The organism is Actinoplanes rectilineatus (assembly GCF_000962825.1).
In the GTDB taxonomy this organism is placed as follows: domain Bacteria; phylum Actinomycetota; class Actinomycetes; order Mycobacteriales; family Micromonosporaceae; genus Actinoplanes; species Actinoplanes rectilineatus.
This window is the reverse complement of sequence record NZ_JZKF01000068.1, coordinates 1-48,429: the sequence shown is the minus strand read 5'-3', so window position 1 is coordinate 48,429 and position 48,429 is coordinate 1. Positions and strand designations below refer to the sequence as shown.

General features: G+C 72.1%; 38 protein-coding genes and 2 pseudogenes. 26 read left to right on the top strand and 14 right to left on the bottom strand.

Annotated elements, in window-relative coordinates; genetic code table 11:
• From WH85_RS49245 to WH85_RS50935, 6 genes and pseudogenes are all read right to left on the bottom strand, one after another.
• Nucleotides 1–411, bottom strand: a pseudogene (locus WH85_RS49245) (hypothetical protein); the annotation flags it as partial.
• Between the two features lie 401 nt (nt 412–812).
• Nucleotides 813–1,562, bottom strand: a complete 750-nt coding sequence (locus tag WH85_RS34725) for an HAD hydrolase-like protein (RefSeq protein WP_045746341.1) — start codon at nt 1,560–1,562, stop codon at nt 813–815.
• A gap of 95 nt (nt 1,563–1,657) precedes the next feature.
• Nucleotides 1,658–1,858 (bottom strand): lyase family protein, encoded by a 201-nt coding sequence (locus WH85_RS34720; RefSeq protein ID WP_245674217.1) that lies wholly within the window; start codon nt 1,856–1,858, stop codon nt 1,658–1,660.
• 145 nt (nt 1,859–2,003) lie between these two features.
• Nucleotides 2,004–2,495, bottom strand: coding sequence for a RidA family protein (locus WH85_RS34715; protein ID WP_045746333.1), 492 nt, complete (start codon nt 2,493–2,495; stop codon nt 2,004–2,006).
• Nucleotides 2,492–3,802: an amidohydrolase gene (locus tag WH85_RS34710; protein ID WP_045746332.1), complete on the bottom strand. Its 1,311-nt coding sequence runs from the start codon at nt 3,800–3,802 to the stop codon at nt 2,492–2,494. The genes WH85_RS34715 and WH85_RS34710 overlap by 4 nt, the downstream gene beginning before the upstream one ends.
• A 60-nt stretch (nt 3,803–3,862) precedes the next feature.
• Nucleotides 3,863–4,435, bottom strand: coding sequence for a TetR/AcrR family transcriptional regulator (locus tag WH85_RS50935; protein WP_063775575.1), 573 nt, complete (start codon nt 4,433–4,435; stop codon nt 3,863–3,865).
• Nucleotides 4,436–4,572: 137 nt separating this feature from the next.
• Between WH85_RS50935 and WH85_RS34700 the strand changes: the two genes are divergently transcribed.
• From WH85_RS34700 to WH85_RS34670, 7 genes are read left to right on the top strand one after another with little or no spacing between them, the layout of a single operon-like run.
• Nucleotides 4,573–6,141 carry an ABC transporter substrate-binding protein gene (locus WH85_RS34700; RefSeq protein ID WP_169792524.1) on the top strand — a complete coding sequence of 523 codons (1,569 nt, stop codon included), beginning with the start codon at nt 4,573–4,575 and terminating at the stop codon, nt 6,139–6,141.
• Entirely contained in the window at nt 6,138–7,790 is a 1,653-nt protein-coding gene (locus WH85_RS34695) for an ATP-binding cassette domain-containing protein (protein ID WP_045746330.1), read from the top strand. The genes WH85_RS34700 and WH85_RS34695 overlap by 4 nt, the downstream gene beginning before the upstream one ends.
• Nucleotides 7,774–8,586: an ABC transporter permease gene (locus WH85_RS34690; protein ID WP_045746329.1), complete on the top strand. Its 813-nt coding sequence runs from the start codon at nt 7,774–7,776 to the stop codon at nt 8,584–8,586. Before WH85_RS34695 ends, WH85_RS34690 begins: the two co-directional genes overlap by 17 nt.
• Nucleotide 8,587: 1 nt before the next feature.
• Complete coding sequence (locus WH85_RS34685) at nt 8,588–9,580, top strand: ABC transporter permease (RefSeq protein ID WP_045746328.1); 993 nt, start codon at nt 8,588–8,590, stop codon at nt 9,578–9,580.
• Nucleotides 9,581–9,599: 19 nt separating this feature from the next.
• Complete coding sequence (locus WH85_RS34680) at nt 9,600–10,229, top strand: cysteine hydrolase family protein (protein ID WP_211275540.1); 630 nt, start codon at nt 9,600–9,602, stop codon at nt 10,227–10,229.
• 10 nt (nt 10,230–10,239) lie between these two features.
• The gene (locus WH85_RS53350) at nt 10,240–10,809 is read left to right on the top strand and encodes a cysteine hydrolase family protein (protein WP_052721013.1); all 570 of its coding nucleotides are present in this window, start codon (nt 10,240–10,242) and stop codon (nt 10,807–10,809) included.
• Nucleotides 10,791–11,924, top strand: a complete 1,134-nt coding sequence (locus WH85_RS34670) for an amidase family protein (protein ID WP_083449475.1) — start codon at nt 10,791–10,793, stop codon at nt 11,922–11,924. The genes WH85_RS53350 and WH85_RS34670 overlap by 19 nt, the downstream gene beginning before the upstream one ends.
• Before the next feature lie 904 nt (nt 11,925–12,828).
• On the opposite strand, the gene WH85_RS34665 is transcribed toward WH85_RS34670, so the two are convergent.
• The 4 genes from WH85_RS34665 to WH85_RS34650 all read right to left on the bottom strand — a co-directional run bounded on the left by WH85_RS34665 (nt 12,829) and on the right by WH85_RS34650 (nt 18,306).
• A complete protein-coding gene (locus WH85_RS34665) occupies nt 12,829–13,419 on the bottom strand; it encodes a DUF4232 domain-containing protein (RefSeq protein WP_052721012.1) in 591 nt (196 codons plus the stop codon).
• A gap of 69 nt (nt 13,420–13,488) precedes the next feature.
• Entirely contained in the window at nt 13,489–14,256 is a 768-nt protein-coding gene (locus WH85_RS34660; protein ID WP_045746325.1) for a class I SAM-dependent methyltransferase, read from the bottom strand.
• Nucleotides 14,257–14,296: 40 nt separating this feature from the next.
• A complete protein-coding gene (locus WH85_RS34655; RefSeq protein WP_045746324.1) occupies nt 14,297–17,146 on the bottom strand; it encodes an FAD-binding and (Fe-S)-binding domain-containing protein in 2,850 nt (949 codons plus the stop codon).
• Nucleotides 17,143–18,306 carry a pyridoxal-phosphate-dependent aminotransferase family protein gene (locus WH85_RS34650; RefSeq protein WP_045746323.1) on the bottom strand — a complete coding sequence of 388 codons (1,164 nt, stop codon included), beginning with the start codon at nt 18,304–18,306 and terminating at the stop codon, nt 17,143–17,145. The genes WH85_RS34655 and WH85_RS34650 overlap by 4 nt, the downstream gene beginning before the upstream one ends.
• 107 nt (nt 18,307–18,413) lie before the next feature.
• Here WH85_RS34650 and WH85_RS34645 point away from each other — a divergent pair, with 107 nt between their 5' ends.
• Entirely contained in the window at nt 18,414–19,727 is a 1,314-nt protein-coding gene (locus WH85_RS34645; protein WP_045746322.1) for an SLC13 family permease, read from the top strand.
• Here WH85_RS34645 and WH85_RS34640 read toward each other — a convergent pair.
• Entirely contained in the window at nt 19,690–20,262 is a 573-nt protein-coding gene (locus tag WH85_RS34640; protein WP_045746321.1) for a TetR/AcrR family transcriptional regulator, read from the bottom strand. The genes WH85_RS34645 and WH85_RS34640 overlap by 38 nt on opposite strands.
• 88 nt (nt 20,263–20,350) lie before the next feature.
• Between WH85_RS34640 and WH85_RS34635 the strand changes: the two genes are divergently transcribed.
• Nucleotides 20,351–21,286 (top strand): LLM class F420-dependent oxidoreductase, encoded by a 936-nt coding sequence (locus WH85_RS34635; protein WP_045746320.1) that lies wholly within the window; start codon nt 20,351–20,353, stop codon nt 21,284–21,286.
• A gap of 76 nt (nt 21,287–21,362) precedes the next feature.
• Here the strand turns inward: WH85_RS34635 and WH85_RS34630 are convergent, their stop codons facing one another.
• Genes WH85_RS34630 through WH85_RS34620 form a run of 3 tightly spaced genes read right to left on the bottom strand, consistent with a single transcriptional unit; the run spans nt 21,363 to nt 26,792 of the window.
• Nucleotides 21,363–22,007, bottom strand: a complete 645-nt coding sequence (locus WH85_RS34630; protein ID WP_045746319.1) for a hypothetical protein — start codon at nt 22,005–22,007, stop codon at nt 21,363–21,365.
• 11 nt (nt 22,008–22,018) lie between these two features.
• The gene (locus WH85_RS49235) at nt 22,019–24,163 is read right to left on the bottom strand and encodes a glycoside hydrolase domain-containing protein (RefSeq protein WP_083449474.1); all 2,145 of its coding nucleotides are present in this window, start codon (nt 24,161–24,163) and stop codon (nt 22,019–22,021) included.
• A gap of 58 nt (nt 24,164–24,221) precedes the next feature.
• A complete protein-coding gene (locus tag WH85_RS34620; RefSeq protein WP_045746318.1) occupies nt 24,222–26,792 on the bottom strand; it encodes a tetratricopeptide repeat protein in 2,571 nt (856 codons plus the stop codon).
• 167 nt (nt 26,793–26,959) lie between these two features.
• Between WH85_RS34620 and WH85_RS53865 the strand changes: the two genes are divergently transcribed.
• From WH85_RS53865 to WH85_RS34535, 17 genes and pseudogenes are all read left to right on the top strand, one after another.
• Nucleotides 26,960–29,776: a LuxR C-terminal-related transcriptional regulator gene (locus tag WH85_RS53865; RefSeq protein ID WP_083449473.1), complete on the top strand. Its 2,817-nt coding sequence runs from the start codon at nt 26,960–26,962 to the stop codon at nt 29,774–29,776.
• Nucleotides 29,777–29,851: 75 nt separating this feature from the next.
• A complete protein-coding gene (locus WH85_RS34610) occupies nt 29,852–30,442 on the top strand; it encodes a Pvc16 family protein (protein WP_045746316.1) in 591 nt (196 codons plus the stop codon).
• A complete protein-coding gene (locus WH85_RS34605; protein ID WP_211275538.1) occupies nt 30,439–31,185 on the top strand; it encodes a hypothetical protein in 747 nt (248 codons plus the stop codon). Before WH85_RS34610 ends, WH85_RS34605 begins: the two co-directional genes overlap by 4 nt.
• Nucleotides 31,186–31,194: 9 nt before the next feature.
• The gene (locus WH85_RS34600) at nt 31,195–33,444 is read left to right on the top strand and encodes a phage tail sheath family protein (RefSeq protein ID WP_045746315.1); all 2,250 of its coding nucleotides are present in this window, start codon (nt 31,195–31,197) and stop codon (nt 33,442–33,444) included.
• 11 nt (nt 33,445–33,455) lie between these two features.
• Nucleotides 33,456–33,908, top strand: a complete 453-nt coding sequence (locus tag WH85_RS34595; RefSeq protein WP_045746314.1) for a phage tail protein — start codon at nt 33,456–33,458, stop codon at nt 33,906–33,908.
• A gap of 4 nt (nt 33,909–33,912) precedes the next feature.
• Nucleotides 33,913–35,409 carry a phage tail sheath subtilisin-like domain-containing protein gene (locus WH85_RS34590; protein ID WP_045746313.1) on the top strand — a complete coding sequence of 499 codons (1,497 nt, stop codon included), beginning with the start codon at nt 33,913–33,915 and terminating at the stop codon, nt 35,407–35,409.
• Nucleotides 35,406–35,894 carry a phage tail protein gene (locus WH85_RS34585; RefSeq protein WP_045746312.1) on the top strand — a complete coding sequence of 163 codons (489 nt, stop codon included), beginning with the start codon at nt 35,406–35,408 and terminating at the stop codon, nt 35,892–35,894. The genes WH85_RS34590 and WH85_RS34585 overlap by 4 nt, the downstream gene beginning before the upstream one ends.
• The gene (locus WH85_RS34580; RefSeq protein WP_045746311.1) at nt 35,894–36,076 is read left to right on the top strand and encodes a putative phage tail protein; all 183 of its coding nucleotides are present in this window, start codon (nt 35,894–35,896) and stop codon (nt 36,074–36,076) included. The genes WH85_RS34585 and WH85_RS34580 overlap by 1 nt, the downstream gene beginning before the upstream one ends.
• A complete protein-coding gene (locus WH85_RS34575; RefSeq protein WP_045746310.1) occupies nt 36,073–36,741 on the top strand; it encodes a CIS tube protein in 669 nt (222 codons plus the stop codon). Before WH85_RS34580 ends, WH85_RS34575 begins: the two co-directional genes overlap by 4 nt.
• Complete coding sequence (locus WH85_RS34570; protein ID WP_045746309.1) at nt 36,738–37,916, top strand: phage late control D family protein; 1,179 nt, start codon at nt 36,738–36,740, stop codon at nt 37,914–37,916. The genes WH85_RS34575 and WH85_RS34570 overlap by 4 nt, the downstream gene beginning before the upstream one ends.
• Nucleotides 37,913–38,608: a phage baseplate assembly protein V gene (locus WH85_RS34565; protein ID WP_045746308.1), complete on the top strand. Its 696-nt coding sequence runs from the start codon at nt 37,913–37,915 to the stop codon at nt 38,606–38,608. Before WH85_RS34570 ends, WH85_RS34565 begins: the two co-directional genes overlap by 4 nt.
• Nucleotides 38,605–39,000 (top strand): GPW/gp25 family protein, encoded by a 396-nt coding sequence (locus tag WH85_RS34560; RefSeq protein WP_045746307.1) that lies wholly within the window; start codon nt 38,605–38,607, stop codon nt 38,998–39,000. Before WH85_RS34565 ends, WH85_RS34560 begins: the two co-directional genes overlap by 4 nt.
• Nucleotide 39,001: 1 nt before the next feature.
• A complete protein-coding gene (locus WH85_RS34555) occupies nt 39,002–41,110 on the top strand; it encodes a baseplate J/gp47 family protein (protein WP_045746306.1) in 2,109 nt (702 codons plus the stop codon).
• Nucleotides 41,103–43,160 carry a putative baseplate assembly protein gene (locus WH85_RS34550; RefSeq protein ID WP_045746305.1) on the top strand — a complete coding sequence of 686 codons (2,058 nt, stop codon included), beginning with the start codon at nt 41,103–41,105 and terminating at the stop codon, nt 43,158–43,160. Before WH85_RS34555 ends, WH85_RS34550 begins: the two co-directional genes overlap by 8 nt.
• On the top strand, nt 43,157–45,250 hold the full coding sequence (locus WH85_RS34545; protein WP_052721011.1) for a phage tail protein: 2,094 nt from the start codon (nt 43,157–43,159) through the stop codon (nt 45,248–45,250). Before WH85_RS34550 ends, WH85_RS34545 begins: the two co-directional genes overlap by 4 nt.
• Nucleotides 45,251–45,280: 30 nt before the next feature.
• A complete protein-coding gene (locus WH85_RS34540; RefSeq protein WP_045746304.1) occupies nt 45,281–46,522 on the top strand; it encodes a hypothetical protein in 1,242 nt (413 codons plus the stop codon).
• Nucleotides 46,519–48,429: pseudogene (locus WH85_RS34535) on the top strand (hypothetical protein); the annotation flags it as partial. The gene WH85_RS34540 and the pseudogene WH85_RS34535, both read left to right, overlap by 4 nt.

The window sequence follows — 48,429 nt, the reverse complement described above, 5'->3', positions numbered from 1 at the left end:
GATGTCATCGCGGTTCGCGTCCGCTCGCAGTGCGGTCAGCGATTTCAGGCGGCCCAGCAGAGTCGTGGAGGATGCGGGGCATTTCAGGTCTTGAATCGCGGACAAGGTCTTCTCGAAACGCTGGATGCGGCTTTCAAGGTCCGTGCCGCTCGGCAGGATCGTATTCTTGAGCGCTACCTGCGCGTTCACCTGTGCTTGAGTGGGTGGGCAACGGCCGGGAACATTCACCCCGGTGGGGCCCACGCGGTCGGCCGTCGCATTCGGATCTCCCGGGCTGAAACCCAACGCCGGCACCAACGCGTTAATGGTACCGGCGTTGTCCTGTTCGGCGGCCTGGCTCATCCCCGTGCCGACCGCCAGAGCCGAACCGAGCAGTGCTGCGGCGGCACCTCCAATCAACAGCTTGCGCATCCGGCTGCTGCCTCCGCGTCGATACATGCACGGCTCCTCTTCGTCTCGGTACTGCTTGTGCCGAGAAATACGAGCAATGATGTGGCAGCAGTTCATGACGCAGAGCAAGCGTTCCTTAAAGCTTCTTTAAAGAAACTCCCGGGGGGTGCGAATGGCAGGCTCGCGAACCGCTGGTCACGTTGTCGGTCGAGCGCGGCGACTTCGAGGCACTGCGCGCCCGCGCTGACGCCGGCGACTCTCACACCGCCGGTCGACTCGCCGAGCGCGGTGACTGGCAACGGCTCGACTTGGACGCGGGGCTGAGCCTCGCGTCGGTCGAGTCAGCCGGTCCAGGTCGCGGGTAGCGGCTGTGGCCACGGGTGGTCGCCTGTTCGGCCGGCTTCAGGGCAGGGGTATGGCCGTTACTGAGCGGGGGCTCGGAGGAGGGCCGGCAGGTCGGCCACCGAGTCGATGGTGTGGTCGGCGACGGTGGGGAGGGCCTCGGCCTGCTGGTCGGCGTATTTGCCGGTGCGGACCTGGACCGTGCGCAGGCCCGCCGCGCGGCCGCCGGCAATGTCCGTGGTGGCGTCGTCGCCCACCACCAGGCAGTCGGCCGGTGCGAGGCCCAGGGAGCCGGCGGCCATCGTGAAGAAGTCGGTGGACGGCTTGCCCAGGACCTCAGCCTGGACGCCGGCCGCGTACTCCAGGGCTGCCACGATGGCGCCGGTGTCCAGGTGGTCGCCGTCGGCTGCCCGGTAGTAACGGCCCCGCTGCAGGGCCACCAGGGTTGCGCCCGCGCGCAGGGCTCGGAAGGCCTCGTCCAGGACGGTGTAGTTCAGGGTCGCGCTGCAATCGCCGACGATCACGTGCGTGTACGGGCCCGGGGCGGGCGCGGCGGGGAGCATGCCGGCTATCGCGGGGGCCACCAGGGTGTACGCGCGGACGCCCGGGCGGGTGCAGAGGTGCTGCGCGGCCACGGCCGGGGTGAACAACTCGTCGGCGGCGACCTTCAGGCCGTACCCGAGAAGGGTCTGTCTGATGGTCTCGGGCGTCTTGGCGTCGGTGTTCGTGAGGAAACGCAGCCGGAATCCGCCGGCGCGCAGCTCGCTGACCGCTTCGACGGCTCCGGGGATGACCGTGCCGCGGGCCTGGAGGGTGCCGTCGATGTCCATCAGGATGCCGGTGCTCACCAGCTGATCATGTGACAGGGGTGGAAGGGGCGCGGCACCGGGGAGGGGTGCCGCGACGAAGGGGTGGCGGACGGTGGTCAGAAGTGGTCGAGGTGGAGGTTCGGGCGGTGGATCTGGAGCCACGCCTCGAAGGTCTCCCTCTCCCAGATCTTGCCCATTTCGAGGGTTTGGTAGGGCGGTGGGAAGTCCCGCCGGTTCATGATCTGATACGCCCGTTGCCGGGACACGCCGAGGCACTTGCGAATCTCCCCGGCACCCATGAAGACCTGCCTTTTCATGTCCGAGACTCTAGTCTCACGTGCACCAGTCATGGGAACACCCTCGCGGGGCATGACACGTGTCTCGTCCGCGCGGTTCGGGTGGTTTGTCTACTGGCCCGGCGCCCTGACGACTATAAATACCTATATATCGATCTCATCACCCTTATGGGTGATCCACCACCTCCAGCTCGGTCCACAGCTCGAAACAGTTCTTGCGGGAGAGCGCGGACACCCCGATCGATGCCCGGCCGGCCACCCCGACGGTGGGTCCGAAGACGTCCACGAAGAGCTGCGAGGCGCCGTCCGAGACCAGGTGCAGATCCTCGAAATCCTCAGTGGTAAGCAGGAAGCACAGGTTCCGTCCCATGGCGGTCACCCGGTCCAGGCTGCCGACGGCCAGGCGGATCAGGCCGAGGGCGTTGACGGCGGTCATCCGGGCGGCCTCGCGGCCCTGCTCGACGGTGACGTCGTCGCCCAGCCGGCCGGGGTGCAGCCGGTTGCCGGCCCGGTCCTCGGGAGTGATGCCGGACAGGAGCAGCAGGTTGCCGACGCGGTGGAAGGGTTTCACCGTGCCGTAGCGGCCGCCGTAGGGCGGGTCCGCGTAGTCGGGAACGGTCAGGCCGAGTTCGCGGACACGGGCTTCGGGGCTGGTCACAGATCATCTCCGGAATAGACGGTCCGGCCGCCGACGACGGTGCGCCGGACGGTGGCGGTACGGATGGCTTCGGGATCGCAGGTGGTCGGGTCGACGGACAGGGCCACCCAGTCGGCCAGCATCCCGGCGCGCAGCATGCCGCGGTCCCGTTCGGCGAACGCGGCGTACGCGGCCCCGGTCGTGTATCCGGCCAGCGCCTCGAAACCGGTGATGGCCTGCGCGGGGGCGACGGGGTGGGGCAGGCCGCGGGCCATCCGGGTGCGCGACTTCCACATCAGGTGCCGCGGGTCGAACGGGAAGAACGGGCCGTCCGAGCCGAGCGCCACGGTCGCCCCGGCGTCCAGCCAGGACCGGATCGGATCAGCCGCGACGGCCCGCTCGCCGAGGTGTGCGATGAGTCCGTCGGCGTTGCGCCAGTGGATCGACGGCTGCAGGGAGGCGACCACGCCGAGCCGGGCGGCCAGGGCCATGCTCTCCGCGGACGGCTCCAGGTAGGCGTGGATGAGTTGCCAGCGCAGGTCGCGGATCGGGGTCTCCCGGTCGATCTCGGCGAACATCCGCAGCACCGCGGCGACCGCGCCGCCGCCGACCGCGTGCACGCCGAGCGACCAGCCGTGCCGGGCGCAGTACGACGCCAGGGCGAGGAACTCGTCGTCGGTGAGGCGTTGCAGGCCGAGGTCGCCGGAGCCGGGCGTCCACTCGGTCTCCAGCAGGGCCTGCCGTTTCATTCCTTCACCATCGAAATAGACTTTGACACCACCGATTCGTAAAAAATCGTCACCAAAGCCGGTGTGAATGCCGATGCCGGATAAATCAGACAGCGTGGCGTGCGGCATCGCGGTCACCCGCATGGTCAGCTCGTCGGCGGACCAAGCCCGCTGATAGGCGCGCATCTCGTCCGCCGTGACAGCCGGATCCACCACGCTGGTGATCCCGAGAGCGTGCAGCAGCGGCTGGATCAATCGCAGCCCGGTGGCCCGGTCGTCCGGTGTGGGTGCGGAGTCCGCCGGCCACTCGTCCAGGTCGAAGGTGCGGTCCATCTCGGCGACGAGCGCCGGGGCGTCCCAGGACGAGCCGCCGAGCGACACCACTTTGAGCCCGCCGCGCTGCATGTGCAGGTGAGCGTCGATCAGCCCGGGAACGATCACACCGTCGATCTCTTCGGCCGGGGTGTCCGGCGGGCACGCGGCCCGCACCTCGTCGACGCTGCCGACGGCGAGGATGCGGTCACCGTCGACGGCGAGGGCCGAGGCCCGGGGCGCGGCCGGGTCCATGGTGACCACCGGGGCGATCAGGAGTGAGGTCACGGAACGTCTCCCTAGGTTGGATCCACGTCAACATATAGTGGATCCCGTACCCGGGGAAGATCAGGCGCCGAGAATGCGCAGGATCGCCGTCGTCGTGTCGCGGACCGCGTCGTCGACCGTGAGCGACGGGTCCTCGTACCGGCGGAGGTTGATGCTCTCCACCACGGCGAAGACGATCCCGCTGATCCGGCGCAGGTATTCCTCGCCCGGCGGGTGGCCCAGTGCGGTGAGTACGTCGCGGATCAGGGCGGTGTACCCGGTGCGGAGGCGCTCCCGCAGTTCGTGAGCCTCGGCGAACTCCGGGCCGCGCACCTCGGGGAGCAGCCCGAGGACGGCGACCGGCCGCCGGCCGGCGAAGAGCGCGCGGATGTCGAAGTCGAGCAGGGCGACCAGCCGATCGCGGGCCGGCAGCGGTGACAGCATCAGGACGTCCGCTTGTGAGACCGCGGGCCGCAGCGTCTCGACCAGCAGTTCTAGCAATATGTCCGATTTAACCTTGAAATGCGCATAGAGTGACGGCTGCCGCACTCCAGCCCGCTCCGCGATCTCCCGCGTCGACGTCGCCGCGAAACCCTGAGCGGCGAACAACTCCGCCGCGGCCTGCAGGATCCGTTCGCGCCCCGTGGCCGCCATGGCCGATCGCCTCCTGGTCAAAGTTTCCTGCTGGAAACACCGAGTCAACATCGCCGCCTCATCCAGCGGCTTTTCTTTCGTCCACCACAGCCTATCGCTTGATAGGCAGGCGATCGGAAATCAGAAAGGTGGGTCCCGTGCTTCGCAAGACCGCCTCCGCCGCCCTGCTGACCATCTCCCTGACACTTCTCGCCGCCTGCTCCGGCGGTGGCACGCCCGGCACCTCCGCCGCTGCCGGCGACGATCTTCTCAAGCTCGCGTTTCTGGGCGGTGTCAAGACTCCCGACCCGGACACCGCCTACGACGGCCCCGAGCTGAACCTGGTGAACAGCGCCTACGAGGGCCTGGTCACCTACAAGTCCGGCCAGGACAAGGCCGAGCTGACCGCGGCCCTCGCCACGACGTGGAGCGCCGACCCGACCAACACGGTCTTCACCTTCGACCTGCGCGAAGGCGTCACCTTCCACGACGGCACGCCGTTCACCGCGGCCGCCGTGGAGAAGAGCTTCCAGCGGCGCACCGACGTCGGCGAGGGCCCGGCGTACATGGTCGGCGACGTCAAGAGCGTGGCGACGCCCAGCGACAAGCAGGTCGTCATCACCCTCGACGCGCCGAACAGCGCCTTCCTCGACCTGCTCGCCTCCCCGTTCGGCCCGAAGATCGTCAGCCCGGCGGCGATCGAGGCACACCCGTACAGCGCGGACGGCGAGAACTGGTTCGCCAGCAACGACGCGGGCACCGGGCCTTACCGGTACGGCACCTTCACGCCGGACACGTCGTACCAGCTCACGGCGTACGACGGGTACTGGGGCGCCAAGCCGGGATATCCGACCGTGGAGTTCTCGGTGGTCTCCAGCCTCTCCACGATCCAGCTCCAGCTGGAGAACGGCGAACTGGACGGGCTCGCCGGATACAGCGACAGCACGACCTTCACGGCCCTGCAGGCCAAGGAGAAGCTCAAGACGTACCAGTTCTCCAGCATGCAGACGCCGACCATGTTCCTGAACCCGAAGAGTGCCACCCTCGCCGACCAGGCCACCCGGCTCGACCTGCTGGCCGGCGTCGACTTCACCGACCTGGCGACCAAAGCCCTCGGCGCGGTCGGCAAGCCCGCGACCGGCGTCTTCCCGGCCAACCTCCTCACCGGCGCCGACGACCAGCAGAAGATCACCCACGACGGGACCAAGCTCGCGTCGCTCGCCGCCGGCTCCCTCAAGAGCAAGACCATCAAGATTGCGTACGGTGCGACGAGCGCTGATGCCAAGAACCTGAGCGACAACCTCGCCGCCGTGCTGAACGCCGCCGGAATCACGGCGCAGAGCACCGGCTACGCCCTGGGCACCTACTTCCCCGAACTGGAGAAGGGCGCGGCCGGCCCGGACATCACGTTCTTCGCCGGATTCCCGGACACCGCACACCCGGACGCCTGGGCCACCGTGTTCTACACCCCGAAGGGCGGCCTGGACCTGTTCGGCGCCGAGGTGCCCGGCCTGTCCGACACCCTGGGCAAGGCCCGCGAAACCGGCGACCAGCAGTTGTACGCCCAGGTCGCGTCCCAGGTCAGCGAGTCCGGCTGGTGGTACACCGTCGCCACCAGTCTCGGCACCGCGGTCTTCGCCGACGACGTCGCCGGTGTCGAACAGTCCTACCACCCGGTGATCACCGGTGTGCTGAACCTGGCCGTCCTGCACCCGGCCGGAGCATGAGCAAGCCCCACGCCGGGGTTCTCGAGGTGGCCGGACTCAGCATCCGGTACACCTCGCGGACCCCGGCGGTGCTCGCCGTCGACGACGTGTCGCTGACCGTCGCACCCGGACAGTGCGTGGGCCTGGTCGGCGAATCGGGGTCGGGCAAGAGCACGATCGGCGCCGCCGTCCAGGGTCTGCTCACCCGGGAGACGCACGTGGAGGCGGACGGCACGGTACGCGTGGACGGCGTCGACCTGGACGTCACCGCGGAAGCCGGCTGGGACGGCGTCCGGGGCCACCGGGTGACCACGGTCTTCCAGGACCCGATGTCGTCGCTGGACCCGACGATGACCGTCGGCCGGATGCTGACCCGCGTCACCGGCAGCAAGCAGGAGAGTCTGCGCTGGCTGGAGGCGGTGGAGATCCGCGATCCGGGGACCGTGCTCCGCGCGTACCCTCATCAGCTCTCCGGCGGCATGCGGCAGCGCGTGATGATCGCGCTGGCCCTGGCCCGCGGGCCGGCACTGCTCGTCGCGGACGAGCCCACCACCGCGCTCGACGTCAGCGTCCAGGCGCAGATCCTGCGCCTGCTGACCCGCGAACGCGAGCGCCTGGGCTGCGGTGTCCTGTTCATCACCCACGACCTCGGCGTGGCCCGGGCGATGTGCGACGAGGTGGCCGTGATGCGGCACGGCCGACTGGTGGAACGCGGACCGGCCGCGACCGTCTTCGGCGCACCGGCCGAGCCCTACACGCAGCGGCTGGTCGCCTCCCGGCTGACGCTGTCCACCGACCGGCAGCGACCGATCGGGCTGCCCGACCCGACCGTGCTCACCGCGATGCGCGAGACCGGAGCCGCGCCGGACGACCTGGAACACCGCTGGGAACGGGGCGACCTGCACTGGTCGTCCTTCACCCGGGAACGCACCGAGGTCCGGGGCGGCCACACCCTGGAGCTGGCCGGGGTCACCAAGAGCTTCCGCACCGGCGGCCTGTTCGGCGCGGCCCACAAGACCGTGCTCACCGGCGTCGACCTGCGGGTCGCCCGGCACCAGAGCGTGGCGCTGGTCGGGGAGTCCGGCTCCGGCAAGTCCACCATCCTGCGCATCGTCGCCGGGCTGGAGACGGCCGACGCCGGTGACGTCTACGTGGACCGCACCCAGGGAGCCGGCGTGCAGGTCGTCTTCCAGGACGCGGGCGCGTCGCTGACCCCGTGGCGCACCGTCGGGCAGCTGCTCGCCGAACGCCTCGAAGATCTTCCCAAGAAGGAGAGAGATCAGCGGGTACGCCTCGCGCTGGAACGGGTCGCCCTCGACCCCGCGCTGGCCGGCTCCCGGCCCGGCCAGCTCTCCGGCGGACAGCGGCAACGCGTCGCCATCGCACGGGCCATCGTGGTGCCACCGGCACTGCTGCTCTGCGACGAACCGACCAGCGCGCTCGACGTGTCGGTGGCCTGCTCGGTGCTGAACCTGCTCAACCTGCTGCGCCACGAACTCGGCCTGTCGATCCTGTTCGTCACCCACGACCTGGCCGCCGCCCGGATCATCGCCGACCGGGTCGACGTGATCAGCGACGGGACGATCGTCGAACAGGTGCCGGCCGCCTCGATGAGCACCGACATGACCAGCGAATACGGGCGGAGGTTGCTCGATGCCGTCCTGGCTTAGACGCGGCGAGACCCTGGCGGTGGTGATGCTGTCCGTGGTGCTGGTCGCCGCGCTGATCGGGCCGCTGCTCTCGCCGTACTCCTCGATCATCCCGTCCGGGGCGCCGCACCTGCCGCCGCTGTCGGCCGGGCACCTGTTCGGCACCGACGAACTCGGCCTGGACATCGCCACCCGCATCCTCGAGGGCACCCGCACCAGCCTGCTCACCGCCCTGGTCGTCACGGTGATCGCGGCCGTGGCCGGCATGCTGATCGGCACCCTCGCCGGATTCGTCGGCGGCGTCCTGGACACCGTGCTCATGCGGGTCACCGACCTGTTCCTGGCACTGCCCGCCACCATCGTCGCGATGGCCGTCGCCGCCGGCCTGGGCACCGGCCTGACCAGCTCGATGATCGCCATCACGGTGGTGTGGTGGCCGCTCTACGCCCGGCTGGTCCGCGGCGAGGTCCGCCGCACCGCCCGGGCCCTGCACGTCGAGGCGGCCCGGATGAGCGGCACCCGCGGCACCCGCCTGGTGCTGCGGCACGTCCTGCCGAGCGTGCTGCCGACCGTCGCGGTCACCGCCAGCCTGGACATCGGCGGGGTGATCGTCACCGTCGCGGCCCTGTCGTTCGTCGGCCTCGGCGCGCCCGCCCCGGCCCCGGAACTGGGCCTGATGGCGTCGGCCGGCCTGCAGTACGTGGTCAACTCCTGGTGGATCCCGGTGCTCCCCGGACTGGCCGTCGGACTGCTCTCGCTGCTGTTCAACTATGCCGGCGACGGTCTGCGGGCCGTCCTGCGCGGTAAGGGAGCCTGACATGCTGCGCTTCACCGTCCGCCGGATCGCCTCCCTGATCGTCGTCCTGTTCGCGCTGCTCGTGCTGGTCTTCCTGATCAGCCGGTACGGCGGTGACCCGGTCCGCGGCTACCTGGGCGCGAACGCCTCCGCCGACGCGGTCGCCGCGATGCGCACCCGGCTCGGCCTGGACCAGCCGATCTGGGTGCAGTTCGCCGACTACCTGTCCCGGCTGGCCCGGCTCGACCTCGGCACCAGCCTGGCCACCCGCCGCCCGGTCGCCGCCGAACTGGCCCAGCGCATCCCGGCCACCGCCGAACTCGCGCTGTGGACCGTGTTCTTCTCGGTGCTGATCGGCATCCTGCTGGCCCGGGTCTACACGCTGAAGAGCCGGTTCTCCGGGGTGCTGCGACTGATCCTGTTCAGCGCGGCCAGCGCCCCGGCATTCCTGATCGCCACCGGCGGCGTGCTGATCTTCTTCGTCCAGCTGCACTGGCTGCCGGTCTCCGGGCGTACCGGATACGGCCCGAGCACCGGACTGTCCGGCATGTACGTGCTCGACGGCCTGCTCACCGGGAATCTTCCGTACGCGATGGATGCTCTGCGGCATCTGATCCTGCCCGCCCTGGCCGCCAGCCTCGGCCCCGGCGTCGCCCTGGCCCGGGTCCTCGCCGACGGCCTCAGCACCAGCCTGCGGTCGGCGTACGCCCGGACCGCCCGTTCCCTCGGCGAGACCGAGTCGGCGGTGCTCCGGCGGCACGGGCTGCGCAACGCGGCCAGCCCGGCACTCAGCCTGCTCGGCGTCCAGGTCGGCATGATGCTGTCCAGCCTGGTGGTGGTCGAACAGATCTTCTCCTGGAACGGCCTCGGTCAGTTCCTGGTCCGCGCGATCGGCGGCGCCGACACCGCCACGGTCGCCACGATCAGCCTGCTGCTCGGCGCCTTCTACGTCGTGGTCAACGCACTCGTCGACATCGCGCTGGCGGTCGTCGATCCCCGCGTCCGTCTCTCCTAAGGGGTCTCTCCTCATGCCCGTGCAGGTCACCGATATCACCCCGAACGAGGAGCTGAAGCCGGTCGGCAACGTCGTCCTGGTGGTCGTCGACATCCAGGGCGGCGGCAACGCCAACCCGTTCATGCCCAGCAAACCCGAGCAGACCTGGATGCCCGGCCGGGCCGAACGCAACGCCAAAGCCGTCGAGATGGTCACCGCGTTCCGGGCCGCCGAAGTCCCGGTCGTCTTCATCCAGGAGGTGCACAAGCCGTCACTCGTCGACATCGGCCGTGAACTGGACGGCAACGAGGGTCCGCACTGCATCGAGGGCGACCCGCGGACCGCACTGCACCCCGGGCTGGAGCCCCGCCCGGAGGAGTACCTGATCCAGAAGCGCCGCTACTCCGCGTTCTTCGGCACCGAACTCGACATCGTGCTGCGCGGATACAAGGCCGAGACGGTGATCCTGATCGGCGGGATGACCGACGTGTGCATCCACTACACCGCCCTCGACGCGCATCAGTACGACTACCACTTCCGTACGGTGTCCGACATGGTGGTCGGCTCCGGGCAGGAGCTGCACGACGCGGCCCTGCGGGCGATGAAGTACCTCCAGCGCGACGGGCTGGTCTCCAGCGCCGCCGTGCACGCCTGGCTCACGAGCCTCTGAAGGGACAGCGGTGAACATCGAAGGAAAGACCGCACTGCTCGTCGTCGACTTCCAGGGCGGGCCGCTGACCGGTGCCGACCCGGTCTACGCCAAGGACCAGCTCGGCAAGGCGATCACCATGGTCGACGCGTGCCGGGCCAAGGGCGTACCCGTCATCTGGGTTCAGGAAGTGCACAAGCCGCACCTGATCGACATCGGTCGCGAGCTGGACGGATCCGAGGGGCCGCACTGCATCGAGGGGGAGCCGAGCACCTCATTGGCGCATGGGCTCACCCCGCTTCCCGAGGAGTTCCACATCCGCAAACGGCGGTACTCGTCGTTCTTCGGCACCGAACTCGACATCGTGCTGCGCGCCTACGACGTGGACAGCCTGATCATGATCGGCGGGTTCACGGACATCTGCATCCTGTACACCTCGGTCGACGCGCACCAGCGCGACCTGTTCATCAACGTGGTCACCGACGTGGTCAGCGGGTCGTCGCAGCAGGCCCACGACGACGCCCTCAAGATGGTGCACTACCTGCAGCACAAGTCGCTGGTGACCAGCGACGAGGTCGGTGCGTGGCTGACCACGGTGTGACCGGCCGCGTCGAGGCGGCACTGGCCGCCGCCGCCCGCCTGGACCCGGTGCTGCACTTCGCCGAGAGCCTCGACCCGGCGGGCGCCCGCGCGGCGGCCCGGCGGGTCGACCCGGACGCGCCGCTCGCCGGGTTGCCGTTCCTGATCAAATCCGGTACTCGGCCGGACGCCCCGATCGTGACCCGCCTGGTCGCAGCCGGTGCGGTTCCGATCGGGGTCTCGACCCGCAACCGGCCCGGCACCGACTCGCAGACGCACGGCTGGAACGGCCGGGACTTCACCCGCAACCCGTGGGATCTCTCCCGATCACCGGGCGGATCGTCGGCGGGCGCCGCCGCAGCGGTCGCGGCCGGAGTCGTGCCCCTGGCGACCGGCGGAGACAGTGGGGGATCGCTGCGGATCCCGGCGGCCTTCTGCGGCGTTGCGGGATTCAAGGGTACGGCCGGACGGGTCCCGCGCCGGGGTCGGACGCTCACCGGTCTGGCCGTCCCCGGCCTGATCGGCGCCGACCTGGACCTCGTGGTGGCGGCGACCTCGCTGGTCAGCGGCCCGGACCGGCACGACCCGGCAGCCCTGCCACGCTGGCCCGTCCCGGCGTCCGAGTGTGATCAGCCGTGGCGGGTGGCGTTCCTGACCAGTTTCGGTCGTGGGACGGCTGACCCGGCGACGGCGGCGGTGGTCCGGTCCCGACTGGGCGATCTCTCGGTCGTCGAGGTGCCGCTGGAGCTGGCGCCGCCGGACGACGCGTGGGATACGATGGCGGCCCTCGACGCCGGGCGCGGCGCCACCGATGCGCAGGTCCGGCACGCGCTCGACCTGCGGCGACAGGCCGACCTGGCCCTGGCCGACGTGTTCGCTCAGGTCGACGCGATCGTCACACCGACGACGCTGGGGGTGGCGCACCCGTACGACGGCCCGGTGGCCGGCGACTTCGTCGGCGACCTGTGCTGGGACTTCAACATCACCGGGCATCCGGCGGTGAGCGTCCCGGCCGGGCTGGTCGACGGCCTGCCCGTCGGCCTGCAGGTGGTGGCCCCACACGGCCGCGACGACGTGGCCGTCACCATCGCCCGCCGCGTGCGCGCGCCCTTGCCTCCCCCGCCGTTCCACGCGTGACTCGTCGTTCTGCGCCTGACTTGTCGCTCTGCGCGTGACTCGTCGTTCCGCGCGTGACTCGTCATTCCGTGCCTGACTCGTAGTTCCGACGCCCGTGTTCCCGCCTCATGCGCTGGTCCACGGTTGACTTCGGGGTCCGCCGCGCGGGTCTCTGTTTCGTTCGCCGGTCCACGCCTGTCCTCGCGGTTCGCCGTGGGGCCGCTGTCTCCTCCGTTCACCGGTCCACATCCGCTGCGCCGCGCGCCTCTTCCCAGGGTCTCGCCGTACCGGTGTGGTCCAGCCGTTCGCCACGGTGCCGCCTCCGGTCAAGGTCAACGCGAGTCACGTGGCGTCCCGGCCACCCCGGCCGTCGTCCACGGCTCTCCCACGACGCTGGACAACCGTCATCGACGGCTGGTGGTAGCCCAGCCGTCGGTCACGGCTGCTTCCGCTTCGAAAACGGACCGTAGAGGACGGCTGAGGGCTGCCCAGCCGTGCTCCACGGCTGTTTTCGACTTGTGGTTGAGCCGTGGGCGACGGCTGGGGGTTGGTCGGCCGTGCTCCACGGCTGTTATCGGTCTTCCGGACAGCCGCGGAGGACGGCTCGGTCGGCTGGGCCGTCCTCCACGGCTGACTGGGAGGCGTTGTTCAGCCATCAGGGACGGCTCGGGGGGTGCCAGCCGTCGGTTGTGGTCGGTTTCTGCTCGTGGTTGAGCCGCTGCCGACAGCGGGCACCCTCGAGCCGTCGTCTACGGCTGACCAGGAGACGTGACTCGAGCGGTAGCGATGGCAGTACCGGGGCCGGCCGTCGTGTACGGCTTGACGCCACGCCGAGAAGAGGACCAGCCCTCACCCACGAAGGCGAGATAGGAGGGGCGCGGAACGCGAGATCGGAGGTTGATGCCGTTGTCTGTCGACGAGACGATCATGACGAGGGGCTCGTGCTGTCGGCTTCCCAACGGGTGACGCCGAGCCGTCCGGTGCTGCCCAGGTCGAACGGGTGGTCCGGGGTGACGGTCTGGAACGGGCGGCCCTCCTGCGGGGACACCGACACGGAGTCCACGTTCACCGACTCGAGGCCGGCCTCGTAGGTGTTGCGCCACGCCACCGCGGCGCTCGCCATCTGGCCGGGGGCGAGCACCACCTCACTGTCCGGGATGTCGAGCTGTTCCAGGCCGGTGGAGATCTCGGTGACGCCGGGCAGCACCGTCACGTCGAGCACGGCTCGGTCCGCGTCGAGGGGCCGCAGCTCGGGGTAGCCGCCGACCCGGTAGGTCTGCGAACCGCAGTTCGTCAGTGTCAGCCGGACGACCCGCAGCCCCATCGCCGCGTCTCCGTCGGTGAACCGCATCCGGACCCCGGACGGCGGGCAGGTCGGCAGCACGGTCGGGGAGACCAGCCCGGGGACCGGGGACACCGACGGCGGCCCGGGCCAGGTCTGCGGGGTCGTGCCGGGCGCCGCGCAGGCACCCAGCACCAGAACGACCGGCAGGACGGTCAGCAGTCGACGGATCATCGCCGGTCATCCTGCCAGCACCCCGCAACCGGAGAGCCGGCCATCCTGCAACCGGAAAAGAAAGTCAGGTCAGACCGCACGGGCCGTGATGTGCGACCACGTCTGGGTGAACCAGAGCTCCCCGTCGACCAGCAGCGGCCGCATCCCGGTCGGCTCTCCACCGTCCAGTTCGGCGCGCAGTTCCGCCTCGATGCCGGCGCCCACGTCCGCCGGGGTCCGGGACTGGTCGAGCCACACCCGCAGCGGCCGTTCCACCTCGAACACCTCGGAGGCCACCAGGGCCGCCCCGGCCACCACCATCGCCTGCTCGATCTCGGCGACGGTACGCATCGCGCCGTGCGACGGGTCGCGCAGTCGTTCCATCCGGTCCGGGTCGCCGCGCAGTCCCGGTGTCCGCACCAGGTCGGCGACCACGAGCCGGCCGCCCGGACGGCACACCCGGACCATCTCGGCCAGCACCGTCTCCGGTTCGGTCACCTGATGCATCGAGAACCGGGTGACGACCAGCGAGAACGAGCCGCCGACGAAGGGCAGCCGGGCGGCGTCGCCCTCCTGGAAGACGACGTTGCGCAGGTGCGCGGCGTCGGCGCTCGCCTTGCCGGTGGCCAGCATCTCCGGTGTCAGGTCGAGGGCGGTGACGTGCCGGGCCCGGCCGGCGAGGGCCCGGGCGACCATCCCGGTGCCGCAGGCGACGTCCAGGCACACGTCGTCGGCGGTGGGTGCGGCGAAGTCGACGAGCCGGTCGAGGTGCCGGGTGAAGGCATCGTTGAGGCGGCTGTCCTCGAAGGTTCCGGCCTGCCGGGCGAACTCCCGCCGGATGAGATCACGGTGCGACATCGACAAATCCTTCCCGAAAACGGCGGACTCCGCCGTTCTGTCACCGTTTCGAGGAACGAGAACCAGGATCCACAGAACAGGCCTCGAGGAGCAACTCGAGGGGGTGCCGGGCCACCCGTTCGGTGCCGTGCCGGATCTGCTGCCGGCAGGAGAAGCCGGTGGCCGCCACGATCGTGGATGCGGGCTCGTTCCGGACGGCCGGCAGGAGGCGGCTCTCGGCGATGGTCATCGACAGGTCGTAGTGCTCCGACTCGTACCCGAAGGATCCGGCCATGCCGCAACATCCGGCGTCGACCTCGACCACCTCCGCGCCGGGGATCCGGCGCAGCAGTGCCAGGGTCGCGGCGGTGCCCACCTCGGCCTTCTGGTGGCAGTGTCCGTGGTAGAGGATGCGCCGCCCGGCGAACCGGCCGGTGAGCGGGAGGTCGGCGTCGAGCAGGATCTCCTCGATCTGCCGGACCCGGCCGGCGACACCGGGTACGCGGGGGTCGTCGGGGAGCAGCTGCCGGTGTTCGTCACGCAGGGTGAGAACGCAGGACGGTTCGCATCCGACGATCGGCGACGACGATCCGGCCAGCCGGGTGACGAGCGCCGCGGCCCGGCGCCGGGCGTCGTCGAGCAGGCCCTTGGAGTAGCTCGCGCGCCCGCAGCAGCCGCCGCTCTCCAGCCGCACCCGCCAGCCCGCCGCGGTGAGGAGGGTGACGGCGGCCTGTCCGGCGGACGGTTCGGTCCAGGTGGTGAACGAGTCGGCGAGCAGGATGATCTCCGGGCCGGGTGGCCGGTGAACGTGACGGAACCAGCGGATCAGGTCGGTGCGGGCGAACCGCGGCAACGGCCGGGCCGCGGTGATGCCCAGCCGGCGGTCGAGGAGCCGGCGCAGCGGGGCCGACCGGGTGAGGAGGTTGGCGAGCGGGGCGGTGGCCGCGCCGAGGCGGTTCACCGTGCGGATGGCACCGAACAGGCGCGACCGGAGCGGGACGCCGTGGGTGTCGTGCCGGGCGGCCAGGGTCTCGGCCTTCAGGGCGGCCATGTCGACGCCGAGCGGGCATTCGCTCTTGCAGGCCTTGCACATCAGGCACAGGTCGAGGATCCCGTGCAGGCGGTCGTCGCTCAGCCCGGCCCGGGGGTCGGCTTCGGAGAGGGCTTTGACCAGGGCGTTCGCCCGGCCGCGGGTGGAGTGTTCCTCGTCGCGGGTGGCCATGTAGGACGGGCACATCACGCCGGTGGCGTCCTTGCGGCACAGCCCGATGTTCATGCACCGGTCCGCCGTGTCCCGCATGCCGCCGACGACCGTGAAGTCCAGGCGGGTGCGTATCGGTGGTGCGGGTGGGAGGGCCGCGTCGCGGAGGTGGTCGGTCATCGGCGGTGCGTCCACGATCTTTCCGGGATTCATCAAGCCGTGCGGATCGAAGATCTCCTTCACGGTACGCAGCGCGGCATAGAGTTCGTCGCCGAAGATCTCCCGGTTGAACTCGCTGCGTGCCAGACCGTCGCCGTGTTCGCTGGAGTTGACGCCGCCGTACGCGACGACCAGGTCCTTGATCTCCTCGGCCACCGCCCGCATCGCCCGGCGGTGCTCGGGGCGGCGGACGTCCACGAACGGGCGGATGTGCAGGCAGCCCACCGAGCAGTGGCCGTAGAAACCGGCGTGCAGCCCGTGCCGGTCCAGCACCTTCTGGAAGTCCCGGGTGTAGTCGGCCAGGCGGGCCGGGTCGACGGCGGTGTCCTCGACGAAGGCCAGCGGGCGCAGCGTTCCGGTGCTCGCCGCCATCAGCAGGCCCAGGCTCGCCGCCCGGACCTTGAGCAGGCCGGCCTGCTGGGCCGGGGTCTCGGCGCGCACGGTGTGATATCCGTGTCCGTGGCGCTTCCACCGTGCGGTCAGCCGGTCCAGCCGTCCGCGCAGCTCACGCTCGTCGTCGCCGGCGAACGAGACGAACAGCAGGGCCGCCGGGTCGCCGGCCAGGAGCTGTCCCAGGCCGGCGTACTCGATCTTCCGGCGGGACAGGTCGAGGATGGTGCGGTCCATCATCTCCACCGCGGACGGTTCGCCGGCGAGGGCGTCGCCGGTGGCCTCGACGGCGCCGAGCACCGACGTGAAGTGCCCGACGGCGATCATCGTGTGCCGGGGCCGGGGGACCAGGTCGACGAGGGCCTCGGTGACGGTGACCAGGGTGCCCTCCGAGCCGACGACGAACCGGGCCAGGTCGAACCCCGGGCCGGCGGCCAGCCGGTCCAGGGGGTATCCGCAGGCCCGTCGCCAGTACGGCGGGAAACCGGCGAGCACTTCCGGGGTGAGCAGACCGGGGAGTCGCCGGTAGATCTCGCTCTCCACGGTCCCGGACCGGGGCGCGTCGCGGCGGTCTGATCCGAAACGGGCGTGGGTGCCGTCGGAGAGGACCACCGCGAGTTCCCGGACGTGGTCGATGGTCATCCCGTGCCGGACCGAACCGCTGCCCGCGGAGTTGTTGCCGATCATGCCGCCGAGGGTGGCGCGGTTGCTGGTCGAGGTGTCCGGCCCGAACATCAGGCCGTGCGCGGCGGCGGCCCGGTTCAGCTGGTCCTGCACGACGCCGGGCTGCACCCGGGCGGTCCGCGCCTCCGGGTCGATCGCGACGATCTCGTGCAGGTGCCGGGACAGGTCCAGGACCAGGCCCGATCCGACGGTCTGGCCGGCCAGGCTGGTGCCGGCGCCGCGCGCGACGATCGGCACGCCGTGCCGTCCGGCGATCGTGACCGCGGCGGCGACGTCGTCCGCGTCCCGGGGGAAGGCCACGCCGCGGGGTTCGATCGCGTACATGCTGGCGTCCCGCGAGTAGAGGTGCCGGGTGTACGCGTCGAACCCGGTCCGGCCGCCGAGCGCCCCGGTCAGCTCGTGCTCGAAATCGGTCACGGGCGTTGCAGCCTTTCCAGGGCGGCGGTGATCCCGGACGGGTCGGCCGGGACGCCGGCGGCGATCAGGCCCATCTGCACGCCGGACAGGGTCCCGGCCAGCATCAGGTCGTTGAAGTCGCCGAGATGGCCGATGCGGAACACCCGGCCGGCCAGCCTGCCGAGTCCCCCGCCGAGCGACATGTTCCAGCGTTCCAGCACGGTGGCCCGGATCTTGTCGGCGTCGTGGCCGTCGGGCACCACGACGGCGGTCAGCGATCCGGAGAACTCCCGCTCGTCGCGGCACAGCACCTCGAGACCCCAGCGTCGTACGGCCAGCCGCGTCGCCTCGGCATGCCGCTGGTGCCGGGCCCACACCTGCGGCAGCCCCTCCTCGGTCAGCATGGCGAGGGCCTCCCGCAGCCCGTACAGCAGATGGGTGGCCGGGGTGTACGGGAACAGGCCGTTGCGGTTCGCCTCGATGATCGGCTGCCAGTCCCAGAACGACCGGGCCAGCCGGGCGGTCCGCGACGCGTCCCGGGCTTTGGCGCTGATCGCGTTGAAGCTCAGCCCGGGTGGCAGCATCAGGCCCTTCTGCGAGCCGGCGACGGTGACGTCGACACCCCAGTCGTCGTGCCGGTACTCGATCGAGGCCAGCGACGAGACGGTGTCGACCATCAGCAGCGCCGGATGCCCGGCGGCGTCGATCGCGGCGCGGATCTCCGGGATCCGGCTGGTCACGCCGGTGGACGTCTCGTTGTGGACGACGAGCACCGCTTTGACGGTGTGCCCGGGGTCGGCGGCGAGACGGTCGGTGACCTGCGCCGGGTCCACGCCGTGCCGCCAGTCGCCGGGGACGACGTCGGCCTCGAGTCCGAGACGGATCGCCATCTCCCGCCACAGGCCGGCGAAGTGCCCGGTCTCGAAGCAGAGCACCCGGTCGCCGGGGGAGAGGGTGTTGACCAGGGCGGCCTCCCACGCGCCGGTGCCGGAGGCGGGGTAGACGACGACCGGTTCGGTGGTGCCGAAGACCGGCCGCAGGCCTTCCAGGATCTCCGCGGTGAGCTGGGCGAATCGTGGTCCGCGGTGGTCGATGGTGGGCGCGGCCATGGCGCGCAGCACCCGGTCGGGGGTGTTCGTGGGTCCCGGTATCTGCAGGAAATGACGACCGGCAGCACTCATGGAGCCAGCGTAAACGATATTGAAGTTGATCAATTGTCAAGTATTGACCACGCTCTGTGGCGAAGACCATAGTTGTTCCGGCTGAAGACCCCATTCCGGAGGCTTCGATGTCGGTAGAAATCGTCTCGATCGTCGTCCTCGCCGTCATCTTCCTGATCGCCACGGTGCGCCCGGTCAACCTGGGTGCGCTGGCCATCGTCGCCGCGTTCGTCCTCGGCGTCACCGCCCTGCCGGGAGCGGATCCGGACGAGAGGACCGACGCCGTCCTGGACGGCTTCCCCGGCGAACTGTTCGTCATCCTCGTCGGAGTCACGTACCTGTTCGCCATCGCGACCGCCAACGGCACCGTCGACTGGCTGGTCCAGGCCGCGATCCGCGCGGTCCGCGGCCGGGTCGGCCTGATTCCGTGGATCATGTTCCTGGTCACCGCGGCCCTGACCGCCATGGGCGCGGTCGTGCCGGCCTCGGTGGCGATCATCGCCCCGATCGGGATGGGCTTCGCCGTCCGCTACCGGATCAACCCGCTGATGATGGGCCTGCTGATCATCAACGGGGCCAGTGCCGGTGGATTCTCGCCGATCAGCATCTTCGGCGGCATCACCAACGGCGTGGTGGAGAAGGCCGGCCTGCCCGGTGACCCGATGCTGCTGTTCGCCGCCTCGTTCGTGGTCAACCTGGCGATCAGCGTGGTGGCCTACTTCGTCTGGGGCGGCCGCGAACTACTGGGACGCCGAGATGACGGTGCTGCGGAACGTACCCCCGAAGAGGAGGAGGGCGCCGAGCCGGAGGGGACGGGCGCCGAGCCGGAGGAGGCGGCCGGCCTGGACCGTGACCGGATCCTGACCCTGGTCGGCCTGGTGGCGCTGGCGGTGACCGCGCTCTTCTTCGACCTCAACGTGGGACTCGTGGCGATCACCGTGGCGGTGGTCCTGACCCTGCTGGCGCCGGAGGCGGCCAAGGGCGCGGTCGGTCATGTGGCGTGGCCGACCGTGCTCCTGGTGTGCGGCATCGTGCTCTACGTCGGGGTGATGCAGACCCTCGGCACGATCGACTGGCTCGGCGAGGAGGTGGCCACCGTCGGCGCGCCCCTGGTCGCGGCACTGGTCATCTGTTTCATCGGGGCGTCGGTGTCGGCGTTCGCGTCGACCACCGGGATCCTGGGCGCGCTGATCCCGCTGGCGGTGCCCTTCCTGACCGGGACGAACGCGGTCGGGGCGGTCGGGCTGATCACCGCGCTGGCGCTGTCGTCGTCGATCGTCGACTCGAGTCCGTTCTCGACCAGCGGCGCGCTGACCGTCGCGAACACCCCGGAGGACCGCCGCGAGTACGTCTACCGGGGCCTGATGCGCTGGGGGTTCGGCATGGTGGTGATCATCCCGATCGTCACCTGGCTGATCCTCGTGGTTCCCGGCCGGCTGTGATCAGAGCGGCGGCGGCCGTCGTGGCGCGGTCGGCGAGGCTGTCGACCGTGCCGTCGCCGTGAACGTAGAAGCCCTCGGCGAGCAGCGACGTGTAACCGTGCGCGACTGCCAGGACCGACTCCATCAGGGCGACCGCCTGCTGACGGGTCTCGACGCCGGTGTCCAGGGCGAGCTCCATCAGGGTCGCCATCAGGGCGCGGGTGTGCTCCCGGCGCTCCTCGTCGGGAAGGTCGCGCAGTTCGGCGGCGTAGATGACCGGGATGCCGGCGCCGGTCCGGACCACGTAGCGGACGTACGTTCCGGCCGCGTCGGCGAGGTCGCCGGTGATCGCCGCGTTCAGCTCCCGGGCGGCGACGGCCGAGACCGCGCCGAGCAGGTGCGCCCGGTCGGGAAAATGGCGGTAGGGGGCGGCTGAGCTGACGCCCAGGCGCCGGGCCGCCGCGGCGACCGAGAAGCGTTGCAGGCCGCTCTCGGCCAGAAGCTCGAAACTGGCTGCGATCAACGCCGAACGTAGATCACCATGGTGGTAGCCCATTTCCGGCTCCTTGCTTGCCGATCGGTAAGAGGGCTCTTACATTAGCAAGTGATAGCCCACTTACATTGCGGCGCTTAACGGAGGCACAGTGAGCATCCGGCTCGGGTACCAGATTCCGAACTACACCTACCCCGGCGTCCCGGTCGAGCAGACCTTCGACACGGTCGCCGCGCAGGCCCGCGAGGCCGAGGCGTCCGGCTTCGACACGGTCCTGGTGATGGACCACTTCTACCAGCTGCCCGGGATCGGGGCGCCGGAGAACGCCATGCTGGAGTCGTACACGACCCTCGGCGCCCTGGCCTCGCTGACCTCGACGATCCAGCTGTCGACGCTGGTCACCGGCAACACGTACCGCAACCCGGCGCTGCTGGCCAAGACGGTCACCACGCTCGACGTGGTCTCGCACGGCCGGGCCGTCCTCGGCATCGGCGCCGGCTGGTTCGAACGCGAACACCACGACCTGGGCTTCGAGTTCGGCACGTTCGGCCAGCGCTTCGAACGCCTCGAGGAGGCGCTCACCATCATCACCCCGATGCTCAAGGGTGAGGCGTCGGCCTTCGAGGGCAAGTGGTACACCACCCGCGGAGCCATGAACAACCCGCGGGTACGCCCCACCATCCCGGTCATGCTGGGCGGCAGCGGCGAGCAGAAGACGTTCCGGCTGGCGGCCCGCTTCGCCGACCACATGAACATCATCTGCGACCTGGACGACCTGGCCCGCAAGGTGGGCGTGCTGCGCCAGCGCTGCGAGGAGATCGGCCGCGACCCGTCGACCCTGGCCACCAGCTTCCTGATCATGGGCATGGTGGGCGAGGACGAGAAGGAGGCCAGGGAACTCGCCGGGACCATCCCCGAGGATCGGCGCAACCGGGCCTTCGCCGGCACCCCCGACCAGGTCGCCGAGATGGTCCAGGAACGGGTGCTGGGCGCCGGCATCGACGGCATCACCATCAACCTGGTCCGTAACGGTCACCGCCCCGGCATGGTGAGTGCGGTCGGCACGGCCCTGAAGAAGCTCGTCTGATCCCGATGTGACGCGGATGCCCACCGCTGACGAGGCGGCGGGCATCCGGCGTTCCACCGACCGTCCGGCTCGACCGTCAGCGCGGCCGGGGAAGGGCGCGGGCCCGGGAGCGGCGCGCGGGAGTGGCCGGATCGGCGACCGTACCGGCGGTCTGGGCGCGGGTCTCGATCTGGCCGTTGCCCGTGGCCAGACGTTCGGCGATGGCCCGGAGGGTCTTCTCACCCGGGGGTACGCCGATGGCGAAGTGCGAGGCCTTGGCCGGTAACAGATCGCCGCCCCAGACGACCGTTCCCGCGCAGTCCAGCAGGATGTCGCGGACGATCGCCTCGTGGTGCGGCCAGAGGGTCTCGCTGCCGGCCAGCGGGTACGCGGTCGGATGCAGGGCCAGCGCGGTGCCGGAGAGGTGGTTCGACTCGAAATCGGCACCGGCCGTGACGGTGGTGAGGTGGCCGATCACGCCGCCGCCCTCCCCGGAGTCGAGCGGGGCGATCTCGTAGTGCCAGCGGCGGGCGACGTGCAGCAGGACCGCGGCGACGTCCCCGGTGCGGATCGCTACCGAGGCCGCCGAACCGGCGATCCGGTGCGTGCTGACGGCACGCGGATCGATGCGCCAGCCGTTGGCTGACTTCGTCGGAGCCGCCGCGGCGGCGGGTGAGACCGCGCCGAGGGTGGCGAGGCCGGCACCGGCGGCGGTGCCGAGCAGGATGCGTCGGGTGACCATGATGTTTCCCCCTACTCCGCGACCAGGCGGGAGACGCCGGGATCGCCGTTGTCGCGCCACACGTCGTGGTCCAGTCCCCAGCCGGCCTGGAAGTCGTACTCGCGGATCTGGTTGAACGACCAGTTCTCCGGCAGCGGGAAACCGAGGTTGCCGGAGTAGCCCCAGGACATCCCGGAGACCAGGGACCACTTCGCCCCGACCTCGCGAGTGATCCGGATGCACACGTTGCGGGACCCGTAGACGCCGAACGTGTACCGGCCGCCGCGGTCCGCGAACGCCTGCCGGACACCCTCGAAGTACGGCTTGATGCTGCTGTCGATGTCGACGTCCAGGGCGTCGTAGTCGACCGCGTAGTAGACGCAGGTCCCGGCCGGGATGCGGTGCTCGACGGCCTTGTCGTGGCCCTTCAGGCCCTGGGCGTACCCCTTGTCGTAGGTGAAGTTCGCCAGGACCGTGCCGTTGTACTGGAAGATCGGGAAGAAGCGCATCCCGGCCGCCAGGATGGTCGCCGGTTCGCCGGTTTTGAGGGCCTTCCCCAGGTAGTACGGGTCGTCGGCGGGCAGGTGCTCGTCGAGGTACCGGCCGACGATCCGGTAGCCCTTGGCCAGCAGCGCCTGCGCCCGTGCTGTGGTGATCTCGGTGATGCCGTCACAGCCGCTCGCCGGGCGCTCGGTGTCACCGGACGAGACCAGCAGCTGCGCCCAGGTGGCGTAATCGTTGCGCATCGTGGTGGGCAGCTGCGAGAACTTCTGGAAGGCGAGCAGCCAGTCGAGGTGGCTCTGGGTCTCCGCGTCGAACCGCAGATCCTCCGGGTCGTACGCCTTGAAGGGGTCCGGCACCGGCGAGTTGAACAGGCACGCCGCGCGGAACAGGTAGCGCAGGTCACCGGTGAGCGCCTGGGAACCCTTGCCCTTGAGCGCGGTCTGGGTGGCCGGGCCGAAGTAGCCGTTGATGCCGGCCGGCGAGAGGCCGAGTTCGTACTGGACGGCCATCATGAAGCCGGACTGCACGTCCCGGGAGTAGATGCCGTCGCAGGGGACCAGGCTCATCGCCGGGATGCCGACCTGGGCGACGTAGCGCGCGTTGAGCCGTTGCTGGATGCCGCGGATGGCGCTGCTGCCGCCCGGCACCTGCTTGAACTGGTCCATCCGCATCAGCGACCGGGCGACGTGCGGCCACATCGCCCGGTTCGATATCGACAGGCCGGCGTCGGTGTAGAGCTTCAGCAGGGCGTCGTCCGACTCGGCGTTCCACAGGCCGATGTCGCGGGAGGTCCAGTACCCCTTGGCCCACAGCGCCGCGTTGACCAGTCCCTGGATCCGGGGGTTGGTCTCCTCCCGGGGCAGCTTGTTGCGGTTCGCGACGGCGGCGAACGTGCCGGGCCCGAAGTTCTGCACGGTGGGGGAGATGCCGAGTTCGTGCTGCAGGCCCTGAGTCAGCGACAGCACGGTCGGCCATCCGGTGTATCCGGACTCCACCACCTCGATGTAGCCCGGAGCGACACCCTTGTAGGTCCTGTTGACCCATTTCTGGGCCTCGTAGACGTACCGGTCGCCGGGACCGCGCCAGGAGGAGTTCGGATCGATCGTCGAACCCGGGCGGGCGTACATGCTCAGGGCGCCGGGGCACTCGGTGGCGTACTCGTGCGAATGCGGAAGGATCATGCTGCCCGCCGGGGCGGGCGCGGCGTTGCGCAGGTGATCGATCAGGTCGCGGTAGGACCGCAGCATGGCGACGGTCGGGTCGTCCGACGAGCGCAGCAGACCACAGATCGAGTAGAAGCCCTCGTTCCGGCCGATCTCGCCGACCTTGCCGGCGTGGTTGGCCTCCCCGCGGATGTAGCCGCGCCCTTCGTAGACGTTGCCGTGCGGGCAGATCAGGAAGTTGTAGGCGATGTCGAGATCGAACTTCTCCTCGTCCTGCCAGTGGTCCTCGTAGACCGAGGCGATGTCGGCGAGGCAGTCCTCCTCCGTGTCGTATCCACCTTTGACGATCGGCAGGTCGCCGCCGCGGTGATGGATGAACACCCCGCCGAGGGACGGGTTCCAGCTGCGGTTGGTGTTCCAGCTGGGCGGGGCAGCGGCATGACCCGGTGACCGTTCCCGTCCTGCGGCGTAGGGCGCCCAGGTGCTTCTGGGCAGGATGGTCACGGCCATGCTTCTGTTCCCCCGTTTTCCGTCGGTACGGAAAGGCTCTTCCGCCGGTACGGAAAGGCTAGGGAGAACCGTCGATGGATGGCGGGATCCCGAATGAATCCGAACGCGGGTCCCCAGCGTCCAGGGCGTCGAGCAGGGCGCGGACCTCGGTGGCCTCAGGGAGGCCGGCGTACAGGGCCAGGGCGTGGCGCAGGTGCCGGGCGGCGGCGAGCTGGTCGCCGAGGTGCTGGTGGGCGCGGCCCAGACCGGTGTGGGCGCGGGCCTGCTGTTCCCGGATGCCGATCTCGCCGGCGATCTCCTCGGCCTCGGTGTGGTGGTCGAGCGCGGTCGCGTGCCGGCCGGCGGCCTGGGCGGCCTCGCCCAGGCCGTTGAGGGCCCAGACGGTCAGCTGCCGTTCGCCGCTCTCCCGGAACATGTCCAGGGCCTGCCGGTGGTACGCGGTGGCCCGGCCGGGGTGGCCGCGTCGGGTCTCCACCGTGCCGAGACCGTCCAGGGCGTCGGCCTCGCCGAGGCGGTTGCCGATGTCGCGGAACACGGCGATGGCCTGCTCGAAATAGGCGACGGCCCGGTCGTGCCGGCCGGCCTTGACGTCGACGTGACCGAGACTGACCAGGGCGGCACCCTCGCCGACCCGGAGGCCGACCCGGGCGAACAGGGCCATCGCCTCGTGGTAGCTCTCCCGGGCCGGGTCGTGGCGGCCCAGCAGCCGGTGCAGGTCGCCCAGGTAACCGAGGGCGCGGGCCTGGCCCCTCAGGTCGTCGGCCCGGCGGGCCAGCTCCAGGGCGTGGCGGTGGTGGGGTTCGCCGGCGGTGAAGTCACCGGACCGTTCCATGATCGAACCCAGCAGGTTCAGCGAGCGGCACTCGCCGCCGGTGTCGCCGGCCTGCCGGAACAGTTCGCACGCCTGGCGCAGGTGGGCGGCCGCGTCGGCGTAGCGGCCGAGACGCTGGGCGGCCTCGGCCAGGTCGGCGAGCGCGTGCCCCTGGCCGGCGAGGTCACCCTGGTTGCGGGCGGCGCGGTACGCGTGCTCGTGCAGCGTCACCGCGTCGCCGTTGTGGGCGCCGTTGAGGAACTGGTAGAGGGCCCGGGACATCCGCAGGGTGTGCTCCGGCCAGCCGTGGTCGGCGGTGTACGCGGCCACCGCGAGCAGGTTGGCCCGTTCCGCGTCCAGCCAGTTCAGCGCGGACTTGGGGTCGTCCATGGCGGGCACCTCGCCGGCGTGCGGAACCGGGCCGGCATCGGTCGGGAACAGCAGCTCCGCGGCGGTCATCAGGGCGGCGAGGTAGTGGTCGAACAGGCGGGTCAGGGCGGCCCGGCGGTCGGCGGGGCGGTCCTCGTCACGGGACCTTGCGGCGGCGTACGCGCGGAGCAGGTCGTGGAACGTGAACCGGTCGACGGAATCCTCCAGCACCAGGTGATCGGTGCTCAGCCGGCGCAGGGCGGTGCGGGTCGCGGCCACGTCCAGGCCGGCCAGCGCGGCGGCGGTATGCGCCCCCAGTTCCTGGCCCGGGTGCAGCGACAGTAGCCGCAGGAGCCGCTGCAGATCCGGGGCGAGGTCCCGGTACGACAGGTCGAGGGCGAGCGCGACGCCGCTGTCCAGGTGACCGGTGCGATGGTGCTCGTCGAGGCGGTCGGCGTGGTCGGTGAGAGTCCAGGCGGGACGCGTACGCAGATGGCCGGAGACCAGGCCCAGCGCTAGCGGGAGACGACCGCAGCGCTCGGCGATCCGCCCGGCCGCGTCCGGATCGTCACCGGGGGCGGCGTCCGGTGCGGAGCGGGTCAGGAAGTCCCGGGCCTCGGCCGGGGTGAACGCGCCGACGGTGACCCGGCCGCCGGGCAGACCGGTGAGCCGCCGCCGGCTGGTGATCAGAACCGTGCAGCCCGGCCGGTCGGGCAGCAGCGGGCGGACCTGGCCGGTGTCGGCCGCGTTGTCCAGGACGATCAGCGCGCGTACGCCGTCGAGGAGCCGGCGGAAGGCGGCGGTGCGGTCGTGCAGCGCGGCCGGGATCCGCGGTCCAGACATGCCGAGTACGCGCAGGAAGCCGTCCAGCACCGCGGCCGGGTCCGCGGGCGGCTGGGCCGGATCGGGGTGGAAGCCGCGCAGGTTGACGACGAGCACCCGGTCGAAGCGACGTTCGTGGTGCAGCAGGTGGGCGGCGTGCAGGGCCAGCTGGGTCTTGCCGACGCCGGCCATCCCCTCGACGGTCGCCGTGCCGCCGTCCAGCACCTCGCGCAGCCGGTCCAGTTCGGCGTCGCGGCCGGTGAACTCGGCCAGGTCCGGGGGCAGCGAGTCCTGGACGCGGACCAGCCCGGCGGCCCGGGCTCGCCCGTCGGCGGCCTGCAGCGCGAGCCGCCACCGCTCCGCGTAGCCGGGGTCGGGGTTCAGTGCCTGGACCACCGACATCACCAGGTCGGTGTTGAGGCGGCGCCGGCCGGGGCGGAAGACGTCCACCACGGTGGTCTTGCCGGCCAGTTCGCCGGCCGGGCGGCCGGCTCCGGTCCAGGCGGCGTTGACCCGTTCGGTGATCGTCACGTAGGAGGGGTTGCCCGCCCACATCTTCAACAGCCGCAGCCGTTCGACCAGCTCGTCGAGGCTGCCGGCCGTCTCCGGGTCGGGCAGGCTGCGCATCGGCTCAGCCTAGATCATGGGCGCGCGCATCTATTCACATTGTTAACTGTGGCTCCCCGGTCGCCACCTAGGGAAGTCCCCAGGGGGTCACCCGTTCGTATCGGGTTCGCGACGGTAGACAAGTCTGGCATTGAGGATAGGCAATAGATTGCCCTACTGTCGCTGACATGCGATCGGGGGGATCCGCATTGTACGGCCGGGAGGCCGAATGCGCGCGGATTCAAAGGATCATTGCGCTCCTGGGTGCAAGATCGAGTGCGAGTCTTCTCATGACCGGTGGTCCCGGCATAGGGAAGACCGCCCTGCTGCGCTACGCCCGGCACGAGGCCACCGGGGTGCGGGTCCTCTCCGCCCGGGGCGTCCGCGCCGAGGCCTCGATGCCCTTCTCCGGCCTGCACGAGCTGCTCCAACCCACCCTCGACCTGCTCCCCGGGATCCCGGCCCGGCAGGCCGGGGCGCTCGCGGCCGGCCTCGCGCTCTCCCCGGCCGCCGGCGTCGACCCGCTCGCCGTCGGCGCCGGCACGCTGAGCCTGCTGACCGCGGCCGGCGCCGGGCAACCGGTCCTGGTCATCGTCGACGACCTGGACCTGCTCGACCCCACCTCGCGGGAGGCGATGCTGTTCGCCGCCCGCCGGGCCGGCGACGGCGTCGGCATGCTGCTGAGCAGCGCGACCACCCCGGACGACGGATCCCTGCCGGCCCACCCGCTGACCCCGCTCGACCCGGCCGCCGGCCTGGAACTGCTGCGCGCCGCCGGGAGCCGCCGGATCGCCCCGGCGGTCGCCGCCCGGCTGGTCGCGGCCACCGGCGGCACCCCACTGGCGCTGCTGGAGGCCGGCGAGGTGCTCACCGCCGACCAGCTCGCCGGACTGGAACCGCTGCCCGACCCGCTGCCGGCCGGCCCGCAGGTGATCCGGGCCTTCGCGCCCCGGCTGGCCGGCCTGACCGCCGACCGGCGGCTGGCACTGCTGGTCGCCGCGGCGGCCGGGCAGTGCGGCCTGTCGCAGGTGCTGGCCGCGCTGCGGATCCTCGGCGTGCCCCCGGAGGCGCTCACCGACGCGGCGAGCGAGGAGTTCGTGGCCGCGGCCGGCGACGGGGTGACGTTCCGGCATCCACTGGTGCGTGCGGTGGCGTACCAGACCGCCCCGGTCGCCCAGCGCCGCGCGGTGCACCGGGCCCTGGCCGAGGTGGCCCCGGCCGCACTGCGGCCCTGGCACCTGAGCGCGGCCAGCCTGGCCCCGGACGAGGCGGCCGGTGACGAACTGGAGCTGAGCGCCGCCGGCCGGGACCCGCTCGGCGCCGGCGAGGCGGCCCGCCTGATGGAACGCGCCGCCGACCTGAGCGGCACCGGCGGCACCCAGGCCCGGCGCTGCGTGGCCGCCGCCGAGCTGTGGCAGCTGGCCGGGGCCTCCGGCCGCTCCCTCGGACTTCTCGACCGGGCCGACCGGCTCACCGGCGACCTGCACGTCCGGGCCCAGGCCCAGGTGGTGCTCGGGCAGGCCGAGTGCCGGCGCGGACGACCGGCGCAGGCCCGCCGCCTGCTGGCCCGGGAAGCCGCCCGGGTGTACGCGACCGACCCGGCCGGCGCGGCGGCACTGCTGCTCGCCGCGGCCGAGGCAGGCTGCCTGGCGGACGACCCGCGGGCCGCCCTGGCCGCGGTGCACCGGGCCCGGGTGCTGGCCCTGCGGACCCCGGCGCCGCTGCCCGCCGTACTGATCGCGGGACACGCGTCGGTGCTGGCCCGGTGCGGTGACCTGACCGCGGCACGGGCGCTGCTGGACGGCTGCCGGGACGAGATGGAACCGCTGCTGCTCGACGACCGGCTGCCCACCGGCTGGCGGTGCACGGTGCGGGTGGCGTACCCCGCGCTGCTCGCCCGGTTGGGGCAGTTCGACACCGCGGGACGCCTGCTCGAGGAGGCCATCGCCCAGTCCCGCCGCCGGGGCGCGACCGCCCTGCTGCCGGCGTTACTGGTGGAACGCGCCCAGGTCAGCGTGCGCACCGGCGACTGGGAGAACGCCCGTGGCGCCGCGGGTCAGGCGGCCGAGTTCGCGGAGCGAACCGAACAGAACGCGGACCTGGCCGGTGCCCTGATCTGCCTGGCCCGGCTGGCGGCGGCGGGCGGGCGGCGGCCGGAGTGCACCGGCCTGCTGGAACGTGCCCGCGAGCTGATCCGGCCGGGGCGGTGTGCGGGCCTGGAACCGGCGATGGCCGCGGTAGAGGGGTTGCTGGAGTTGGGCGCGGGTGATTACGAGACCGCCTACCTGCGGCTGGAGGGGCTGGCGGCGAAGGTCGAGGCGGGTCTCCCGGCCGATCATGGTGGGGCGCCGTGGGCGGCCGACTTCGCCGAGGCCGCGGTACGCCTGGGGCGCCCGGACCGGGCGGCGCGGCTGTTGCTGGAGGTGGGGCGGCACGCCTCGGGATCCTCCGTGCTGCCGCCGGTGCTGGCCCGAGGGTCCGCCCTGCTCGCCGGGGACCGGGCCGAGCCGATCTTCCGGAGTGCGTTGCGGGGGACGCCCGACGAGCCGTTCGAGCGGGCACGGACGGCGCTCTGCTTCGCCGAATGGCTGCGTGACCAGGGGCGATTCGCCGAGGCCCAGGGACATGCCGAGGTGGCGGCGGAGGTCTTCGCGGGGCTGGGGGCCGAACCCTGGACGCGGCGGGCGCGGGCTCTGTTCCCTGGTCCGGCCGCGCTCCCCGGCTCGCCCCCGCTCCCGGCCCTGCCTTCGGTCCCGCCGTCGGCCGCCGCGGTGCCGAGTCCTACTGCGGTGCTCACCGAGCAGGAGCGGAGGGTGGCCGAGCAGGTCGCACGGGGCGCCACCAACCGGGAGGTGGCCGCGGCGCTCTTCATCAGCCCGAAGACCATCGAGTTCCACCTGCGCGGGGTGTACCGCAAGCTCGGCCTGCGGTCCCGAGTGGAACTGGCCCGGCTGATGGGCCGGGCCGAGGCGGGTCCCCAGGGTGCCACGGACGGGCGGGACTAGGGGTTTCATCGGCGCGGCCGGGACCGCCGCGAGCCTACGGTCGTCTGCGTTCGGCAGCCGTCCGGGGAGGTTTCGGTGGGGGACTACAGCGTCATCGGCGACGTCTCGGAGATCATCGAGAGCGCGCTCAACCGTGCTCTCGTCGACCTCCAGCCCGCCGGCGCGGTGGCCGAGCTCAACGACCTCTCCGAGACGATCCCGCCGGACCGGCCCCGGCTGACCGTCTTCCTCTACGAGATCGCCGAGGACCCGTCGTCGCGCAACCGGCCACCGGTCCGCTCCGACCCGTCACAGGGCGCGCCGACCGTCCGCAAACCGCCGATGGCCCTGATCCTGCGCTACCTGATCACCGCGTGGGGCGGTGACCCGGTCACCCAGCACCGGATGCTCGGCAAGGCGCTGGAGACGTTCTACGACAACGCGATCCTCAGCGGCTCCCAGCTGTCCGGCAGCCTGGCCGCGACCACCGACGCGCTGCACTTCATGCTCACCCCGCTCACCCTCGATCAGAAGGCCTGGGTGTGGTATGCGATTCAGAAGCCGTACCGGTTGTCGCTGAACTACGAGGTCCGGGTGGTCAACCTGGACTCGGCGACGACCACCCCGGTCGTCCCGGTCACCAGCCGCACGATCGTGCCGGCCGGCTTCGAGCGGGTGCCCCGGTGACCGCCCCGGTGTGGCGGCCGCTTCCCGGCGAGCAGCGCCTGCTGGTCAGCCCGGCGTGGTTCGTGCTCGTCGACGACCACCGGGGCCGGGCCTACGACAGCGGGCCGCTGGTCGTCCGGCTGGACCGGTGGGACGGCCGGGACTGGACACCGGACCCGGCCCGGGCGGTGCGGACCCCGTCGGGGGTGGTCGCCTATCCGGGGCTGGGCCGGCGCCGGGAGCCGGCGAACGCCGAGCCGGTGCTGCACCGGGTGCGGCTGGAGGCGCCCGGCTACCGGGTGCTGTACACCCCGGACGACCATCTGGACCGGTTCGCCGCCGACGTGATCGGGCGGGAGTTCCTGGCGTACCCGTTCGACGATGTCACCCCGCCGGAGGTGACCGCCGAGCCCGAGGTGGTCCGGTTGCTGCCCGGGGTCGCCTACCCCTACACGCCCGGCACCCGGGTGATCGCCGGCCTGGTCCGCCGGGCCGGCTCCGGCGAACCGCTCGCCGGCGTCCTGGTCACCGCCGAGGGGAGGACCGACCCGGAGGGCCTGCCCTGGCGGGAACGGACGCTGACCGGCGAGTCCGGTGCCTTTCGGCTCGCGCTGCGCTGGGCCGGCGAGTCGGCCACCACCACGCCCGCGGCCGAGCTGTTCCAGCTCACCGCCGCCGAACGTCCGGGACGGACCGGGCGGCTCACCGTGCGCCTGCCCGACGAACGGGACCGCGTGCACGTCATCGAGATCAGTGGAGAGTAGGAGCCAGGGATGCCCGAGTACCTCAGCCCCGGGGTCTACATCGAGGAGACGGTCGCCGGCCCCCGGCCCATCGCCGGCGTCGGCACCAGGATCGCGGGCATGGTCGGGGTGACCGCCCGCGGGCCGTCCACCGGCAAGCCGGAGCTGGTCACCAACTTCCTCGACTTCCAGACCCGGTTCGGCGGTTTCCTGCCCGACCCGCCCGCCCCGGTCCTCGACCGGTGGGAACGCGACGAGGGTGAGGGCGGCCGCTGGTGGACCTTCGCCCTGTCGGTGAAGGGGTTCTTCGACAACGGCGGCAGCCAGATCTACGTCAAACGGGTGGTCAGCGGGACCGCCACCGCGGCCCGGACGACACCCGAACCGGGCACGGTCACCGAGATCACCCGTGACGCGCCGGCCGGGGAGAACGTGCTCGCCGTCCGCCACCTGATCGGTTTCGTCGGGGCGAACCCGCAGGTCACCGTGGTTCGTGGCGACAACGGCACGGAGATCGGCACGAGCACCGTGGTGGCCTACTCCGCCCGCGGCACCGAACTGACCCTGGCCGCCCCGCTGCCCGCTGAGGTCCGGGCCGCCCGCGGCGACCACGTGCGGCTCGACGGCGGCGCCACACCCGGCCCGGCCGACCGGGTGACCTTCACCGCGATCAGCCCCGGCGGCTGGGGCAACGGGACCGTGGTCCGGTCCCGTCCGGTGACCGCCGCGATCCTGCCGCTGCTGCCGGCCGGCAGCGAGGGCGCGATCTTCCTGACCCGGGTGGCCGAGGCCGCCGACGAGAACTCCGCGACGGTCCTGGTCACCGCGGCGCCCGGCCTCGACGCCGGCGAGGTGTGGGTGCAGATCGGTGCCGACCGGCACCAGGTGACCGTCGAGCCCGCCGCCGACGGCGACGAGACCGTCACCCTGACCTTCGCGTCCGGCGCCGAACACCCGGCCTACGAGGCGGACACCGCGGTCCGCCGGATCCGCCGGTCCAACCCGCCGCACGAGGCCGGCGGCGGAGAGAGCGGACCACCGCTGCACGTCGGCGGTGCGGGCCGCCTCTACCCCGGTGCGGTCGTGCAGCTCGACTCCGGCACCGCCCTGTCGCTGCACCGGGTCGCGGCGCTCTCCGGCACGCAGGTCGTCCTCGACCCGGACGTGCCGCGGGAGTTCTTCGAGACCGAGACGATCCAGCTGGTCGAGGCCGAGGTGGTGGTGCAGACCGCGGACGGCGTCACCGAGACGGTCGACCGCCTGCGTTTCCAGGACGGGCCGTCCGGTCTCGCCGAGACGGTCGCGGCCCGGTCCGCGCTGGTCCGGGCCGGCACCGGGCTCACCGGGCAGACCGACGCGGCCACGTTCCTGGCGGCGCTGGGCGGCCGGGCGTTACCACTGGCCGACGGCGACGACGGGTTCGAACAGCTCCGGGTCGACGACTTCACCGGCCCCAACGGGATCGGGGCGCTGGAGACGGTCGACGAGATCGCCCTCTGCGCCGTACCCGGCATGTGGGCCGGCACCGTGCAGTCCGAGCTGATCAGCCACTGCGAGTTCATGAAGGACCGGTTCGCGATCCTGGACCCGCGCGACGACCTGGACGTCGCCGGCATCCAGGCGTTCCGCGAGCCGTTCGACACCAGCTTCGCCGCGCTCTACCACCCGTGGCTGATCACCCGGCACCCGTCGAGCGGCCAGGACGTGCACGTCGCGCCCTCCGGGCACATCGCCGGCATCTACGCCCGGACCGACGCCGAACGCGGGGTGCACAAGGCACCGGCCAACGCGGTGATCCGCGGCATCCGGGCCCGTGGCGGCCTGGTCCGCGACGTCACCAAGCGCGAGCAGGACCTGCTGAATCCCCGCAACATCAACGTGCTGCGGTTCTTCCCCAACCAGGGCTACCGCGTCTGGGGCGCGCGGACCCTCTCCTCCGATCCGGCCTGGCGCTACGTCAACGTCCGGCGGCTCTTCCTCTTCCTGGAGGAGTCGATCGAGGAGGGCACCCAGTGGGTGGTCTTCGAACCCAACAACGAGTCGCTCTGGGCGCTGGTCAGGCAGACCGTCGGCAACTTCCTCACCGGCGTGTGGAACACCGGGGCACTGGCCGGGACCACCCCGGAGGAGGCCTTCTTCGTGGCCTGCGACCGCACCACGATGACCGAGGACGACCTGCTCAACGGCCGCCTGGTCTGCGTGGTCGGCGTCGCCCCGGTGTTCCCGGCCGAGTTCGTGGTCTTCCGGATCCAGCAGCTCACCCAGCAGATCCAAGCCTAAGGAGCAGTGGCATGCCGCCGGTCATCCGCGACGATCCGTACGCCGCCTACAACTTCCAGGTCATCGTGACCAACGTCAGCGACGACGGCACCGCGGCGAGCGGCGCCTTCAACGAGGTCTCCGGCCTCGAACTGGAGATCTCACCGATCGAGTACCGGACCGGCTCCGAGGACATCACGGTCCGCAAGATCCCCGGGCTGAAGAAGTTCACCAACATCACGCTCAAGCGGGGGATCACCGGGTCGGTGGTGTTCTGGAACTGGATCGTGGAGGCGCTCAACGGCAAGGTCCGGCGGACCTCCGGGGCGATCGTGATGCTCGACGAGAACCGGCAGGAGGTCATGCGCTGGAACTTCGACCGGGCCTGGCCGACCAAGTACACCGGTCCCACACTGAGCGCCGGCAAGAACGAGATCGCCATGGAGATGCTCGTGCTGAGCGTCGAGAGCCTCACCATCGCGTGACGTCATGACCGCCACCCTTCCCGGCCTGTCGGTGACCGCGGTCGCCGCGCCCGCCCCGGACGACCCGCTGCGCACCGATGTGGCCGTCTTCCTCGGGCGTACCGTCCGCGGCCCGGCCGGAACACCGGTCCGGGTCACCGGATGGGACGAGGTGCTGCGCGCGTTCGGGCCGCCCGCCGGTGACCGGGCCACGCCGCGGGCGCTGCACGGCTACTTCGAGAACGGCGGCCGGGTCGCCTGGGTGATCCGGGTGTCCGGTGCGGGCACGCCGGCCGCGACCGAGTGGACGATCGGTGACCTGCCGCGGGCCGGGTTCGGCCACGGGCGGTACCGCGTCGTCGCGTCCAGCCCCGGCGGCTGGGCCGGCGGCACCCGGGTCGCGATCCGGTTCCAGGCCAGCTCGGTGGCCGGCCCGCCGACGGTGACCGTGCGGGTCAGCACCCCCGGCGAGCCCGCGGAGACCTTCGCCGGGCTGCCGCCGTCCGCGATCACCGAACGGCTGGCCGCGTCCCGGCTGATCCGCCTCGAACCGCTCGGACCACCCGCCGCGCCCCCGGAACCGTCCGGCCCGCTCACCGCGAGCTGGGACCTGGTACTCACCGGCGGCACCGCGGCCGTACCGTCGCGCGACGACTACCGCGCGGCGATCCGCACCCAGGCCGACCTGCCGGAACCGGCGCTGGTCGCGCTCCCCGACCTCGGCGCCGACCTGGCCGGGGAGGACTGGGAGGACACCGTGCTCGACCTGCTCGCCGAGGCCGACGCCCGCCACGACCGGCAGGTCCTGCTCGACCTGCCGGCCGCCGCCGGCGACACGGACACCGCGGTCGCCCTGGCCCGGCGGCTGACCGGTCGCGGCGACGACCTCCTGCGGTCCGCTGCCGTCTACCACCCGTGGCTGGTGATGCCCGACCCGGCGCCCGGCCGGGACCGCACTGTGGCGGTGCCGCCCAGCGGGCACGTGGCCGGGCTGATCGCCCGCCTCGACGCCGAGCGGGGCACCCACCACACCCCGGCCAACGCGGTGCTGCTCGACGCGGTCGACCTCGACCCGCACCTGCCCGAGGCACAGCAGGGCCGGCTGTTCACCGCCGACGTCAACCTGCTGCGCAGCGCCCCGGGACGGGGACTGCTGGTGTGGGGCGGGCGCACGCTCGGCGGGGGATTCGTCGCCCACCGGCGCCTGACCCACCTGCTGGTCCGGGCCATGAACGGGGCCGCCGGGCCGCTCGCCTTCGACGTCAACGGCCCCGAACTGCGGCTCGCGCTGGTCCGGGCGGTGACGTCGGTGCTGCTCGCGGCGTACCGGTCCGGGGCACTGGCCGGAGACCGCCCGCAGGAGGCGTTCCGGGTGCGCTGCGACGACGAGAACAACCCGCCCGGAGCCGACCCGGCCCTGGTGGTCTGCGACGTCCAGGTGGCACCGGCGACCCCGATGGAGTTCATCACGATCCGGCTGGTGCTGGGTCAGGACCGCGGGCTGGAGGTGCTCGAACAATGACCGCGCCGCTGGACCCGCTCGCGAAGTTCCGGTTCGTCGTGACCCTCGACCCCGGCGACGCCTACCTGCCGCCGGCCCAGGCGCAACTGCTGCCGATGGTCGCCGCGGGCGCGTTCCAGGAGGTCACCGGCCTCGGGGCCAGCCTGGACGTGCTGGCGTACGCCGAAGGCGGCCGCAACGACTCGGTCCACCAGCTGCCGGTCCGCCACTCGTGGAACCGGATCGTGCTGAAACGCGGCGTCGCCCGCGACCCGGGGCTCTGGTCCTGGTATGCCGCCGGCCTGGCCGGCTCGCTCGGCGCCCGCCGCGACGGCTCGGTCGTGCTGCTCGGCCCGGACGGCGTACCCGCGGTCGCCTGGACGTTCCGGGCCGGGCTCGCCGCCAAATGGACCGGCCCCGACCTGCACGCCGAACAGAGCGCGGTCGCCGTCGAGTCGCTGGAGATCGCACATGAGGGGCTCAGCCGCGTGGGAGTGGGGGACTGATGGCATCGGTGACGATCCACAACCTGGAGGTCCGGTTCCAGGTCGACGGCGACGACCAGGCCGTGTTCCGGCAACTGTTCGAACGGCACATCCGCGCCTGGGCGCAGGCCTACGAGCAGCAGTGCGCGCAGACCGACCGCAGCCGCCGCGAGCGTGCCATCGGCGACCGGGAGGCCCGGTGACCACCCCGATCGCCGCCGCCGGGCAGTCCACCGCCCTGGCCCGGCTGGAGATCGTCCGCCCGCGGATCGCCGACGAGCGCCTGCGCCGCATCCCGCTGAGGTTCAACCCCACCGACTACAAACTGAGCAAGAGCAACACGTACGCCGAAATCGGTATCCCCGGTCTGGAATCGCCCCCGATCCAGTACGTCCGTGGCGGCTCCGAGGAACTGTCCCTGGAAGCGCTCGTCGACACGTCGGACACCCTGGAGGACGTCCGCGAGCGGTACGTCGACCGGCTGCGCTCGCTGATGACCCCGGACAGCCGGGAACACGCCCCGCCGATCGTCCGGTTCGTCTGGGGTCGCTCGGTCTTCACCGGCGTGGTCGCCAAACTCGACATCACCTACCAGCTGTTCCTGCCGGACGGCGTGCCGCTGCGGGCCAAACTCGACCTGGGCCTCAAGGAGTACCGGTCGGCGGCCGCCCAGGCCCAGGACCCGCCGCGCTCCTCGCCGACCGTGGAGAAGAGCTACCAGGTCCGGGCCGGCGACACCCTGACCAGCATCGCCGCCGCGCTCTACCGCCGGCCGGACGCCTGGCGGGAGCTGGCCCGCGCCAACGGCATCACCGATCCGCGGGAGCTGCGCCCCGGCCGGATCCTGATCGTGCCGAGGCTGCGATGACCGCCCAGGTGGCCCCCGCCGACCGGTACGCCCCGGAGTTCCGGGTCGACATCGAGGGCCTGGAGATGGATCCGGCCACCAAGAACGACGTCGTCGAGCTGAAGGTGCACCGCGACGTCGACGACATGTCCGGCTTCGACCTGACGCTGAACAACTGGGACGACCGGACGCTCACCTTCAAGCACAGCGATTCGCCCCGGTTCACCGTCGGCCAGCGGGTGGTGATCCAGCTCGGGTACGCGGACCGGCTGTGGACCGTGATGGCCGGCTCGATCAGCACGATCAGCCCGCAGTTCCCGGACAGTGCCGCCTCCACGGTCGCGGTCAGCGGGGTCGACGGCATGCAGAAACTCAAGGACAGCAAACCCGCTGAGGGCGTACCCAAGATCTACACCGGGCGGACCGACGCGGAGATCGCCGCCGAGATCGCCGCCCGCAACAAGCTGCAGATCGTCACCACCGCATCCGCGCCCCGCTACGACCAGGTGATCCAGAAGAACCAGGACGACGCGACGTTCCTGATGGAACGGGCGAAACGGATCGACTTCGACTGCTTCATGCTGCCCGACCCGGACAGCGGCGCGGAGACGCTCTTCTTCATCCGGCCGACCGACGGACGCGACGGGTCGCCGATCACGGTGTGGCGTCTCGCGTACGGGCCGGGGCTGGCCGGCGGGCCGTCCGACCAGCCGGCCGGGCTGTTCCCCAACCTGCTCAGCTTCACGCCGACGCTGACCCTGGCCAAACAGGTCGGCAAGGTGACCGTCCGCGGCTGGGACCCGCGGACCAAGCAGGCGATCAAGGGAACCGCCTCGGCCGGCGACCTGCCCCGCCCCGCGGACGGCTCCGGTGGCGGGCAGAGCGGTCCCGAAGCGGCCGGCAGCGCACTCGAGGGCCGCCAGGACGTGGTGATCGACGCGCCGGTGACCAGCGAGGAGGAGGCCCGCGAACTGGCGGTCAGCCTGCTGCGCGAACGGGCGTACGAGTTCGTCACCGGCACCGGCCGGGTGGCCGGGCTGCCCGAGCTGCGCCCCGGCGACAACGTCGAGATCCACGGGCTGGGCCGCCGGTTCTCCGGCACCTACTACGTCAAGCGCGTCGAGCACTCACTCGGCTCCGGAGGCTTCTTCACCGACTTCACCGCCCGCCGCATCTACGCCGGAGGAACCGCATGACCACGGCCGCAGCCCGTTCGCGCAGCACCGACCAGCGCTACTACGGCGTGGTCCCGGCCCTGGTCGAGGAGGTCGAGGGCGACGACGAGGGCCGGGTGAAACTCAGCTTCCCCTGGTTCGACGACGGCACCGTCACCGACTGGTGCCGGGTCTCCCAGCTGTACGCCGGCAACGGGTACGGCACCTGCTTCGTCCCGGAGAAGGGCGACGAGGTGCTGGTCGCCTTCGTCCACGGCGACATGCGGTTCCCGATCGTCCTCGGCGGGCTCTACAACGGGCAGGACAAGCCGCCGACGGACCGCCGCGAGGGCCGCGACCGCAAGACGATCCGAACCCGCCACGGCCATCAGCTGACCTTCGACGACCAGCAGGGCCACGCCGCGGTCCAGGTCATCTCGGCAGCCGGCCACAAGGTCGAACTCGACGACGAGGGCAAGGCGCTCCGGATCACCGCGGCACCCGGCGGCACCGTCGCCATCCAGGCCGACGGCGCGATCACCCTGCGGTCGTCGCAGAGCATCACCCTCGACGCGCCGCAGATCGCCCTCGGCGACGGCGCCACCGAGCCGGTCGTCCTCGGCACCCGACTGGTCACCCAGTTCGCCGCCCACGTGCACGGCAGCGGCACCGGCCCCACCACCCCGCCGACCGTGCCGATCACCGTCGTCTCCGGGACGGTGCGGACCCGATGACCGACGCCGGATTCCTGGGCAGCGGCTGGCGCTTCCCGATCGTCCCCGACGAAGCCGGGCGACTCTCCTACGCCCACGGCGAGGAGAGCATCCGCAGCTGCCTGCTCGCCCTGGTGCAGACCGGACTCGGTGACCGGGTGATGCGCCCCGACCTCGGCACCCGAGCCCCGGACCTGGTTTTCGCCCCGGACAGCGTGCAGAACCTGCGCGATCTGGAGGACTCGATCCGCGACGCGATCCGCCGGTTCGAACCCCGCGTCGACCTCGACGCCGTCGACGTCGAAACCGTCCCCGGCGAGGAGAGCACCGTGACCGTCGCCGTCCGCTACCGGATCCGGCGCACCAACACGAAGGGCAACCTGGTCTTCCCCTACTACCTGGGGCTGGCCTGACATGGCCGGGCCGACCCTCGACGACCTGACCTGGGACACGCTGATGGAGGCGGTCCGGCAGCAGATCCCCGCCGAGTCGGGCGGGCGGTGGACGCTGCACGCACCGGTCGACCCGGGGATCACGGTGCTGGAGCTGTTCGCGTACCTGTTGGAGCAACGACTCTACTGGCTCGACCAGGTGCCGGATGCGCTGGTCGTGGCGGTGTTGCGGTTGCTCGGTCTCGACCCGCCGCGGCCGGCCCGCAGTGCGGGCACGGTGTTGCGGCTGTCCGGGCCGCCGGTCACTGTGCCGGCTGGGGCCGGGTTCGCCCGGGATCTCGCCGGTGACCTGGTCTTCACGCTGGACCGGGCCGTGACGATCCTGCCCGTGGACGGCCCGGTGCGCCTGTGGTCCGGGGGCCGGGAACGCAGCGACGATCTCGCGGCCGGGCACGGCGTGCCCCTGCTGACCGACAACGATCTCCGCATCGTGCTGTCGCCGTCGTCCGCAGCCCCGGACGGCCTCCTGCCGCCGTCTGTCGTGTCGGCGCCCTCCGGGGACGTTCTGTCGTTGTCGGTGGTGCTCGACAGCCCGGTGCCGCCGCAGTGGTCGCCGGACGCGGTCGACGACGTGGCGCCCCCGGCGACGTTGACCTTCACCTGGTTCGAGCCGGACGCCGACGGCACGCCCGTCCGGGAGTTGCCGGCCGTGACCTCGGTGGAGGACGGCACCGGCGGTCTGCGCCGCTCAGGGGTGCTGCGCCTGCCGACACCCGCTGATTGGTCACGGTCCGTGCCCACGCATGGTTGGGGCTTGCGGGTACGCGCGGAGCACCCCTCCTTCGCCTCCCCGCCGATCCTGCTCGCGCTGGCCCCCAACGCCGCGGTCGCCCGCCACCGGGAGGCCCGGGTTGCCACCGGCGACGAGTTCGCCGCCCAGGTGGGGGACTGGCTGCGGCTCCCCGGCCAGCGTCTGCTCCTGCCCGACGCCGGTGACCTGCTGCTGGACGCGGTCGTCACGCTGCGCCGCGACGGCCGGGACACGACCTGGCACGCGGTCCCGGACCTGACCTTCGCCGGACCGGCCGACCCGGTCTTCCTCCTGGACCGCGCGGACGGTGCGGTCGTGTTCGGCGACGGCCTGACCGGCGCGATCCCGGTCCCCGACGCAGGACCGGCACTGACCGTCGCATACACGCGCGGCGGCGGCGCGGCCGGCAATGGTGGCAGCACCGGCAACTGGTTCCCGATGCCCCCACCGTCGTCGCCCGCGTCCACACCCGGCCCCGAACCGCTGTCCTCGTTCGCTGCCGGATCGTGGGGGTTCGCTCCTGATCTGCTGGACGGGTCCGTCTCTGAGCCGGTGCCGGCGGGCGTCACGGCGAGCAATCCGGTCCCGGCCGAGGGCGGCGCCGACCCTGAGACGATCGCCGAGGCCCGGATCCGTGCCGCCGACGAACTGGCCACCCCGGCCCGCGCCGTCACCGCCGCCGACTTCGCCGAGCTGGCCGTGACCACGCCGGGGGTGGCGGTGGCCAGGGCGTACGTCGGCGTAGGCGAACATCCCGGCTACCCGGGCACCACGGTTCCCGGGGCGGTCACCGTACTGGTGGTGCCCGAGATTCCTCGAGCCGTCACTACCGGCATCGGAACGACCGGCGCAGGTGCCGACAGCCGGGGAACGACTGGTGCCGTTGTCGACCCGCATCCTGACCCGGGGCTTCTCGAGGCGGTGCGGCTGCGGCTGTGTGATGCCCGGCTGATCGGCACCGAGTTGTTCGTGGGGCCGCCCCGCTATCGGGAGGTCGCCCTGCACGTTGCGCTCACCGCCCGGCCCGCCGCCCCCGACGCTGTCGAGGCGGTGCTGCGTGACGCTCTGCTGCGCTACCTCGACCCGATCAGCGGGGGTGACGACGGCAGCGGATGGCCCTTCGGCGAGCCGTTGCGACCGTCCGGCCTGCTCCGGGTCGCGCAGGAAGCGGCCGGGGACGCCGCCGAGGTCGCCGGTGTCGCCATCGGCCTGGACGGTGAACCACCGCGGATCCGATGCGACGACGTCCCGCTACGCCCCGGCGAACTGATCGTCCTGCGTGAGTGCACAGCCGATCGGGCGGAGGCGTGCGATGAGTGACCCGGTGTGGTGGGAACGGGCCGCCGAGCCCGATCAGGCCGGCCGCGATCTCTCCGGATCCGGTCGGGCCGGGCGGATCGTTTCCGGTCCGGGGCCGGCCGGGGTTCAGCCCGAGCTCGTCGCGGCCACCAAGGAGGCGATCCGGGCCGAGGTCAGTGCGCTGATTCCGGCATACACCCCGGACTGGACCAACCCGGACCCCGCTGACGCCGGAGTGGCGATGGTGCGGCTCTTCGGGACCATGGCCGAACCGGTCCGGGCCCGGCTCAACCGGTTTCCCGAGAAGATGCTCGCCGAGTTGCTGGCGCTCGCCGGGATCGGTGGGCGGGCGGCCACCCCGGCGGCCACGCTGGTCCGGTTCACCGCAAGCCACCCGGACGGGGCCTCGGTGCTGGTGCCGCGGGGTGTGCGGGTCAGCGCGCCACCGGCGCCGGGGGAGCAGGACCAGGTCTTCTTCGAGACCGGCGACGACCTGCACGCCGCTTCCGCCACGCTGGCCGCGACGGTGGTCGCCGACGCCGGGCGGCTCGAGCCGGTGACCGGCGCGTTCGCCCCGTTCGGGAACCGTCCCGGACCGGGTGCCGCGCTGTGGCTGGGATTCGACGGGGGCGTTGTTTCCGCGCACCCCACGATCTCTCTCGGCATCGTGCTCGCGCCGCGTGACGGAGAGGGCGGCAATGCGGCCTTGCGGTGGGATCTGTTGTCAGGTGACCGGATCGTTCCGGTACAGGTGGAGCGGGACGGTACTGACGGGCTGCGGAGCACCGGTGTGGTGCGGCTGCGGCTGCCCCGCACGTGGGAGCCGGGGCGGCCGCCCGGGTCGCGTCCGCTGCCGGTGTTGCGGTGGCTGCGGGTCATGCCCGCCGGTGGTACCCCCGTCGCGACGCCGCAGGTCACGGCTGTTCTGCTGAACGCTGTCACGGCCACCGCGGTGCGGACCGTCCGCGGTGAGGTGCCCCAGCCGGTCATCGGCGACCCGGGCGGCAGCTCGGGCGGCGGCGCGGGCGGCGGCCGGACCCGGCTACGGCTCAGCCAGGTGCCGATCGTGACCGGCAGTGTCCGCCTGACCGTGCGGGACGACACCGCGGCCGGAGTGTTCGGCACCGCCGAGGCGTCGCGGACCGGCTGGACCGAGGTGCCGAGTCTCGCCGACCGCGGACCCGCCGACCGGGTGTTCACCGTCGATTCCGCCAGTGGTGTACTCACGTTCGGTGACGGCGTGCGCGGTGCCCGGGTGCCGCAGGGCTTCCGCAATGTGGTGGCCGATTCCTATCAGGTGGGTGGCGGCGCGGCCGGAGCGGTGGCGGCCGGGGCGATCCGTTCGCTGGTCACCTCGTTGCCGTTCGTCACCGGCGTGACCAATCCGTTCCCGGCTGCCGGGGGCGCCGACGCCGAACCGGCCTCCGACGTGCTGCGGGACGGCCCCGCGCTGCTCCGGGCCTCGGGCCGGGCGGTCGCCCCGGACGACTACGGCCTGCTCGCCCGGCAGACGCCCGGTGCACTGGTGGCCCGGGCCCACGGGATGCCCGGCGTCGATCCTCGCCGGCCCGGTGTGCCCGCACCCGGTGTCGTCGGCGTGCTGGTGGTGCCACTCGTCCCGGACACCGGCGAGCCCCCGGTCCCGGACCGGCAGACGCTGGGCGCGGTCGAGGCCTTCCTCACCGCCCGGGTCGCTCCCGCCGGGGTACGCGTGATCGCGGCCGCCCCGCGCTACCAGCGGGTCGCGGTCGACGCCACCGTGGTCCTGGACCCCGGCCGGGACCGTGCGGTGCTGCTCGCCGAGGCCGCCGACCTCCTGTTCGAGCATCTCCATCCGGTCCGCGGCGGCGCCGACGGTGCGGGCCGGCCGTTCGGCGGCGTGCTGCGGTACACCGCGCTGGTCCGTCGCCTGCTGGCCGTCCCGGGGATCCGCGCGGTGCCCCGGTTGACGTTGACCGTCGACGGTCTCCTCGCGGCACGCTGCACCGACGTGCCGTTACGTCCGTCGGCGCTGCCATGGCCGTCCCGTCCGGTGCTCACTCCCGCCGAGCCGGGGGAGGTCGTCCGATGAGGGGCGGATCGCTGTTCCGGCTGCTCGACCCGCACGTCGGCTGGGACGCGCGGAATGCGACCGGGCTGACCGGGTTCACCGAACCGTCCGGCCTGCGCCTGGCCACGACCGATGCGGCACTGGACCGGCAGGAGCTCCTGCCGTGGTTCCCGGACCGGCGGCTGGCGTTCGCGGGCGGCTGGTTCCTCCGCACGGGATCCGGGCTGCTCCGCCTCGACGCGGGAGACACGACGTGGCGACCCGTCTGGCTGGCGGGCCTGGCATCCGGTGCGCCTGAGGCCGCGATGGGCGTGGCATCCAGTGCGCCCGAGACCGCCATGGGCGTGGAATCCAGTGCGCCCGAGACCGAGGCGAGCATGACGTCCGGTGCGCGCGAGGGCAGGGCGGTGGCCGCTGCCGGGCACTGGATCGGGCTGGCGGGGCGCGGCGGCGTACACCTGTGGTGGCGTGAAGGAGAACAGCTGGCGGCCCACCTGCCGCACCCCGGCGCTCTGCTCGCGCTCACCGAGTCCGGCGACGCCCATGTGGTACGCGGAACCGGCACCGACGTGTGGCACTACCGTCCCGGTGGCGCGCCCGCAGGGGTGATCCGAACCGGTCTTCCGGGGCGGATCGAGGGCCTGCGCACCGGTCCCGGGCGGACGTTGTGGCTGCTCGTCCGGGACGACTCGGGTCTGTCGCTGTGGCGCTCGACCGGACGGGACGGATCCGGGCCGTTCGTGGCGGCCGGTATCGAGGAGGTCGCGGCTGCCCTACGGCCGAGCGGACTCGTCGCCACCGACGACAGCGGGTTCCAGCTTGACCGGATCGGATCGTTCGACTGGGACGGCGCCCCGGCCCCCGCACCGCCGCGCCCGGCCCCCGCCCTGGTCACCGACGGTGAGTTGCACACCCTGCCGATCGACAGCGGGCTACCGCGATGCCGCTGGCACCGGGTGAGCCTCTCCGCGGACGTGCCGCCCGCCGCCGGGCTCGGCGTCGCGGTCACCGTCACCGAGGACGGCGTGGCGCCGGAAACGCCCGCCGACTGGCAGGCAGCCCCGCCCGGTGCCCGCGACCTCCTGGTGCGGTTGCCGCCCGGGCGGTTCCTCCACCTGCGGTTGCGGCTCACCGGCGACGGCGCGGTCACCCCGGTCGTCCGCCGGATCCGCCTCGACTTCCCGCGGACCACCAGCGCCGAACTGCTGCCCCCGGCCTTCCTCTCGGATCGGGAGAATCCGGCCGCCGATGATTTCACCCAACGGTTCCTGGCGCTGTTCGACACCACCGTCGCCGGCGTCGACCGGGTGATCGAACGCTACCCGGCCCTGCTCGATCCGGCCGGCGTCCCGGACCGCGTGCTGCCGTGGCTCGGCGGGCTGCTGGGCCTCGCCTTCGAAGCCGGGTGGGGTGCCGGCGTGCGCCGTGAGTTGCTGGCCGCGGCACCACGGCTGTACCGGCGGCGCGGCACGCCGTGGGCGGTCCGCGAGGCGGTCCGGATCGTCCTCGGAGTCCGCCCCGACCTTGTCGAACAGGCCGCCGGCCGGTCCTGGCTCCGACTCGGCGGACCGTTCACCGAGGTGCCGCTGTCCGCCCGAACGTCGCTATCCGCCCGAACATCGCTGTCCGCCGGGACGCCTCAGCCCGCCGGGGTGCCTCAGCCCACCGGGGTGCGGCCGTCCGTGGGTGACGGGGCACTGGGCGGGGTCCGGCTCTTCGGGCGATCCGCCGCGCGGTTCCGGGTCGGCACCTCCGCGCTGTCCTCCGCACCGCTGCGCAGCGACGGCGATCCGGTGCAGGACCCGCTGACCGCGGACGCCTACCGGTTCCGGGTCGTGCTGCCCGCCTCCGCGGCGGGGGTCGACGCCGAGGCCCTGCGGCGGCTGGTCACCGCGCAGGCGCCCGCGCACACCCGGGCCGGCATCACCCTGCCCGGCCCCGGCTGGGTGGTCGGCCTGCACTCCGTGGTCGGCGTCGACACCGCCTTCACCGTGCCACCGCCCACGGTGATCGGGAAACCCCTGGCCGGCACGGTGCTGGCGCCGAGCCGCCGGGGACAGCGCACCGGTGTGGTGGTCGGCGGAGCTGTCGGTGACGGCGTGGCCTGGTGACGTGACGTGTCGAAACGAGGGAAGAGAGCCATGACGGAGACGGAAACCGGGTTCGCGGTCCGCGCGCTGCGCCGGCTGCGGTACTTCCACGGGCAGCTGCTCGGCGCCCGCGACCTGCAACGCGAACAGGCGTACCTGCGCGAGAAGATCGCGCTGCCGGTGCGGTACCTGCTCGGCTACGGCGTGGTCTGCGGTCTCCTCGTCGAGGGTGTCGGCGACCATCACGACAGCGCCGCCGACACGACGGACGAGAGCGCCGCCAAGACGGATGAGAGCGCGGCCGACACGACGGATGGGAAGGACCGGCGGCGTCGTGCGCGGGTCCGGATCACGCCCGGCCTCGGCGTCGACGACCGTGGCGAACACATCGTCGTCCGCCGGGACTGCGACGTCGACCTGTGGGAGGCGCTGCCCCCGGACGAGCGCACCCGCGAGGGCCGGGAGGTGACCACGGTCTGGGTGGGTGTCGCGTACGACGAGGAGGCCGTCGAACCGACCCGGACCGTCTTCACCTCGGGCTGCTCGGACTCCTCCGACTGCGAGTTCGGCTGGACCGACGAACGGCACCGGGTCGTGGTCACCAGCGAACGGCCGGAACCCGACCAGCGCTGCGAACGGTGTCCCGGCGCCGACGACGACCGCGACTGCGAACACCCGGTGCTGTGGCTGGCCCGGATCGACGAGATCGACTGGTTCCGGCCGGTCCGGGGACACCGGATCGACATGACGATCCGGCGACCGTTCGGACGGCGGGTGCCGACCGTGATCACGGGGATCAACTGGATCCACGGTCACACGTACACGATCGAGGAGGCCTCTGCGCTGCTCGGCACGCACAAGGAGAGCGGGGGTCTGCGGGTCGCGTTCTCCGACGACGTGCGGACCGACAGCCTGCGCCGCGGTGTGGTCGACATCCAGGTGATCGAGGGCGGTGCCGGGCGGAACGCGGACAGCTGGTTCATGGGTGGCGCCTTCCAGGACCTGCCGGAGACCGAGTACACCCGCGGGTTCCGGTACCGGCAGACCACCCGTGAGGTGCTGCAGGACGACGACCGCGTGATGATCACCGTCCGGGCCGGGTTCCTGCTGGACCGCTGTTGCCGGCCGGTCGACGGCACGCACGTCGGCGGGCGGGTCCCGCTGATCGACGGCGAGGGGTACACGCCCGACTCGTGTCCGGTTCCGCCCGGCGGCGTCGGCCCGTGGACGTCCGGCACCGGGGCCGGCGGCGACACCTTCGAGAGCTGGTTCTTCGTCCGGGAGGAGCGATGACCACCACCACGACCCCGGCCCGCTGCGGCTGCGGCGGGGCGGCGACCAGCGCGTCCGGCGGGTTCAGCCGGCCCACCTTCTTCGCCGGTCAGCTGCTGACCGAGGACGATCTGCAGGCGCTCACCGGGTACGTCACCGGCAAGAACCGGTTGCGCAACCGTCTCCTGTACGGGCCCGGCGTCGTCCGCGGTCTCGAGGTGACCTGCGAGCCCTGTGGCGGCGGCACGGTCGCCGTCCACCCGGGGTACGCCCTCGACTGCCAGGGCAACGACCTGGTGCTGGGCTGCACCGAACGGGTCGACGTGCCGGCACTCGTCCGGGACCTGCGACTGCACGCGACCGGTGCGGACTGCGACGACTGCGACGACGACCAGGACCGCCGGTTCGGCCTGTACCTGCGCTACACCGAGGTCCCGTCCGACCCGGTCGCCGCGTATCCCACCGCCGAGGGGCCGTCCGGGGGCAGCTCGCCGACCCGGATCCGGGAGTCCTGCACGTTCACGGTCCGCCACCCGCAGCGGTCCGATCACGCGTACCGTCCCGCCACCGCGCTGGACGCCCGGCTGGGGAACGGCACCGGTGAAGGCGCCGAGGTCCGGGCCGGTGACGCGCATCTGGCCCGCTACCACGGCCCACTGCGCAACACGGTGCTCGCCGCCGGTGACACCGTGCCGTTCCGGGCGGGCGAGTCCGACCCCGCCGATCTGGTCCTGCTCCGGGCCCGCCGGTCGACGCTGGAGGCCGTGCTCCGGGAGACCGGCCGGGAACTCCCACCGGGGGAGGTCCAGCGGCTCACCGAGTCGACCCGTGCGCTGGCCGCCTCGGTCGCCCACTTCGAGGTCTCCGACCGCCCGGGTGAGGCGCAGGAGGAGGCGGCCGTCGCCCGGGGCGTGCTGGCGACCGCGACCGGGCGGCTGGACGGCACCGACACCGTCGCGAACTGGGACGACGAGCACCGCCGGAGCCTGGCGGCCGCGGTCCTCACCGAGGTCCGGGACCACCTGCGACAGGAGGGGGCGGACCCGGCGCCGCTGGAACTGCGGATGCTCGCCCAGGGCGCGCCGCTCTCGTACGCCCTGCGTCTGGTCCTGCAGCGGCATCTGGCCCGGTTGCGGCACTGGCTGCTGGCCCGGTACGACACCGTGCCCGGCCGCACCACCTGCGCGATCGACGACACGGTGACCGGTCTGGCCCTGCCGGTGCCGTTGCCGTCCGAGCCGACCGGTGACCGGCTGCACCCGGCCGCCACCGAGTTGGAGACCACCGCAGCGGCGTTGCGGACCCTGCACGGCGCCCTGCGGTCGTTCCTCGCCGAGAGCGCCTGCTCGGCGCTGCATCCGCCGGCCGACCGCTGCGGCGACACCGAGGTGCTGCTCGCGGTGCTGACCGTGGACCGCTGCGAGGTGACCGACATCTGCACCGCGGGCCGGGAGCAGGTCCGGCCCGGCGGCAGCGCCTATGCGGCCTGGCTACCCGTGCTGCCCCGAGCGACCGAACTGGCCGCACGGGTGTGCTGTGAACCTGTCGCCGGGGAGCCGCTCGATCCCGCGACGCCCCTGCCGTACCTCCAGGATCTCTTCGACCTGCCGCCGGCCGGCGACCTCGACGAGTTGCTGGCCCTGATCGCCTCCACCGCGGGGCCGGAACCGGTGTCGCCAGTCAAGGAGGTCAAGGAGATCAAGGAGGTCACGAAGGTCGAGGAGGTCACGGAAGCGGTCGAGCCGGAGGTCTCCCGGGCCGACCTGGACGAACTGCGGGAACAGATCGGGCAGCTCACCGCCACGATCGCCACCCTGCGCCAGGAGAAGGCCCCGGCCAAGGAGCCCGACCCGCCCGCCGCACCGCCGGTGAAGAAGACCGCCCCCGCGAAGAAGACCGCCCCCGCGAAGAAGACCGCCCCCGCGAAG

Coding starts and splice junctions, on each gene's coding strand:
- WH85_RS34725 (WP_045746341.1), bottom strand. CDS start 1,562: ATGGACATCGACGGCACCCTCCAGGCCCGCGGCACGGTCATCCCCGGA.
- WH85_RS34720 (WP_245674217.1), bottom strand. CDS start 1,858: ATGAAAAGGCAGGTCTTCATGGGTGCCGGGGAGATTCGCAAGTGCCTC.
- WH85_RS50935 (WP_063775575.1), bottom strand. CDS start 4,435: ATGGCGGCCACGGGGCGCGAACGGATCCTGCAGGCCGCGGCGGAGTTG.
- WH85_RS34695 (WP_045746330.1), top strand. CDS start 6,138: ATGAGCAAGCCCCACGCCGGGGTTCTCGAGGTGGCCGGACTCAGCATC.
- WH85_RS34690 (WP_045746329.1), top strand. CDS start 7,774: ATGCCGTCCTGGCTTAGACGCGGCGAGACCCTGGCGGTGGTGATGCTG.
- WH85_RS34685 (WP_045746328.1), top strand. CDS start 8,588: ATGCTGCGCTTCACCGTCCGCCGGATCGCCTCCCTGATCGTCGTCCTG.
- WH85_RS34665 (WP_052721012.1), bottom strand. CDS start 13,419: ATGATCCGTCGACTGCTGACCGTCCTGCCGGTCGTTCTGGTGCTGGGT.
- WH85_RS34660 (WP_045746325.1), bottom strand. CDS start 14,256: ATGTCGCACCGTGATCTCATCCGGCGGGAGTTCGCCCGGCAGGCCGGA.
- WH85_RS34650 (WP_045746323.1), bottom strand. CDS start 18,306: ATGAGTGCTGCCGGTCGTCATTTCCTGCAGATACCGGGACCCACGAAC.
- WH85_RS34645 (WP_045746322.1), top strand. CDS start 18,414: ATGTCGGTAGAAATCGTCTCGATCGTCGTCCTCGCCGTCATCTTCCTG.
- WH85_RS34640 (WP_045746321.1), bottom strand. CDS start 20,262: ATGGGCTACCACCATGGTGATCTACGTTCGGCGTTGATCGCAGCCAGT.
- WH85_RS34630 (WP_045746319.1), bottom strand. CDS start 22,007: ATGGTCACCCGACGCATCCTGCTCGGCACCGCCGCCGGTGCCGGCCTC.
- WH85_RS49235 (WP_083449474.1), bottom strand. CDS start 24,163: ATGGCCGTGACCATCCTGCCCAGAAGCACCTGGGCGCCCTACGCCGCA.
- WH85_RS34620 (WP_045746318.1), bottom strand. CDS start 26,792: ATGCGCAGCCTGCCCGACCCGGAGACGGCCGGCAGCCTCGACGAGCTG.
- WH85_RS53865 (WP_083449473.1), top strand. CDS start 26,960: ATGCGATCGGGGGGATCCGCATTGTACGGCCGGGAGGCCGAATGCGCG.
- WH85_RS34600 (WP_045746315.1), top strand. CDS start 31,195: ATGCCCGAGTACCTCAGCCCCGGGGTCTACATCGAGGAGACGGTCGCC.
- WH85_RS34595 (WP_045746314.1), top strand. CDS start 33,456: ATGCCGCCGGTCATCCGCGACGATCCGTACGCCGCCTACAACTTCCAG.
- WH85_RS34590 (WP_045746313.1), top strand. CDS start 33,913: ATGACCGCCACCCTTCCCGGCCTGTCGGTGACCGCGGTCGCCGCGCCC.
- WH85_RS34585 (WP_045746312.1), top strand. CDS start 35,406: ATGACCGCGCCGCTGGACCCGCTCGCGAAGTTCCGGTTCGTCGTGACC.
- WH85_RS34580 (WP_045746311.1), top strand. CDS start 35,894: ATGGCATCGGTGACGATCCACAACCTGGAGGTCCGGTTCCAGGTCGAC.
- WH85_RS34570 (WP_045746309.1), top strand. CDS start 36,738: ATGACCGCCCAGGTGGCCCCCGCCGACCGGTACGCCCCGGAGTTCCGG.
- WH85_RS34565 (WP_045746308.1), top strand. CDS start 37,913: ATGACCACGGCCGCAGCCCGTTCGCGCAGCACCGACCAGCGCTACTAC.
- WH85_RS34560 (WP_045746307.1), top strand. CDS start 38,605: ATGACCGACGCCGGATTCCTGGGCAGCGGCTGGCGCTTCCCGATCGTC.
- WH85_RS34555 (WP_045746306.1), top strand. CDS start 39,002: ATGGCCGGGCCGACCCTCGACGACCTGACCTGGGACACGCTGATGGAG.
- WH85_RS34550 (WP_045746305.1), top strand. CDS start 41,103: ATGAGTGACCCGGTGTGGTGGGAACGGGCCGCCGAGCCCGATCAGGCC.
- WH85_RS34545 (WP_052721011.1), top strand. CDS start 43,157: ATGAGGGGCGGATCGCTGTTCCGGCTGCTCGACCCGCACGTCGGCTGG.
- WH85_RS34540 (WP_045746304.1), top strand. CDS start 45,281: ATGACGGAGACGGAAACCGGGTTCGCGGTCCGCGCGCTGCGCCGGCTG.